Genomic DNA, 54,384 nt, shown 5'->3' on the forward strand with positions numbered 1-54,384 from the left:
ATTAAACCAGCGGCTTTAGCGCCACCCACAGCGCACCGCCGATCAGGCCAATGAAGATCAACCAGCCGACCTGGTTGTTGGATTTGAACAGCCGCAGGCATTGATCGGGATCGTCGATATCCAGAACCGCTATCTGCCGCGCCATATGGGCGCCGGCGGCGATCAGCCCGGCCAGCGCCACCACCGGCGCCTGCGCCGAGGCGAAGGCGATTGCGAAGCAGACCAGCGTGCCGCCATAAAGCCCGACCAGCCAGGTCTTGGTGTTGTCGCCGAACAGCCGCGCCGTCGAGCGCACGCCGACGATGGCGTCGTCTTCCTTGTCCTGATGCGCGTAGATAGTGTCGTAGCCGATCACCCACAGGATCGAGCCGATATAGAGCATGACGGCCGGGCCATCGAGATCGCCGAACTCGACCGCCCAGCCCATCAGCGCACCCCAGGAGAAGGCGAGCCCGAGCACCAATTGCGGCCAGTTGGTGAAGCGCTTCATGAAGGGATAGACGGCAACGATGACCAGCGAGACGATGCCGAGCGGAATGGCGAAGTCGTTGAACTGCAACAGCACGACGAGGCCCAGCAACGCCTGGATGACCAGGAATATCCAGGCCTGGCGGCGCGTCACCTTGCCGGCCGGCAATGGCCGCGAGCGCGTGCGCTCGACCTTGTTGTCGATGTCCTGGTCGACAATGTCGTTATAGGTGCAGCCGGCGCCACGCATGGCGACGGCGCCGACAAAGAACAGGAACAGGAACCACGGCGACGGCAGCAATGTGAGCAACGGATCTGCCGGGCGGGGATAGGCGCTGGCCGCAAGCGCTGCCGACCACCAGCAGGGCCACAGCAGCAATTGCCAGCCGATCGGCCGGTCCCAGCGGGCAAGCTGCGCGTAAGGCCACAGCCAGCGCGGCAATATCTTGTAGACCCAATGGCCGCTCGGCGCGTCGGCGACGCGGCCCCGTGCGGCTTTCGACTGGATGGTTTCCATCGTGCTGGAGTGGCAGCAGCGGCGTGCGCCGTCAAGCGGCCGCATTGTCGCTCAGGCGGTGAAAATATCGTGGCTGGCAAACCATTCCTTCGCCACCTCCGTGAAGGCCAGCGTCGCCTTCGACAGCCTTTGCCTTGTGTCATGGGTGAGGATGATGCGCTGCATCGGCAGCGGATCGGACAGCGGCTTGCAGACCAGCGGCAGCCCGTCATAACTCCTGTCGCCATAAGGCCTGGTGTAGCTCACCGCGACGCCGAAGCCGTTGGCGACCATGCTGCGCTGCAGTTCGAACGAACTCGCCGTCGATTGCGAGACCGGCGACAGGCCGCGGCTGAGGAACAGGTCCAGCATATGCTGCCAGCTGTGCGGCTGGTCGGTGGTGATCAAGGGATGGGTCGCCAGCTCCGCCAGGCTGACGCTGGCCTGGCTGGCCAGCGCGTGGCCTTGCGGCAGAAGCGCGTGTGGCCGCAGCTCATGCAGCAGGATGCGGGCGAAGTGCGAGGGCAGGCCGAGATCGTAGGTCAGGCCGAGATCGATTGCCGCATCGCCGAGCCGCCGGCCGAGCGTCTCGAAGGTCTCGTCGCGGACCACCACGGTGACCGCCGGGCAGCGTTGCGAAAAAGCGCGGATCAGCGCCGGCGCGAAATAAGGCGCCAAATCCTCGAAACAGCCGAGCACAAGTTCGCCCCCGACATCGGCGTCGCGCGTCCCGAGCCCAACCAGTTCGTCCGCTTCGGCCAGCACCTGCTTTGCCTTCGCCACCGCGCTGCGGCCGAACGAGGTCAGCGCGATGCCGCTGCCGCGCTGGCGCACGAACAGTTTCTGGCCGAGCGTCGCTTCGACATTGTCGATCGCCACCGAGATCGAGGGCTGCGAGACGTTCAGCATCCGCGCGGCCGCGGTGACGCTGCCGTGACGGGCAACAGTGACGAGGTAACGCAGCTGGGTGAGGGTCAGATTCATAGTCTAAAACTATAAGAGAGATGAGAAGTTATTATTTTACGCGATGTGCGGCGGCTGCGATAGTCGGTCATCGAAACAGGGAAGACATGAGATGGCCGCCAGACATATCGATGCCCCAGCGATTGCCGATTACCAACGCGACGGCGCGGTCTGCATACGCGGCGCCTTCAAAGACTGGGTCGGCACCATCGCCGCCGGCATCGAGCGCAACATGCAAAACCGCAGCGCCACGGCTTCCGACATCGCCAACGGCAAGGGCAGCTTCTTCGACGATTACTGCAATTGGGAGCGCATTCCCGAATTCGTCGACGTGGTGCGCAATTCCCCGGCCGCGGAACTCGCGGCAGCGGCGATGCAGTCGCGCAGCGCCCAGTTCTTCCACGATCATGTGCTGGTCAAGGAACCGGGCACGCAAAAGCCGACGCCTTGGCACCAGGACATCCCGTATTACTTCGTCGATGGCACCCAGACCGTCAGCTTCTGGATTCCGATCGATCCGGTCAAGGAAGCGACGCTGCGGCTGATCGCCGGCTCGCACAAATGGGACAAGATGATCCTGCCGGTGCGCTGGCTAGATGACAGCAATTTCTATGCCGGCGAGGGCGACTATCTGCCCGTGCCGGATCCAGACAAGGACCCGTCGCTGAAGGTGCTCGAATGGGAGATGGAACCGGGGGACGCCATCCTGTTCGACTTCCGCACCGCGCATGGTGCGCGCGGCAATCCGACCGCGGCGCGTCGCCGGGCGCTGTCGCTGCGCTGGGTCGGCGACGATGCGCGCTATGTCGAGCGCCCCGGCCGTACCTCGCCGCCCTATCCCGGCCATGACATGAAGCCCGGCCAGAAACTGCGCGAGGACTGGTTTCCAGTGGTCTTCCAGAGCTGAGCCGCGAGAGCCGCGCTTCTGCTTCGGCTTGCCGATGCGTGCGACGTTGCCGTGCGCAACCGGCAAGCAGCGGACCAAAAGTCTTGACCCGCGCTGCGCAGCGCAATAGCGCAGTCCCTGTCGTGAAATGACAAGGGACATCGGCATGCGCGTTTTGTTGATCGGCTCCGGCGGCCGCGAACATGCCTTGGCCTGGAAGATCGCGGCCTCGCCGCTTTTGACCAAGCTCTATGCCGCGCCCGGCAATCCGGGCGTCGCCCGCGAGGCCGAACTGGTCAAGCTCAACATTAGCGACCATGCCGCTGTCGCAACCTTCTGCAAGGACAATGCGATCGACCTCGTCGTCGTCGGGCCGGAAGGGCCGCTGGTCGCCGGCATTGCCGACGATCTGCGCGGCGAGGGCATCCGCGTCTTCGGCCCGTCGAAGCGGGCAGCGCGGCTCGAAGGCTCGAAAGGTTTTACCAAGGACCTTTGCGCCAAATACGGCATCCCGACCGCCGCCTATGGCCGCTTCACCGAACTGGCTGCGGCCAAGGCTTACGTCGAAAAGGTGGGAGCGCCGATCGTCATCAAGGCCGACGGGCTCGCTGCCGGCAAGGGCGTCACCATCGCCATGACGCTGGACGAGGCGCGCGCCGCCCTCGATGCTTGTTTCGACGGCGCATTCGGTGACGCCGGCGCTGAGGTCGTGGTCGAGGAATTCATGACCGGCGAGGAGGCGAGTTTCTTCTGCCTGTGCGACGGCACGACCGCACTTCCCTTCGGCACCGCGCAGGACCACAAGCGCGTCGGCGATGGCGATACCGGCCCCAACACCGGCGGCATGGGCGCCTATTCGCCGGCGCCGGTGATGAGCCCCGAAATGGTAGAGCGCACCATGCGCGAGATCGTCGAGCCGACCATGCGCGGCATGGCCGAGCTTGGCGCGCCGTTCGCCGGTATTCTGTTTGCCGGGCTGATGATCACCGACAAGGGGCCGAAGCTGATCGAATACAACACCCGCTTCGGCGATCCCGAGTGTCAGGTGCTGATGATGCGGCTGAAGGACGATCTGCTGGTGCTGCTCAACGCCGCCGTCGACGGCCAGTTGGCGCACAGTTCGATCCGCTGGCGCGACGATGCCGCGCTGACCGTGGTGATGGCGGCACAGGGCTATCCCGGGACGCCGGAAAAAGGCTCGGTCATTCGGGGTCTCGACGAAGCCGCTGGCGAAGGCGTTGAGATTTTCCATGCCGGCACTGCCATCAATGGCGGCGCGCTGGTCGCCAATGGCGGCCGCGTGCTCAACGTAACGGCATCAGGCAAGACGGTGGGCGAAGCGCAAAGCCGCGCTTACGCCGCGCTCGACCGTATCGACTGGCCGCAAGGCTTCTTCCGCCGCGACATAGGCTGGCAGGCGGTGGCGCGGGAAAAGGCCAGCGCCGCCACATAAGCCTCAGCGCTCGCGAACCAGTTCCGTCGAAGCGGTGCTGACCGGGTCGGCGGCCTGCGAGAAGGCGGCCTCGAGCAGAGCCTCCGAACGATACGTGGTCCGCTTCCAGGCGACATACTCGGCAATGCCGAAGCGCGCGCGGCGCGGCACCGTCTTGACCACCGGCATGCGGAAGGCGGCGCGGAATGTCTGCCAGCGCGCGCCGAGCACCGCCACCATTTCCTCGACCGTCGGTGGCGTCGCCACATCGGCGTATGTGATGGTGACTTTGCCGGCGAGCCCGGCCGCGCGCGACACCGGCACCGGTATCGAGGCGAGGTAGTCGGGCGGCACGTCGATCAGGCCGCCGAAGGGCCATTGCTGGCGCAGTGCCGCCGCGTCCATCGGCGCGACGTTGACGTCGATGTCGTTGGGCGTGCCGGCGACGCGGTAGGGGCAGCGCAGGCGCCCGCAATTGGCCTGCGCCGAGAACTGCCACAGCGCATAGCCCTGCCAGTTGCCCATCGGAAAATGCACGTCGATGTCGGGCTTGTAGCGCGCATACCAGAGCGGCAGCCGCGACAGCAGACGGTATTGGTAGCGGTTGTCGGCGATGTACTGGGCGGTCTTGCCGTTGGTGTAGAGGATCGGGAAACGGCCGAGCCGCCGGTGCACCTGGCGCACGAATTCCTCGGCATCCTCGAGCGACATCCATTGCGAGGGGTCGTTGCCTTCGAGATCGAGGGCGAGCAGATCGTCAGGGGCTGGCTCGGCGAAATCGATGAAACTGTTGGCCTGCTCGAGCGGATTGCCGGGGCGGGCAAGATGATACGCGCCCCATTTCAGGCCGAGCGCCTTGGCCACCACCTTGCGCGTCTGAAACAGCTCGCGCGTCACCGCAAAGCGTTTCCACAATGTCTTGCAGAGTTTGACCGTAGGCTCGTCGCCGTAGCAGAAATAGGGCGGCGGCAGCCCGTCGGAGGCCTTGTTGATGAAGCCGACAATGCGCTTGTCGGTGGCAAGCTGCGCCCAGTCGATGGAATTGTATTCATAGGCGTCGACCACCAGCGCGCGGTCGCCATCCCGCCAAGGCTCGGAAAAGTCCGAGGCTGTAGCCGCTGACGTCAGCGCCATCATCGCCGCGAGAGCGATCGCTGAGCGGCGAAGAAGATGCGCCGGCGTTTTCAAACAGGGGATCCCCGCTGACCAAACACCGATGGTGGACCGGTATGGTTAAGGAAGTGCTTTCGGGCAGGAGTCCTGTCGCTCTCGCGATTTCGTCATTCTATGGCGAAGCAAGGAGCGAAGCGACGCGGCGCGGACCATAGTATGCATTCCGCGACTTCGAAGCGTTGCCACGGCGCGGAATTCTGCACCGTTGCGCCCCTAGCGCGAGGTCGCGACATGGTACTCGGCGTCCGCTACGCTCCCGCTCCACCTGTGGACGACGAAGTTCGATGAAAATCCGCGTGACAAAGTTTGACGTTTACGTAAAAAGAAGGTCGGAGGCCGCCCAGAGGCGGATGGTTTTGCATCGGCCCGGGTCCTAGGATCGAGCGGTCGGAGCAGCGGAGGAGAAAGCGGCATGTACAAGGCCCCGGTCGACGACATTTCGTTCACGCTCAAGCATGTCGCCGGGCTCAAGCCGGCGCTCGACCGCGGCGCGTTCGGGGACCTCGGCGAAGACCTTGTCGACGCCATCCTGTCCGAGGCCGGCCGCTTCGCCAGCGAGGAAGTGGCGCCGCTCTACAAGATCGGCGACGAGCATGGCGCGGTGCTGAAGGATGCGACCGTGACCACGCCGCCCGGCTGGAAGGCGCTTTACCGCAGCTGGATCGACGGCGGCTGGAACGCGCTGTCGGGACCGGAAGAATTCGGTGGCCAGGGCCTGCCGACCATGCTCGGCGTTGCCGCGCTCGAAATGTGGAACTCCGCCGCCATGGCCTTCGGCATCGGCCCGACGCTGACCATGGGCGCGGTCGAGGCGCTCGACAAGCATGCTTCCGAAGCGCTGAAGGCAAAGTATCTGGCGAAGCTCGTCTCCGGCGAGTGGATGGGGACGATGAACCTGACCGAGTCGCAGGCCGGTTCCGATCTCGCCGCCTTGCGCAGCCGCGCCGAGCCTGCCGGCGACGGCACCTACCGCATCTTCGGCCAGAAAATCTTCATCACCTATGGCGAGCATGATTTCACCGACAACATCATCCATCTGGTGTTGGCGCGGCTGCCCGACGCACCGGCCGGCACGCGCGGCATCTCGCTGTTTTTGGTGCCGAAATTCCTGGTCAATGATGACGGCTCGCTCGGCGCCCGCAACGACGTCTTCTGTTCCGGCCTCGAGCACAAGCTCGGCATCCATGCCTCGCCGACCTGCACGATGATCTATGGCGACGGCTTCCAGGGTGCTGCGCCCGGCGCCATCGGTTGGCTGATCGGCGAGGAGAACAAGGGGCTCGCCTGCATGTTCACCATGATGAACAACGCGAGGCTTTGCGTCGGCATGCAGGGCGTGGCAGTGGCCGAAGCCGCGACGCAGAAGGCGATCGCCTATGCCAATGAGCGCCGCCAGGGCAAGGCATCGGACTTTTCAGGCGCCGGGATGGCGCCGATCGTCCATCACCCCGACGTGCAGCGCAATCTCTTGACCATGAAGGCTTTGACCCAGATCGCCCGCGCCATCTCGTATTCCTGCGCCTATGCCATCGACTTCGCGCGTGTGTCGACAGGCGAGGAGGCCGCGCATTGGCGCGATCGCGCCAATCTGCTGACGCCGCTGGCCAAGGCCTTTTCCACCGATATCGGCGTCGACGTTGCGTCGCTGGGTGTCCAGGTCCACGGCGGCATGGGCTTCATCGAGGAAACGGGCGCGGCCGCGCTCTATCGCGACGCCCGCATTGCGCCGATCTATGAAGGCACCAACGGCATCCAGGCGATCGACCTTGTAGCTCGCAAATTGCCGCTCGGCGGCGGCGAGCATGTGCACGGCTATATCGCCGAACTGAAGGCCATCGCCGACGAGGTGCGGACCTCGAACCTGCGGGGCTTCGGCCGCACCGCCGAAGCGCTTGACCAGGCGTTCGACGATCTCACCGAGGCGACGCGCTTCCTGCAGAAGCTGCTGGCCGACGGCCGTCTGGACGAAGCGCAAGCCGGTGCGACCCCCTATCTCAGGCTGATCTCGCTTGCTGCCGGCGGCGCTTATCTGGCGCGTGGCGGACTTGCCCAGCAGAGCCGCATCGCCCTTTGCCGCTTTTTCGCCGAAAACCTGCTCGGCGAAGTCAGCGCCTTGAAGGAACGCGTCATCGATGGCGCCGAGAGCCTCGCTACCGCCGGCAAGGCGCTGATAACGGCCTGAATACCAGAGCGCTCACCAGGGAAGAATGACCGTGACAGACCATATTCTCGTCGAGCGCCAGGGCGCCATCCAGATCATCCGCATGAACCGTCCCGACAAGAAGAACGCACTGACGCGCGCCATGTACGCGACAATGTCCAAGGCGCTAGCCGATGGCGATGCCGACCCGGCGGTTCGCGTCCATGTCTTCCTCGGTGTGCCTGGCGCCTTCTCTTCCGGCAACGATCTCGCCGATTTCCTGGTCATCGCCACCGGCGGTGAGGGCGGCAACGAGGTCTGGGACTTCCTGATGGCGCTGGCCAAAACGGAGAAGCCGATGGTCTCCGGCGTCGACGGCATTGCGGTCGGCATCGGCACCACGCTCAATTTGCATTGCGACCTGACTTTCGCCACGCCGCGCACGGTGTTCCGCACGCCCTTCGTCGACCTCGGCCTGGTGCCGGAGGCGGGCTCCAGCCTGCTGGCCCCGCTCATCCTCGGCAGGCAGGGCGCCTTTGCGCTGCTTGGACTCGGCGAAGGTTTGTCCGCCGAACGCGCCAAGGCCGCCGGCCTGATCTATGAGGTGGTCGAGGAGGGCGGGCTAGAAGCCGCGGTACTCGCCGCGGCCGGCGCGATCGCCGCCAAGCCGCCGCAGGCGCTGAAGATTGCGCGTGACCTGATGCGCGCCCCGCGCGACGAGCTTGTCGCCCGCATCAAGGTGGAGAGCGAGCATTTCTCCGACCGGCTGAAGTCCGACGAAGCGCGCGCCGCGTTGACCGCCTTCATGACGCGTAAGAAGGCATAGGCTCACGCCAAGCTGTATCCGATCTTGCCGGTGGCGGTAGGCGTCAGGGGAAAACCGCTCAAGGGTTGTCAAAGCGCTTCGGCCTGCACTATTTCTCGCTCGATCCTGGCGGCCAGGTGGAGAGGACATGACCCGAGAATTTGTCATCGATGCGCACAGCATCGAAGCCGGCGCCCGTTGACGGGTTGAACGCCGGGACATGCTTGCCGATTTTGCAAGGCCGCTCGGCCTGACGTTCAGGCTCTGGTGGCGCTTCTGGCCGCAGCTGATCGCCATGGTGCTGTTGGGCATTTTGGGCGGCGACCTGTTCATGCAGATCGCCGCGCGCGCCGCCTTCCTCAACCATATGGCGGGCTTGGCGCTGCTGACGCTCGTCGCCTTGACGCAGCTCATCGTCACCGTCGCCATGTTCCAGACCCTGCTTCCCGGCCTGCCGGCCATCCGCGCGGCGCAACAGGGCGCGCGGGACAAAGCCTCCGAGAAAACATCTGGCGAAGAACCGAGCAGCAGCGCCGCAAGGCTGACGCACATGGTCACTGTCGCGCTCCTGCCCTTCTTCGCCTACTACGCCGCCTGGGGTTTTCTCGGCGACACGGTGCGGCAATATTCGCGCGTCACCCTCGACATGGCGCCGTTCGGCGAAGGCTCGGGTAATGTGCTCGATGTGCTGGATTCGCGCTGGCTCATATTTTCCGTTGTCATCTCCTGGCTGGTCAGGCGTTTTGCCCAGGCGATGCAGAAGCGCGGCGGCGCAAATTCCTTCTGGCAAATCGTGGTCGTGATCTGCGAGACCAACTGGATCTTCGTCGGTCTGTACGTCATCTCGCGCTGGAAGGACGACATCGTCGGCTGGATCATGAGCCGCAACATTTTTTCCGTCCTGCAAGCTGCAGCCGACGGCGTGGCCAATCCTGTTTCCACCGCCTTTTCCGAGCCGATGGTTCCGGTGGAAGTCACTTCCGTCGACACGACGACGAAGCTCATCGCGCTGTTCTTCTTCATGCTCCTGCCGGTGATCTGGCTGGTCATGACGGCGTTGATCTATGGCTATGATGTACGCGACGACAAGGAACTGCTGCGCGTGCACGACCGGGTCGAGCGCCTCGGAGCCCGCTATCGAAGCATCCCGAAATTCATGCGCGACTTCGTCGAACACTTCATCTCGGGCTATCGCTCGCGCTATCTGCCGATCGCCAATGGCGTGTGCATCACCTTGAGTTCGGGCCTTGTCCTCGTGCTCACCCTGATCGTCGGCTATCGTCTCATCGACTGGCTGGCCGCCTGGGCGTGGCTCGGCGCGACGCGCATCGCCGGCCCGCACGATCTCGACATCTGGCAGGTGCTGTCCGAGGGCGTGTCGCTGCTGTTCGGCAGTGCCTTTCAGGACTCATCGACCGGTATTCTGGTCGAGCCGTTGCGCATCTGCTTCCTCGCGGCGATCCTCGAAACGGCATTTGCGCTGCCCAAGCGCCGGGCCAGCGAGGCTGCGCAGCCGGCTGGTCCGGCCGGTCCGGAAGGCGAGGCGCAGAATGCTTGAAACCGCCCGCTCGCGGCTGAGAGCATGGATCGCCGCAGGCATCGGCACGGCGGCCGCGATTGCCGTTGCCGGTGTGCTGGGCGCTTTCGGAGCAAGGCACGCGCAAGTGCCGGCGCTGGCCCCAGCCGGCCCGATCGAAACCGGGCAATGGCTGCTGCGGCCGGTGAAGGCCTATGTCAGCGCCGAGAAATATGTCTATGGCACGTTGCGCAAGCCCGGGACCAAAGCGCTGGTCTTCGAGGTCGACATGACCAACCGAACGGCCCAGTCGACGAAGGATTATTTCGAACTCCTCCGGGCAAGCCAGCCGGCTGTCGACCCGGCGACAAAACCGTACATCGTGCTGACGCGCGACGAGACGCTGTCGCCCGAACTGCACCCTGATATGCCGGAGCGCATGGTGTATATCTGGGAACTGCCGGAAAGTGCTGCCGCTCCGGCCAGCCTCGATCTGACAGTCATCCGGAAAATCTACAAACAGCGCGACAATCTCTTTGGCCTGCCCGGCTGGTTCAATCCGAGCCCGGTCGGCACGCTGACCATCCCTGTCGCACCCGATGCTGGAGGCCAGCCATGATGCGCAGACTGGCCAATCTCGTCCTGCTGCTCGCCGCCGTAGCGCTCTGCTACGGCTTGCAGGTTTCGAAGCCGCACTATGCCGACCTGATCGGCCCTATCCCGGTAAGGGGCAATGTGGGAGAGACAATCGTTGGCCGCAGCTTCGAGGTGCGCGCGAAAAAGCTGGAGTTTGCGCGCAAGCTCAAGGCCGACCGGTTCGGCGAGACCAAGGTGCTGACCACCGGCGGCGTGTGGGCGGTGGTGACGGTCGAGTTCGCGGCCAGGGCTGCGTCGACGATCGTCGCGGTCGCCTCATGGCGCGGACCAACGGGCTTGACCTACGACCACACCGAGCGGCTGTCCTTCATCAACGGGTTTCTCCCGGTTACTGTCGACCCAGGCCTGCCGCGGAAGGCCAGGCTGGTCTTCGAGGTGAGGCCGGAGGAGGCCGGCAACGCCACGGTGCTGATCTCGAGCAAGCTGATGGCGGCGCTCGATTCGCAGGCCGAGATTTCGATCGGACCGGTCGCAGCCGGTTCCGACGGCATGCCTGCCGGCACCGTCGGCACGCTCGATCTGACGCAGCCGATCGATGGGCAACCGCAATGACGGCGCTGATTGAGGATAGAGGGCTGACGGAGAAAAAATGGCGCCGCCGCAGCCTTTGGGCGCTGCTTGTGCTCGTTCCCCTGACCCTGGCGGTGCAGGCCTATGACAGCGTCAAGGCGCTGCTCGGCGACAACGATCTGTTCGAGCGCCGCGTGGCCTGGGGCCAGAGCGCGCATTTCGGCGGCAGCGAGTGGAAGCTGACTGATCTGCGCGGCGCCTTCGGAATGAAGAACCTGCCGCCCGATTCCGTACCGGTGCTCGCGGATTTCGCAGTGACCATCGGCGATCCCGACCTGCAGAACCTCTGGCTTGGCTGCAAGGTGATGCTGATCGATGCCGAGGGAAGGCGCTGGTCGCCGACATCGGCGGTAAGGCTGAACGCGCCGGACAATGTTCAGACCTGCATTTCCGCGATGTTTTCGGGCGCCAAGGCCGGGGACACGATCAAGCTGCGCGAGACATTCCTGGTGCCGAAGGACGTCACCAGGACTATACGACCAGCGGTCGGCGTTGCCAGCGAACGGCCGCATTTCCTGCTGTTCCAGATGGAGAAGGACTGATCTCCGGCGGCCCCGGCGATCCTCAGGGATAAAGCCGTGTCTTGTCCCAGCCGCCTTCGGCGTTGCGCGAAAAGACCAGCCGATCGTGCAGCCGGAATGGCCGGTCGTGCCAGAACTCGATCGCCTGCGGCACGATGCGGAAGCCCGACCAGTGCTTTGGCCGCGGGATTTCGCCGATAGGGTAGCGCGCCGTGTATTCGGCCACCGCCTTCTCCAGGGCAAAGCGGCTTTCCAGCGGCCGCGACTGTTTCGAAGCCCATGCGCCGATCCGGCTGCCGCGCGGCCGCGTCGCGTAATAGGCGTCGGCTTCAGCGTCGCTGACGATTTCCACCGGTCCGCGTATGCGCACCTGGCGGCGCAGCGATTTCCAGTGGAAGCACATCGCCGCCTTCATGCTGCCAAGAATCTCGCGGCCCTTGGCGCTCTCGAAATTCGTGTAGAAGACAAAGCCGCTTTCATCGAAACCCTTGAGCAGCACCATACGCACATCCGGCATGCCATCGGCATCCACGGTTGCAAGTGCTACGCCGTTGGCGTCGTTGATTTCGCTTTTCTTGGCGTCCTCCAGCCACTCGGCAAAGAGCCGGAACGGCTCGGCGGCTTCGGTAAAGTCACTACTTGTTAACTCAGTGTCACTCATAGTTTTTCTCAAAATGTCTCGAGCTTCAGGAGGTTGCCGATTGTCGCGTATCGCGCAAGCTTTTGACAGCGGGCAATGGAGCGTTATCGCTTCGGCCAGTTCGAAAGCCGTGATCGTGATTATCGCCCTGCCGCTTGCCGCCTGCGGCGCCGGCGGCTTCAGCCTGGAAAAGGCCGAGGTCGACCGTTCCATCGTCACCTCGAGCGCGCCGGCGAGGGTGACATCGACGGACGCCGACAGCGCTTCCGACCAGACCACGATCGGCAATGCGGTGTCTTCGGCCGACATCGAGGAGCTTCGCGGCCAGGCCGTGCCGTGGGCGAATGCCGACACCGGCTCGCGCGGCTCCATCACCGAACTCGCCGAAGTGCAGGACAACGGCCAAGACTGCCGCAGCTTTACCGCCTCGCGCGAAAGCTTCGACGGCGTCGCTTTGTTCAAGGGGCAATTGTGCATCGCCGCGGCCGGCGGCTGGCACATGCAGGACTTCAAACCGCTCTGATTTTTCGAGGTTTGCGGGCGCTGCAATTTCAACCCTCGATAAGCCTGTGCGCCACTGGAATTTCTTCCTATGGGAGCGCATATAAAGGCCAACGTGGATTTAACTCATTTTCCAGGGCAGGACGCATGCGCGACCCCTATGAGGTGCTGGGCGTTGCCAAGAACGCATCGGCCAAGGACATAAAATCGGCCTACCGCAAGCTCGCCAAGAAGTATCATCCGGACCAGAATCCGAATGATCCCAAGGCCAAGGACCGTTTTGCCGCCGCCAATCAGGCCTATGAGGTCGTCGGCGACGAGAAGAACCGTGCGGCCTTCGACCGCGGCGAGATCGACGCCGACGGCAAGCCGAAATTCCAGGGCTTCGAGGGTGCAGCCGGCGGCGGCGATCCGTTCGGTGGCTTCCGCCGCCAGCAGGGCGCCGGCGGCTCGCGCTTCGAATTCCGATCGGGGCGTCCGGGCGGCGATCCGTTCGACGGCAACAGCGACATTTTCAGCCAGATCTTCGGCGACGCCTTTTCCGGCGCGCGTGGCGCCGGAACAGGCGACCGCCGCCAGCAGGCGACCGCCGCCGATCTCAACGTGACGCTCGACGTCACCATCGAGGAGATAGCGACCGCCGAAAAGGTGACGGCGATGTTCCCCGACGGCCGCAAGATTGCGGTCAAGCTGCCGGTCTATGTCGAGGACGGACAGACCATCCGGCTGAAGGGCCAGGGCGAGCAGGGGCCGGGACAGCCGGGCGATGCGCTGGTCAAGATCCGTATCCGCAGGCACCCGCGCTACCGCATCGAGGGCCGTGACCTGCATGCCGATCTGGAGGTAGCGCTTGCCGATGCGGTGCTGGGCGCCAAGGTGCCGGTCGACACGCCGACCGGCAGGCTGGCGGTCAACATTCCGGCCTGGTCGAGCTCCGATAAGGTGCTGCGCCTGAAGGGCAGGGGCTTGCCGGAAAAGGCGGGTGGCCATGGCGATCTCTACGCCCATGTCCGCATCATGCTGCCGGAAGGCGGCGACAGCGAACTCGAAGCGCTGATGCGCAGCCGCAAAGGCTGACGCGGCTCGACTTCGCTGGCTAACTGCCGGGCGCCACTTCCTCCATCCGCCGGATGGTTTCGCCGAAGCGGCGCAGCGCCTGCCGTACCGGGACATGCGGGCTCTCGATCTCCAGCAGGATCATCGTCTCGCTGCCGAGGAAGGCGGCGCTGACCAGGCTGGTCACTTCGGCGGCGGAGAATGGCCCGAGGCCGCCGAACCGCCGCTCCGCCTCTTGCGCCAGTCCGTCCAGCAGTTCGAACCAGCCGCGCAGGTCGCGGCGCACCGCCTTGGCGATTTCGGGGCTCGACAGGCTTGCCGCGATCATCTCGTGCAGGATCCGGACATAGCCGGACGCCAGATCATCGTCGAGGAAATCGCAAGCGCGCTCCCAGCGCTGCCACAGCGGCATCGGTGCCGCAAAAGTCTCCGCCTGGCGCTTCAGCAGGCCCTCGTTCAGATGGTCGAGCAGGGCCAGGAACAGCCGTTCCTTGGAGCCGAAATGGTAATGGATCTGGCTGAGCGGAACGCCGGCGATCTCGGCAACGCGGCGCGTCGACAGATCGGCATAACCGCCTCGATGGAGGCATAACTCGGCAGCCGAAATCAGTTCGGCGCGCGTGTCGCGCTTTTGCTTGTTCTGCGGCGGGGTAACGGCTTGGGCAGCGTCCGTCATGCGGCGTGGCTGCCGCTGGTAGCGGTGCAATCTGGGCGGATCATAGCTTCTCCTGTCGGGGGCTGGACGTCCCTCCACTCTATCTCGGTCGAGCGACCGATCAAGTTGACTCGTCAGAGAATTTATGGTTTTTGACACTGAATTCGGTCGACCGACCGAATCCTGATGCTTGCATGGAGGGGCAGTCATGGCGGGCGTAATCACCCTTATCTACGGCGTTGCCGCATACCTGATTTTTCTCGGTTCGTTTCTCTATGCGGTCGGTTTCGTCGGCAACATGGTCGTGCCGAAATCCATCGATTCCGGAGTCGCTGGAAGTCCGGTCGAAGCCGTCATCGTCAATGCGCTGCTGCTCGGCCTTTTCGCCGCCCAGCACAGCATCATGGCGCGGCCGGTTTTCAAGCGCTGGTGGACACAGATTGTCCCGCACGCGGCCGAACGCAGCACCTATGTGCTTTTGGCCAGCCTCATCCTGCTGCTGCTCTACTGGCAATGGCGGCCGATCCCCGGTCTCGTCTGGACGGTCGAGAACCCGGTCTGGGTCGCCGTCATCCATGGCGTGTTCTGGCTCGGCTGGGCGGTATTGTTGACCAGCACCTTTCTGATCAACCATTTCGAACTGTTCGGCTTGCGCCAGGTTCTCGCCGCTTTGCGCAAGAGCGAACCGGCGCCGCCCGTGTTCAGGACGCCGCTGTTCTACAAATGGGTCCGGCACCCGCTCTATGTCGGCTTTCTCCTGGCCTTCTGGGCGACGCCGTCGATGACATGGGGCCATCTTCTGTTCGCGGCGGGCAGCACCGGCTACATCCTGCTCGGCATCTTCCTCGAGGAACGCGATCTCGTCGCGATGTTTGGCGATCAGTACCGCCTCTACCGCAAGCAGGTGGGAATGCTCATTCCCTGGCGCAAAATGGCTGGATAGGGCCGATGCGGTGCCGGCCAGCCGATTCGGCTGCCCGGCCTGGGCCGTCAAGGCGCGCTGGCCGCAGTGAGGCGTTCGAATCTCACAACAACCTTATTATCCCCCATTCGTTGTCACGCCGAGTGTCTGAATTGAACGCGCGCCCCGTCTGTGCTTGATGCGCCTTTCTGCGTGTGCGATAGGCACTCCAAAGCAGAAAACCTTTCGGAGAGCGCTGACATGGCGGGTGGACAGGGCCTAATGGCCGGCAAGCGCGGGCTTATACTGGGCGTCGCCAACAACAGATCGATTGCCTACGGCATCGCCAAGGCCTGCGTCGACCATGGCGCCGAGATCGCGCTGACCTATCAGGGCGAGGCGTTCAAGAAGCGCGTCGAGCCGCTGGCTGCGGAATTGGGCGCCTTTGTCGCCGGTCATTGCGATGTCACTGATCCGGCGAGCCTCGACGACGTGTTTGCCAATGTCGCCAGGCATTGGGACGGCAAGCTCGACTTCCTCGTCCATGCCATCGCCTTTTCCGACAAGGACGAGTTGACCGGACGCTATGTCGAGACGACGCGCGACAATTTCCTGCGCACCATGGACATTTCGGTCTATTCCTTCACCACCATCGCCAAGCGCGCCGAAGCGCTGATGACCGATGGCGGCTCGCTGCTGACGCTGACCTATTATGGCGCTGAAAAGGTCATGCCGCATTACAACGTCATGGGTGTCGCCAAGGCCGCGCTGGAAGCCAGCGTGCGCTATCTCGCCGTCGACCTCGGCGGCAAGAAGATCCGCGTCAACGCCATCTCGGCCGGGCCGATCAAGACCTTGGCTGCTTCGGGCATCGGCGACTTCCGCTACATCCTCAAGTGGAACGAATACAATTCGCCGCTGAAGCAGACCGTCACCCAGGAAGAAGTCGGCGATTCCGCCGTGTATTTCCTGTCGGACCTGTCGCGTGGCGTCACCGGCGAGGTGCACCATGTCGATTCCGGCTATCACGTCGTCGGCATGAAGGCGGTCGACGCGCCGGATATTTCGACCGTCAAGGAATAGTTCTGCCGCGGTTTCCGCCTGCCTGTCCTGATTTCCGGAAGACCCGATGGTTCCGCTCGTCTACATCGTGCGCCATGGCCAGACGCAGTGGAATGCCGAGTCGCGGCTGCAGGGCCAGGCCGACACCGATCTCAACGCGCTCGGCCGCGAGCAGGCGACCCGCAATGGACGGCGGCTGGCCGAACTGATCCAGAACCCTGAGGATTTCGACTTTGTCGCCAGCCCGATGAAGCGGACGCGCGAGACGATGCAGCGGCTGCGCTTGGCGATGCAGCTCGATCCCGATGGCTACCGCACCGACCCGCGTCTGGTCGAGGTGCACTTTGGCGACTGGCAGGGCTTTACCTATGCCGAACTCGATGCGCGAATGCCGGGCTCGGCGAAGGCGCGACGGCGCAACAAATGGAATTTCCAGCCGCCGGGCGAGGGCGCCGAAAGCTACCAGATGCTGCTCGAACGGGTGAAGCCGTGGTTCGACGCGCTCGACCGCCAGACGGTCTGCGTCACGCATGGTGGCGTCGTGCGGACCCTGTTTCGGATGGTCAAGGGTGTTTCCGAACACGAAGCGGCAAACCTGGAAGTGCGGCAGGACCGGGTGCTCAGGCTGCAGGACGGGCGTCTGGATTGGCTTTAGGTTCGAGCAGATAAACAGGACGACCGTCCTGTTTATCCGGGCAGGGCTCCGCCGAGCGGCAAGGGCCTGTGCGATGTCGGTGTTACTCGGTGTCGGGCAGTTCCATGTCGGTGACGACGTTCTCGCCATTCGTCACGTCATAGGCAATGACGATATCCATGCCCGGTTTCAGCGAATCGAGATCGGTCTCGGCGTTGAGCTTGAAGGACTTGCCGTCCTCCAGCGTCAGCGTCAGCGCGTCCTTGTCGACCTTCTTGATCAGGCCTTCGGTCTGGCCGGCATAGGCGGCGGTGGAAATCAGCAACATGGCGGCAGCAGCGCCAATCAGGGTACGCATCGTCGTCCTCTTTGTCATTGCGCCTGCACGGATGGCGGCGAGCTTTCAACGGGCGGATGGAAGAGAGCAGAAACCAACCGAATGTGTCAAAACTAAAACCGCCGGATCACAGTTTGACCGCTGTGGAAAACGCCAATAGAACGCACCTTTGATCCGGTCCGCTGCCGGGCAGGGCTAAAATTCATGTCTCACAACACGTTCGGCCATCTCTTCCGCGTCACCACCTGGGGCGAAAGCCATGGCCCGTCGCTCGGCTGTGTCGTCGATGGCTGCCCGCCCGGCATCCGCTTCACACGGGCCGAAATCCAGGCCGAACTCGACAAGCGCCGCCCCGGCCAGTCACGTTTTGTGACGCAGCGCCGCGAACCGGACGAGGTGAAGGTGCTGTCCGGCTTCATCCTCGACGAGGACGGCGAGTCGATGATCACCACCGGCACGCCCGTCTCGATGCTGATCGAGAATATCGACCAGCGCTCCAAGGACTATGGCGAGATCGCCCGCCAGTACCGCCCCGGCCATGCGGACTACACCTATGACGTCAAATACGGCCTGCGCGACCATCGCGGCGGCGGCCGTTCTTCGGCCCGTGAGACCGCCGCTCGCGTGGCGGCCGGCGCCTTGGCGCGCAAGGTGGTGCCCGGCATGGTGGTGCGCGGCGCGCTGGTCTCGATGGGCGAGAAATCCATCGACCGCGCCAACTGGAACTGGAATTTTATCGGTGACGCCGAAAACCCGTTCTTCACCCCCGATCCGGCGTCCGTTCCCGTCTTCATGCAATACCTCGACGGCATCCGCAAATCCGGCTCCTCGGTCGGCGCGGTGATCGAGATCGTCGCCGACGGCGTGCCCGCCGGACTTGGCGCGCCGATCTACGCCAAGCTCGACCAGGACATCGCGTCCGGCCTGATGTCGATCAACGCCGTCAAGGGCGTCGAGATCGGCAACGGTTTCGAAGCCGCCCGCATCACCGGCGAACAGAATGCCGACGAGATGCGCATCGGCAATGACGGCAAGCCGGTCTTCCTGTCCAACAATGCCGGCGGCATTCTGGGCGGCATCTCGACCGGCCAGGCGATCGTCGCCCGCTTCGCCGTCAAGCCGACCTCGTCGATCCTGACGCCGCGAAAATCCATCGACAACGACGGCAACGACGTCGACGTCATGACCAAGGGCCGCCACGACCCCTGCGTCGGCATCCGCGCCGTGCCGATCGGCGAAGCCATGGTTGCCTGCGTCATCGCCGACCATTATCTGCGGCACCGGGGACAGACAGGCCGGGGATTAGGCAGTAGGGATTAGGCAATAGGCCAGCCCATCCTTCCTTCCCTAACTCCTACTGCCCAACCCCTATTCCCTGCGAGCGAAGCGAGCCAATGCCATACGATCAGAAGAAAATCGTCGAAGCCATCCGCGCCTTCGAGCGCGGCGAGATCGTCGTCGTCATGGACGATGACGGGCGTGAGAACGAGGGCGACCTGATCGTTGCCGCCGTGCATTGCAGCCCGGAGAAAATGGCCTTCATCATCCGTCACACCTCCGGCATCGTCTGCACGCCGATGCCGCGCGAGGAGGCCAAGCGGCTCAATCTGCAGCCGATGGTCGCCGACAATGATTCCGCCCACACCACGGCCTTTACCGTCAGCGTCGATTTCAAGCATGGCACCACCACCGGCATTTCGGCCGAGGACCGCACGCTGACCGTGCGCAACCTGGCCAACGGCAATGTCGGCGGTTCGGATTTCGTCCGGCCCGGCCACATCTTCCCGCTGATCGCTAGGGAAGGCGGCGTGCTGATGCGCTCGGGCCATACCGAAGCCGCGGTTGACTTGTGCAAACTTGCCGGCCTGCCGCCGGTTGGCGTGATCTCGGAGTTGGTCAATGACGACGGCACCGTCAAGCGCGGCCCGCAGGTGGCGAACTTTGCCGAGGAACACGGCCTCAAGCAGGTCTCGGTCGCCGACCTCATCGCCTACCGGCAGCGCAAGGAAACGCTGGTCGAACGCGTCGCCTGCTCCGAAATCGACACACTCGGCGGCAAGGCGCAGGTCTTCACCTACACGCTGCCTTGGGATTCCATGCACCATGTCGCGGTCGTTTTCGGCGACATCCGTGACGGCGAGGACGTCCCGGTGCGGCTGCATTCCGAGGATGTGGTGACCGACGTGTTCGGCACCAGCCACCGGCTCGACGCCATTATGAAGGCGATGGGCGAACGCAAGCGCGGCGTCATCGTTTACCTCCGAGAGGGTTCGGTCGGCGTCGCCCATCAGGAGCGCAACCGGCCGATGAGTGCCGACCGTGAGGACCACGAAGAGGCCCGCCGCCGTGAGAACGAGTGGCGAGAAATCGGCCTCGGCGCGCAGATTCTCAAGGATCTCGGCATCTCCTCGATCAATTTGATCGCCTCGCGCGAACGCCACTATGTCGGGCTTGAGGGCTTTGGCATTCATATCGCCAAGACCGAGATTTTCTAGGGGACAGGGGGCGGTCGGATGAGCTTCGAGGCCTATCTCAATTGCTTTGAAGATGGCGAAGAGAGCTACTTCCCCACATCGATCGTCGAGGATGCCTTCGCGCCGTTCGTCACCAGGCGTGAACCTGAATTCACCTGCTGGGTCGTCGCCTATGACGATGCGTCGTCGGCCGACCTCTATCTCAATTTCGACCCCGGCGATGCCTCGCGATGTTCAGGCTTCACCGTCGCGCGGCCGCCCGACGATCCGCGCCTCTACGAAGCGCTGTGGAAAATCCTGCGTGTCACCAGCTCGGTCGTGTATTGCGCCGGAGAATGTCCGCCGATGGTCGGGCGCGCTGAAACCATACCCCATCTGAACCCGGATATGGTTGAGACACTGGGAAGTCCTGTTGTCGTTCTCGATGGAAACGAGATCCGCAAGAGGCTTGAACAGTCGTAGGGAGCCGCGCTCCTTTGGAGAAGCTGCGTCCGATCCGCGTTCCCGACCGGACGCTTGTGCGTTTATTCCGCGGGAACGGCGGCTGCACCGCAGCCGTCCAGCTCGCAGGCGCGGGTGGCCAGGCTGCGCTGGCCCACCAACACCGTGACCAGTGCGATAGTGCCTGAAACCACCGAGACCCAGAACCCGTTCCTGGCGCCGAACTCATCCACCACCGCGCCGGCGGCAAACGAACCCAGCGCCATGCCGATGCCGATGCCGGTCATCACCCAGGTGATGCCTTCGGTCAGCATCGCTTCCGGCACGTGGCGTTCGATCAGGCCGAAGGCGGTGATGAAGGTTGGCGAGATCGCCACGCCGCTGATGAAAACGGTCAGCGCCAGCAGCGGCACCGTGTCGGCGGTGAGCGGCAGCAATGTGCCGAGCGCAACGAGGGCGACCGCGAGGGCCAACTGGCGCTGCAGCGGCGCTTTCAGGTTGAGCGCACCGACGACGAGGCCGAGCACGAACGATCCCAGCGCATAGACGCCGATGACGAGGCTGGCGGCGCCCGGCTGGCCGAGTTCCTTGGTGATCGCCACCGTGCTCACTTCCGTCGTCGCGAAGGTGGCGCCGACGAAGATCAGGGCGAAGGTGATGATCTGCACCGGCCTGAGCCGGATTGCCGAGCCGCTCGAGACATGATTCACCGGCCGCACTTGTGGTTCGGTCGAACGCTGCAGGATGAAGGCTGCCGAGCCAAGGGCGAGGAATAGCGTGCTGACCAGGACACCGGCTTCCGGGAACAGAGCGGCACTCAAGCCCACCGACAGCGATGCGCCTGCAATGTAGACGAGTTCGTCCGCCGCCGATTCGAAGGCGAATGCGGTGTTCATCTGCGGCCGGCCGCGAAAAATCTCGGTCCAGCGCGCGCGCACCATCGCCGGCATGCTGGGCATGGCGGCGGCCGCCAGTGCCGACACAAACAGCGTCCACACCGGCCAGTCCTGATTGGCTGCGGCAATCAGCACCGCGAAGGCGAGCACGGTGAGGATGGTGGTCGGAACCACGATCCGCGTCTGGCCGAGGCGATCGACCAGCCGTGATATCTGCGGCGCCACGAAAGCGTTGCTCAGCGCGAACGTCGCCGAGACAGCTCCCGCCAGCCAGTATTCGCCACGTGTCTGCGACAGCATGGCCACGATGCCGATCGGCGCCATGGCGATCGGCAGCCGCGCGAGGAAGCCCGCGGCGGCAAACCCCTTGGCTCCAGGGGCACGAAAGATTTCCGAGTATGGGTTTTGCATGGCTGGTTCCTCGACAAAGGCCAATTCGACAATTACATACGGTGCGTATGAATATAGGTAGTCGATACGCCGCGTATGTCAATTGGCATACGAAGCGTATGTGAATAAGGCCAGAACCATGCACAGACCCCGCAAGGAGATGATTGCCGAAACGCGCGCCAAGCTGATCACGGCGGCCCGCCACGCTTTCGGCACGATCGGCTATGCCGACGCGTCGATGGACGACTTCACCGCCTCGGCCGGGCTGACGCGCGGTGCGCTCTATCATCATTTCGGCGACAAGAAGGGCCTGCTGCAGGCCGTCATCGCCGAAATCGATGGCGAGATGGCCGTCCGCATCCATGAGATTGCGTCGCGGGCGCCAAGCCGCTGGCAGCGTTTCGTCGACGAATGCACGACCTATATCGAGATGGCGCTGGAGCCGGAAATCCAGCGCATCATGTTTCGCGACGGTCCGGCTGTGCTCGGCGATCCGGCGCAATGGCCGAACGCCAATGCCTGCGTCGGCTCGATGACCGATCATCTGACGGCTCTGCAGCAGGAGGGGGTGGTCGTCCCCGGCGTCGACCCCGAAACCGCCGCCCGGCTGATCAACGGCGCCAGCAGCCAGGCGGCGCAGCGCATCGCCAATTCGAACGACCCCGAAGCGACGTCGAAGACCGTGGTGGCAGCCTTCCAGCAACTGCTTGAAGGGCTTCTCAAAAAACAGGGTTCGCAGCCGGCCTGAAATCTGGTCGGCCCAGACCCGGCATTTGCCGAGATTGACAATTCCCGGCCCGGGTTCATCCTCGCCGTCCATCTCTGAGGGGAGATTCGGGCGCATGTGGGATTTCGAAATCGGCAGGTCGGTGTCCATCATGATCAGGACATGGCCATTCATCGTCTTTCGCATGATCGTCTATTTCGGCATTACGCTCGCCTATATCGTGGCGACCGGCAGCGGCGCCTCCGTCGGCTATGGCGTCGGCCATATCTCCACCGATCCCGACGGGCCGCTTTCCTTTGCACTGTGGGGCGGCATCGTCGGCATCGGCATCGTTTCGATCGCGCTCTACTGGATCCGCGAATACATCCTCTACGTCGTCAAGGCCGGCCATATCGCCGTCATGGTCCATTTGATCGATGGCCGGGACGTTCCCAATGGGCAGGACCAGATCGCCTACGCCAAGGACGTGGTGAAGGAGCGTTTCGCCGAGGCCAACATCCTTTTCGTGGTCGACCAGCTGGTCAAGGGCGCCATCCGCGCCATCACCGGCCTGATCGGCGGCATCGCCGCCTTCCTGCCCATTCCGGGTCTCGGCGGCCTGATCGCTTTCATCAATACGGTCATCCGCCTGTCGCTGACCTATGTCGACGAGATCATCCTCGGCTACAACATCCGCATCAATTCATCATCGCCCTTCGAGACAGCCCGGCAAGGCGTCGTGCTCTACGCCCAGAACGGCAAGACCATGGTCAAGAACGCCATCTGGCTGGCGGTCATCATGTGGGGTGTGTCCTTCGTCATCTTCCTTTTGATGCTGGCGCCGGCCGCCGCCATCATGTGGTTCATTCCGGGGCAGCTCGGCGGCTGGGCCTTCGTGCTCGCCATCCTCCTTGCCTGGGCCTTCAAGGCGGCCTTCATCGAACCCTTCGCCATAGCCTGCCTGATGCAGGTCTATTTCAAGACCATCGAAGGCCAGGTGCCGAACGCCGAATGGGACCAGCGGCTGGCCGAGGGGTCGTCCAAGTTCAGGGAACTCAGGGATAAGGCGCTGGCCTCCTTCGGCGGCTCGCGCTGGACGCAGCCGGCGCCCGGGGTGTAATCCCTGTTGAACGTCGGGGCGGTGCGGCGTCAAACCATGGTCAAAGCGGCCGGGCGCGCCTATATCGGGTCATGGTCACCAGGCTCTACACCCATCCGATCTTCCTCGAACATCTGACGCCCCCCGGTCATCCGGAGCGGCCGGACCGCTTGCGCGCTATCGAGCGCGTGCTCGACGACGAGGCCTTCACCGCACTCGATCGGGTAACGGCGCCGCAAGGCGACGAGGCCACAATCCTCTACGCCCACCCCGAGGATTTCGTCGCCCGCGTCCGCGCCGCGATCCCTGAAAGCGGCATTGCCTCGATCGACGCCGACACGAGCGCCAGCCCGAAAAGCTGGCAGGCGGTGGTCACTGCCATCGGTGCGGCCAACGCTGCCGTCGACGATGTTTTCGAGGGCAGCGTTGCCAATGCCTTCGTCGCCGCGCGTCCGCCCGGCCATCATGCCGAAAAGACCACGGCCATGGGCTTTTGCCTGTTCAACACCGCGGCGATCGCGGCCCGCTACGCGCAGAAGAAACACGGCGCCGAGCGTGTCGCCATCGTCGACTGGGACGTGCATCACGGCAATGGCACGCAGGACATTTTCTGGGACGATCCCTCGGTGCTCTATTGTTCGACGCACCAGATGCCGCTCTATCCCGGCACCGGGGCTAAAAACGAAACCGGCGCCGGCAACATCGTCAACGCGCCGCTGGCGCCGCAGACCGGCTCGGACATGTTTCGCGATGCCTTGCTGTCGCGCGTCCTTCCGGCACTCGACAATTTCGCGCCCGATCTGATCATCATTTCCGCAGGCTTCGACGCTCACCATCGCGACCCGCTGGCCGAGATCAACCTCAGCGAGGACGATTTCGACTGGGCGACAGGCCAGTTGCTGGAACGCGCCGGGCGCCACAGCGGCAACCGGCTCGTCAGCCTGCTTGAGGGCGGCTACGATCTGCAGGGACTGGCATTTTCGGTCGCCGCCCATGTCGGGCGGCTGATGAAGGGGTAAAGTATGGCTGGCGAAGCAAATGAAGACGTGAAGGCGATGAGCTTCGAGCAGGCACTCGACGCGCTGGAAAAGATCGTCGATGATCTGGAACGCGGCGACGTGCCGCTCGACCAATCGATCAAGATCTATGAGCGCGGCGAGGCGCTGAAGGCCCATTGCGACCGGCTGCTGAAGGCGGCCGAAGACAAGGTCGAGAAGATCAGGCTGTCGCGTGATGGCAAACCGGTGGGAACGGAGCCGCTCGACGCGGAGTAGTGGAATGGGGCGGGCATAAAGCAGATAGGAGTTCAAGCATGTGCAGAAACATCAAGACCCTGTTCAATTTCGAGCCGCCGGCGACCCATGACGAGATCCGCGACGCCGCCCTTCAATTCGTGCGCAAACTGAGCGGAACGACGCGCCCCTCGCAGCGCAACCAGGCAGCCTTCGACCGTGCCGTCGAGGCGATCGCCGAATCGGCGCATGAATTGCTGCATTCGCTGGAAACCACGCATCATCCGCGCAATCGTGAAGAGGTGGCGGCCAAGGCAAAAGCCAAATCGGCGCTCCGCTTCGCCTGAGGACATCCAGATGAGTTTCTTCCCCGGCAAGGACCCTGAGCCTGGCGATGCCTTCGCCAGCGACCAGATCGAGCTCATGGTCATTCCAAACGCCAAGGACATTGGCGGCTTCCAGGTTCGTCGCGCTCTGCCGACGGCAAAGCGGCGGCTGGTCGGTCCCTTCATCTTCTTCGACCGCATGGGGCCGGCGATCTTGCGCGCCGGCCAGGCGATGGATGTGCGCCCGCACCCGCATATCGGGCTTTCCACCGTCACCTATCTGTTCGACGGCAATATCAGGCACCGCGATTCGCTCGGCACCGAGATGGTCATCCAGCCCGGCGACGTGAATTTGATGACCGCCGGCCGCGGCATTGTCCATTCCGAGCGCACGCCCGAAGAACTGCGCGGCGCGCCGATGTCGGTCTCCGGCCTGCAGACATGGCTGGCTTTGCCCGACGGCAAGGAGGAAGTGGCGCCGGTGTTCGAGAACACGGCCGCGCTCCTTCTGCCCGAGATCGACGCCGAAGGTGTTTCCGGCCGCGTGGTGATCGGCGATTTCCAGGGACTGCGCTCGCCGGTAAGAGCCGACACCGAGACGCTCTACGCCGATCTGAGGCTGGCGCCCGGCGCCAGCGTCAAAATTCCCGCCGACGCCGAGGAACGCGCCATCTACACGCTGGACGGCGATGTCTCGGTTTCGGGCGACCGTTTTCCGGCCGAACGGCTGCTGGTGTTCCGGCCTGGTGACGAGATCGTCGTGTCGTCCGAGCGCGGCGCCCATTTCATGCTCTTCGGGGGCGCTTCGCTCGGCTCTCCGCGCCACATCTGGTGGAACTTCGTCTCGTCGTCGAAGGAACGCATCGAACAGGCCAAGCAGGAATGGAAGACGGGCCGCTTCGATATCGTTCCTGGAGATGAGGAAGAGTTCATTCCGTTACCGGACAATTAACGTCAGCATCACCCGCGTCACTGACACGCATTTACATTCCGGCGACGCAGGCATATTTCGCCATGATCGACGCGCATTATAGCTGAGCAGGCCCTTTAACAGTGAACGCAACGCTGCATACGCCGCTTCTCGACAAGGTCCGCATTCCAGCCGACCTGAAGAAGCTTGACGAAAGCGAGCTGCCGCAGCTGGCCTCGGAGCTGCGCGCCGAGCTGATCGATGCCGTCTCGCATACGGGCGGGCATCTCGGCGCCGGCCTCGGTGTCGTCGAACTGACGGTGGCGCTGCACTATGTCTTCAACACGCCGGAAGACCGCGTGATCTGGGATGTCGGCCACCAGGCCTATCCACACAAGATCCTGACCGGCCGCCGCGACCGCATCCGAACGCTCAGGCAAGAAGGCGGCCTGTCCGGCTTCACCCGTCGCGCCGAGAGCGAATACGACCCGTTCGGCGCCGCGCACTCTTCGACCTCCATTTCCGCCGGCCTCGGCATGGCCATGGCGCGCGACCTCTCGGGCGGCCACAACAATGTCATTGCCGTCATCGGCGACGGCGCCATGTCCGCCGGCATGGCCTATGAAGCCATGAACAATGCCGGCGCGCTTGATGCCCGGCTGATCGTCATCCTCAACGACAACGACATGTCTATCGCGCCGCCGACCGGCGCCATGAGCGCCTATCTGGCGCGGCTCGCGTCGGGCAAGACCTATCTTGGCCTGCGCGATTTCGGCAAGAAGCTGACCTCCTATCTCGGCAAGCGCGCCGACCGCGCCATCAAGCGGGCGGTCGAGCATGCGCGCGGCTACGTCACCGGCGGCACGCTGTTCGAGGAGCTTGGCTTCTACCATATCGGCCCGATCGACGGCCACAATCTCGAGCATCTGATCCCGGTGCTGAAGAACGTCCGCGACCATGCCGACGGCCCGGTGCTGATCCATGTCGTGACGCAGAAGGGCAAGGGCTACGCGCCGGCTGAGGCCGCGGCCGACAAATATCACGGCGTCAACAAGTTCGACGTCATCACCGGCGCGCAGACCAAGGCCCCGGCCAATGCGCCGGCCTACACCAAGGTGTTCGCCGAGAGCCTGGTCCAGGAAGCCCGCCTGGACGACCGTATCGTCGCCGTCACCGCGGCCATGCCGAACGGCACCGGCCTCGATTTGTTCGGCGAGGCGTTTCCGACCCGGACCTTCGATGTCGGCATTGCCGAGCAACATGCCGTGACCTTCGCCGCCGGCCTCGCCAGCGAGGGCTACAAGCCCTTCGCCGCCATCTATTCGACCTTCCTGCAGCGCGCCTACGATCAGGTCGTCCACGACGTGGCGATCCAGAAACTGCCGGTGCGTTTCCCGATCGACCGCGCCGGTTTCGTCGGCGCCGACGGCGCCACTCATTGCGGCGCCTTCGACACCACCTTCCTGGCGACGCTGCCGGGCTTCGTGGTGATGGCGGCCGCCGACGAGGCGGAGCTTCGCCACATGGTGCGCACCGCCGCCTATTATGACGAAGGCCCGATCGCCTTCCGCTATCCGCGCGGCAATGGCGTCGGCGTCGACATGCCGGAGCGCGGCTCGGTGCTCGAAATCGGCAAGGGCCGCATCGTCAGGGAAGGCACCAAGGTGGCGCTTCTGTCCTTTGGCACGCGGCTGCAGGATTGCCTGCTGGCGGCCGAGGAACTCGGCGCGGCCGGATTGTCGACAACGGTTGCGGATGCCCGTTTCGCCAAGCCGCTCGACGAGGATTTGATCCGCCGTCTCGCCCGCTCGCACGAAGTGCTGGTGACGGTGGAAGAGGGCGCTGTCGGCGGTTTCGCCAGCCACGTGCTGCAGTTCCTCGCCCATGAAGGCTTGCTGGAAAGCGGTCTGAAAGTTCGGCCGCTGGTGCTGCCAGACGAGTTCACCGACCACGCCAAGCCGGAAAAAATGTATGCCGATGCCGGGCTCGACGCGGCCGGCATCGTGCGCACCGTGTTCGTCGCGCTCGGCCATTCCGCGCGCGCGCAACGCGCCTGAATCAAAACCTCACGCAGCTGAAGCCGTTGCCGGCTGCAACCCTATGTTAAGGCTTCCTTTTGGCGTTTTGCTTACCGTGTCTTTTGGCCGTTTTTCAACGCCCCCCTGCTAGAACGAGAGCCAGGCAGGGAGTTAAAAACAATGCGAACGCTTCTGTGCGGCGCGGCCCTTTTGGCCGTCATCGCCGCGCCGGCCATGGCCGAGACGCGCTATGACCGCAAGCTCGAACAGGCGGTGGCAGGCATCGTCGCCCGCAAGATGGGCGATATCAGGGGCGCTTTTTCCTACAAGCAGGTGCCGCAGCTTGTCGTCCTGCCGGACGCACCAGTCGTTGCTGTCGAGCGCCCGCGCAAGCAGGCTTCAGATGACGGAAGCGACGGCCTGATGCCGGCCGTTGAACGGCAGGTCTCACGGACGATCTTCTAAAACCACATATCGCGCACGCAGCGCCCATCGCGCGGCAGGTCGTCATAAGTGTCCAGCCCGTCGAAATGGTCGATCGGCAGGTCGGCGACCGCCTCCGGCGGTGCCAGCCTGACATTGACGGCGATACGCGTGCGGCCGCTGTCGCTGCGGCGCAAACCGCGCCAGGCAAGCACACAGGCACATGTTGGGCAGAACAGGATTTCCAGCGACGGCGTCTCCTTGCCGGCGCGGGTGTAGGACTGCACAGGCCCCGCAAGCCGGATACGCTCGTCGACAAAGTCATAGGCCCAGAGCGTGCCATAGCGGCGGCAAAGCGTGCAATTGCAGGCCGTGATCGGGCCGGGATCGCCTTCCAGGGTCCAGTGGGCGGCGCCGCAATGGCAGGTTCCCGTCAGCATTCGTCTTCCTCCGCATTGCCTGAGCCTCTACATCTTGCCGGACTGGCTGCGATATTCAACCGGGCGGACTGGCTTGCGGCCCGGGTCTCGACGTCCTCCCATGCCAATGTCCTTGCCTTCGCGGCCGGCTTTCGCCATGAAGGCCGATGAACTCCCCTCTGCCAGCCAGCACACGCCAGCGGCTCGACGAATTGCTCGTCCAGCGCGGCCTGTTTGCGAGCCGCTCGCGCGCACGCGACGCGGTCGAGCGCGGCACCGTGACCGTCGACGGCGTGGTCGCCCGCAAGCCCGGCCAGACGGTTCTGCCGCACTGTCTCATCGTCATCGACGACCCGGCGCAGGGTTATGTCTCACGCGCGGCGCTGAAGCTGATTGCCGGGCTCGACCATTTCGGTCTCGATCCCGCGGGCAGTGAAGCCCTCGATATCGGCGCCTCGACGGGCGGCTTCACCCAGGTGCTGCTCGAACGCGGCGCGGCCCATGTCACGGCCATCGATGTCGGCCACGGCCAGATGCATCCCGACATTGCGGGCGACCCGCGCGTGACGGTTATCGAGGGCCTCAACGCTCGCGAGCTCACGGCTGCCGATCTCGGCGGCCGCATCCCGGATTTCATCGTCTCCGACGTCAGCTTCATCTCGTTGAAACTGGCGATGCCACCGGCGTTGGCATTGGCACGGGACGGCGCTCGTGCGGTGTTTCTGGTCAAGCCGCAATTCGAGGCCGGCCGCGAGGCGATCGGCAAGGGCGGTCTGTTGAAAGACCCTTATGACGCCGCCCGTGTGGCCGGCTTGCTGCAGGAATGGCTCGAAGGCGTCCCTGGCTGGCGTACATTGGGTCTGCACATGTCGCCGATCGAAGGCGGCGACGGCAACCGCGAATTCCTGCTTGCCGGGATCAAGGATGCCGGGATCAAGGATGCCGGGACCAAGGACCGATGAGCACGGGCTTCACCATCAAGAGACTGGGTTCGCAGGGCGACGGCGTCGCCGAGACGGAAACCGGCGAGCTGTTCATTCCCTTCACCCTGCCCGGCGAGACCGTCACCGCCGCGCGCGAGAGGGATCGCGCCATGCTGATGGCGGTATTGGAGACGTCGCCGCTGCGTATCGATCCGGCCTGCCGGCATTTCACCGAATGTGGCGGCTGCGCCGTCCAGCATCTGCAAGCCGACGCTTACCAGCAATGGAAACGCGACAAGGTCGTGCACGCCTTGAAAGGCATTGCCGGCGACATCGGCGCCCTGGTGCCGTGTGCGCCACACACACGCCGCCGCGTCGTGCTTGCCGCCAGGCGCGCCAACACAGGCATGCTGCTTGGCTTCCATCGCCATCTGTCGCCGGAAATCATCCCCATCGAGGAATGTCCGATCTCGCTGCCGGAGATCGTTGCCGCGCTCGATCGTTTGAGGTCGGTCGCCGACCTGGTTTGCGCCACCACCAAATCGTTCCGGATGGCGGTCACTGTGACGGGCTCGGGGCTTGACGTCGCTGTCTATGAGTCGGGCAAGCTGGGCGAGAACCAGCGCCGGGTCGCCTCCAACTTCATCATGGCCAATGGCTTTGCCCGGCTTTCGATCGACGACGAGATTGTCATCGAGCCGAAAAAGCCGGTGGTCATGTTCGGCACAGTCGCTGTCGCTATACCGCCTGGCGCCTTCCTGCAGGCAACGCAAGCCGCCGAACAGACGATGGCCGATCTCGTTGGCGGACATCTGAAGCGTGCCAGGAAAGTCGCGGATCTTTTCGCCGGCTGCGGCAGCTTTGCGCTTCGGCTGGCGGCCAAATCCGAAGTCCACGCGGTCGAAGGCGACGCGGCAGCCCTTTCGGCGCTCGACCGCGGATCGCGCTTCGCCACCGGCCTGAAGCGGGTAACCGGCGAACGCCGCGACCTGTTCCGGCGGCCGCTGACGTTCAAGGAGCTGAATGCTTTCGATGGCGTCGTCTTCGACCCGCCGCGCGCCGGCGCCGAGGACCAGTCGAAGCAGATCGCCCGCTCGGATGTGCCGTTCGTCGCCGCCGTCTCCTGCAATCCGGTGACGCTGGCACGAGACCTGCGCATCCTGATTGACGGCGGCTACATCTTGAAGAGCGTCACGCCCATCGACCAGTTCCTGTGGTCGCCGCATGTCGAGGCCGTGGCGCTGCTGGAGAAGCCGAAACGGCGACGTTAATCCGCCGATTTTCACAAGGCCGTGCTTGAGTTTGCCGCCCCCCGCAAGACGTAGCCGGCTGGCAAACTAGCCTTCGCGAACGCTTTCGTACCCGGCCGCTGCGGCCTTGATGAACTTACGGTCGAAGGACACAAATGCTGAGCAGTGCGAGGACTTGCCCAGATGGAGCGCATCGGCGAAATCCATTCCCGTCTCGGCTAGATCGACCGCGGAAGAGACCATCGCAGCATCCTCTATCTCGACAGTGGGAAGCCCGCCGAACACCCGCAGTGCATTGACGATCGAGGCCTGATCATAACCATAGCCGCTGCGCAGCACCCACTCAGCCTCCAGGATCACCGTGACGGCGACGAAAACGGGCTGACCGTCGATCAGCCGCCGGGCTCGCGGGGACTGCTCGGGATCGTCGTTCGTCAGATACCTGACGACAACGTTGGTATCAATCGCGAGCATGGCGCCGCCGTGCTTCAGCAAGGACGGCCGCGTCCATCTCCTCCAAGGTCTTCGGTCTGCCACTGTGCGGCAGGACACCAAAGACATCTTCTGGTCGTGTCGGGGCAAAGGCAGGCGCCGGTCTCAAAAGTACACCGTCCGGTGTGTCTTCGACCTGCAGGCGCGTGCCCGCGCCCCAGTCCCTCCGTTTGCGGATAGCGCTGGGCAGGATTACCTGTCCCTTGGTCGAGACGGTCGTTATAAGTTTTTCGGTCGCAGCCATCGCGAAGGACCTTTGCGTAAGACGAACGTAAGATAGCCCTATCGCGGAAGGTATTCAAGCCGACCGGATTCGTATCCTCAAACCCTGGTGCCGCCGACCGTCATCTGGTTCATCCTGAGATGCGGCTGGCCGACGCCGACCGGCACGCCTTGTCCGGCCTTGCCGCACATGCCGATGCCGGTGTCGAGCTTCATGTCGTTGCCGATCATCGACACACGGTGCATGGCGTCCGGTCCGTTGCCGATCAGCATGGCGCCCTTGATCGGCTGCGTCACCTTGCCATTTTCGATCATGTAGGCCTCGGTGCAGCCGAACACGAACTTGCCCGAGGTGATGTCGACCTGGCCGCCGCCGAAGGATACGGCATAGATGCCGTTCTTGACCGAGGCGATGATCTCGTCCGGCTCCATGTCGCCTGCCGTCATATAGGTGTTGGTCATGCGCGGCATCGGCTGGTGCGCATAGCCTTCGCGCCGACCGTTTCCGGTGGCTTTCATGCCCATCAGCCGGGCGTTCTGGCGGTCCTGCATGTAGCCGACAAGCTTGCCGTCCTCGATCAGCACATTGCGGGCCGAAGGCGTGCCTTCATCGTCGACAGTCAGCGAACCTCGCCGCTCCGGCATGGTGCCGTCATCGACCACGGTAACGCCCTTGGCGGCGACCTGCTGGCCGAGCAGGCCGGCAAAGGCGGAGGTCTTCTTGCGGTTGAAGTCGCCCTCCAGCCCGTGGCCGACGGCTTCGTGCAGCATCACGCCCGGCCAGCCGCTGGACAAAACGATGTCGAACGTTCCGGCCGGCGCGGGAATGGCTTCGAGATTGACCAGCGCCTGCCTGAGCGCCTCCCTGGCAGCATGCTTCCAGGCGTCCTCGACCAGGAACTCGCCGAATGCCTTGCGCCCGCCCATGCCATAGGAGCCGCTTTCCTGGCGGTCGCCGTCGCCGACGACGACGGAAACGTTGATGCGGACCAACGGGCGGATGTCGCGCACCATCTGGCCGTCGGCGCGCACGATCTCGACATGCTGCCAGGACGCCGCGAGCGAGGCCGTCACCTGGCGCACGCGCGGGTCCTCGGCGCGCAGCCATGCGTCGATTTCCTGCAACAGCTTGGCCTTGACCTCGAAGGAAGGCGAGGGGATCGGGTTCTCCTCGCCATAGAGATGGCGGTTGGTGCGCGCGGGCGCCGCGGCAAGCGTGCCGGAATAGCCGCCCTTGACGGTCGAGACCGCGTCTGCGGCGCGCAGCAGCGACGCCTCGGAAAGATCGCTGGAATGGGCGTAGCCGCTGGCCTCGCCGGCCACGGCGCGCAGGCCAAAACCCTGGTCGGTGTTGAAATTGGCGGTCTTCAGCCTGCCATTGTCGAACATCAGCGCTTCGCTCTCGCTGTATTCGAGGAACAGTTCGCCATCATCGGCGCCGTTCAGTGTGTCGGCGACGATCCGCTTGATGCGATCGTCTGAAATGTCGAATTGGCCGGTCAGGCTGTTCATGGCAGGTCCGCTCACAAGAGGAATGGTGTTGCCACGATGTAGGCGCGAAGACGCGCCTGCACAATCCGCAATGACGATCCGCAGCCGGACAGTCGAGCGCTAATGCATGTCGCCCAGAAGTGTGCCGCGGTTCTGGGACAACGACATGCATCAAAAAGACCTAAAGCGCGTCGTACGAATCCGTTTCAGCGCGACGCGCTTTAGGGCCCTACTTCTCGTCCACGAACGCTTTGATGTCGCTGGTCATGGAATCCCAGTTCGAGAACTGCTCTTCGAGGTAGGAGCGGGTAACCCCGCCCCTGAACATGACATCCATCTTGAAGTTCGACCCGTCACCCGAAAAGGCCTTCACCCAGCGGTATTTCTTGTTCCATTCATTGGCCTGGTCGGCCGTGAAGGGTTCAAGCTCAGGGCAGGGCGGCAAAACCGTCGGCGAAGCCCTTGAGGTCGACAGGGATGCCGATGCCTTCTTCCGGCGTCTGGAAGACGATGAAGGTGGCCGACGTCCCGGTCTTCAGCGTATCGAGCAGCGGCTTTTCGAGAATGACCTCGGCATAGCAGCCATCCTGGAAGCAGCGCACGAAATAGGCGCGGCCGATATCCTTGCCGTCGACATTGAGGCCCAGGCCATTGGGCAGCAAAACGCCGAGCGGGGCCAGCACGCGCAGGATCTCGGCCTTGTTGTCGGCGGTGCGCAGGACGACGACGGACAGTCCCATTTCCGGGCGATCCTCGGCAACGACGTTCTGCATCATCACGCATTGTTCCGAGGTGGCGCCGGCCGGCGTGTCGCAGATGATCGACCACGCGCCATGCGTCGACTTGACCGTGCCGCTGGGCTGCGCTGCATTGGCGACGCCGGTTGCGGACGAGCCGATACCGATCAGGGCGGCGAGAAAAACGACCTTCGCCCCGCTTCTCGAAAGCCAAGCGCTTTTCGAATGCCAGGCGCTCTTCGAATGCCAGGCGTTTCTCGAAAGCCAAGAGGTCATGACGGCTCCATTGCGAATCACGGCACTTTAAGCCGCGCCAAGGCCAAGTAAAGGATAGGGCGACCGCCGGTCAGCCCCGGCAGGCGCAATAATGCGCTTTTCCCTAGCAAATTCGCCCGAATTGCGACCGTCAGGCGCATTCCGGACACAAGCCCGCATAGCCTGTCTGTCGACGACCCGCGCGGGCACGAGGCCGTCGAAACAGCGCGGCAGCACTTGCGCGCAAAAATGCCGCACGGTTTCGCCCGCTCCTTTCTTGCGGAGGGAAATAGAGTATGGTTTGAACCACCCTTGGGACTGTCCGGGATTCCCATCCCGGCATTGTTCGATATTCTTGCGTCGCGATCGCGAGGAACCGGGAGATGAAGAGGGCGATGAGAAAATTCCCAGCAAGCGCCAAATTGATGGCAACGGCAGCCGCCGCCGCCGCATTTTTCGCCGGTGCCTCCGCCCATGCGGCCCAGCCGCAGCCGTGGGAGATGACTTTTCAGCCGCCGGCGACAGACATGATGCGGCAGATCGAGTGGTTCGGGAATTACACGATGTGGTTCGTCGTCCCGATCACCGCTTTGGTTCTGGCGCTTCTCGCCTGGTGCATCTTCAGGTTCCGCGCCAGCAAAAACCCGGTTCCGTCCAAGACCAGCCACAACACGCTGATCGAGATCATCTGGACAGTCGGGCCGGTCGTCGTCCTGCTGTTCATCGCCATTCCCTCGTTCCAGCTGCTGACGGCGCAGTACACGCCGCCGGAAGAGGCCAAGCTGACCGTCAAGGTGACGGGCAATCAGTGGAACTGGGACTATGAGTACCAGACCGAGAACACGCTCTCCTTCAACTCGGCCATCCTGCAGGATGCCGACCGCGCCGCGATCGGCAAGGAAGACCGCAAGGTCTATCCGCGCCTGCTGGCGGTCGACAACGAGCTGGTCGTGCCGGTCAACACCATGACGCGCGTCCTGGTTACCGCAGCCGACGTGATCCATTCCTTTGCCGTTCCGGCCTTCGGCATCAAGATGGACGCGGTTCCCGGCCGCACCAACGAGACGTGGTTCAAGGCGGAAAAGGAAGGCATCTATTACGGCCAGTGCTCGCAGCTCTGCGGCAAGGACCATGCCTTCATGCCGATCGCCGTCCGCGTCGTGTCCGATGCGCAGTACAAGACCTGGCTGGCAGCAGCCAAGACCGACCTCCCCGGCGCCAACAAGGCGCTGATGGCCGAGGTCGACGGTACCAACAAGGTAGCGGCCGCCGGCAATTGATGCCGCGGGTTAGCAAGAATTAGGGAACGGAGCCGACCATGGCAGAAGCTGCAGCTCACGACGACCACGACCACAAGCCCTATCATGGCTGGGTCCGGTGGGTGTACTCCACCAACCACAAGGACATCGGCACGCTCTACCTGATCTTCGCGATTTTCGCGGGCATCGTCGGCGGCGCGCTTTCGGTCGTCATCCGCATGGAGCTGCAGGAGCCGGGCATCCAGATCTTCACCGGTCTGGCGCAGATGGTCTATGGCATGAACGGCGATGCCGCCATCGACGGCGGCAAGAGCATGTACAACGCCTTCGGCACCGCGCACGCGCTGATCATGATCTTCTTCATGGTCATGCCGGCGCTGATCGGCGGCTTCGCCAACTGGATGGTGCCGATCATGATCGGCGCGCCTGACATGGCCTTCCCGCGCATGAACAACATCTCGTTCTGGCTGCTGCCGCCGGCCTTCCTGCTGCTCATCGCTTCGGCTTTCATGCCGAGCGCGCCCGGCGCCTATGGCGTTGGCGGCGGCTGGACTCTCTATCCGCCGCTGTCGACCTCCGGCCAGCCCGGGCCGGCCATGGATCTGGCGATCCTGTCGATCCACATTGCCGGCGCGTCCTCGATCCTCGGCGCCATCAACTTCATCACCACCATTTTCAACATGCGCGCGCCGGGCATGACGCTGCACAAGATGCCGCTATTTGCCTGGTCGGTTCTGATCACCGCCTTCCTGCTGCTCTTGTCGCTTCCGGTTCTGGCCGGTGGCATCACCATGCTGCTTACCGACCGCAATTTCGGCACCACCTTCTTCGCCCCGGATGGCGGCGGCGATCCGATCCTGTTCCAGCATCTGTTCTGGTTCTTCGGTCACCCCGAAGTGTACATCCTGATCCTGCCGGGCTTCGGCATCATCAGCCACATCGTCTCGACCTTCTCGAAGAAGCCGGTGTTCGGCTATCTCGGCATGGCCTACGCCATGGTCGCGATCGGCGCCGTCGGCTTCATCGTCTGGGCGCACCACATGTACACGACCGGCCTGTCGCTCGACACGCAGCGCTACTTCGTCTTTGCCACCATGGTCATCGCCGTGCCGACAGGCGTGAAGATCTTCTCCTGGATCGCGACGATGTGGGGCGGCTCGATCTCGTTCAAGACGCCGATGCTGTGGGCGCTGGGCTTCATCTTCCTGTTCACGGTCGGCGGCGTCACCGGCGTCCAGCTCGCCAACGCCGGCCTCGACCGCTCGCTGCATGACACCTATTTCGTCATTGCCCACTTCCACTATGTGCTGTCGCTGGGTGCGGTCTTCGCCATCTTCGCCGGCTGGTACTACTGGTTCCCCAAGATGACCGGCTACATGTACTCGCCGGTGATCGCCAACACCCACTTCTGGGTCACCTTCGTCGGCGTCAATTTGATCTTCTTCCCGCAGCATTTCCTCGGCCTGGCCGGCATGCCGCGCCGCACCATCGACTATCCCGACGCGTTCGCCGGCTGGAACATGGTGTCGTCCTACGGCTCCTATATATCGGCCGTCGGCGTGGTGATCTTCCTCTATGGCGTGTTCGAGGCCTTCCAGAAGAAGCGCGTCGCCGGCGCCAATCCGTGGGGCGAGGGTGCAACGACGCTCGAATGGCAGCTGCCTTCGCCGCCGCCCTTCCACCAGTGGGAACAGCTGCCGAAGATCAAGTAAGGCAGCCCGAATACGAAACCGCCGGCCCGCCGGCGGTTTCGGCCAACGGAATGATTGGACTTATGTACGCATGGCCCTTGTCGACGACCCAATGATTGACGAAGCGGGCTTTCGCATGTCGGAAGCCACGTCGGGCGATTTCTTCGCCCTGCTGAAGCCGCGCGTCATGTCGCTGGTGGTGTTCACGGCCTTTGTCGGCATGGTCGCTGCGCCCGTGACCATCAACCCGCTGCTGGCGGTGATCGCCATCCTGGCCATCGCCATCGGCGCCGGCGCCTCTGGTGCGCTCAACATGTGGTACGACGCCGACATCGACGCAGTAATGAGCCGGACCGCCTGCCGCCCGGTACCCTCCGGCCGCATCCTGCCCGGCGAAGCCCTGAGCTTCGGCCTTGTGCTTTCGGTGCTATCGGTGATGACGCTGGGCGTACTGGTCAACTGGCTGTCGGCGGCGCTGCTTGCCTTCACCATCTTCTTCTACGCCGTCGTCTACACGATGTGGCTGAAGCGCTCGACGCCGCAGAACATCGTCATCGGCGGTGCCGCCGGCGCCATCCCGCCGGTCATCGGCTGGGCCGCGGTGACCGGAACGGTGAGCCTGGAAAGCCTCGTCCTGTTCCTGATCATCTTCCTGTGGACGCCGCCGCACTTCTGGGCGCTGGCGCTGTTCAAGTCCGACGACTACGCCAAGGCCGGCATCCCGATGATGCCGAACGTTGCCGGCCAGGCCTCGACCCGCCGCCAGATCTTTGCCTACGCCCTGATCCTGGCGCCGATCGGTGTGCTGCCCTGGGTGCTCGGTTTCACTACCGCCTTCTATGGCGTCGCATCAGTGGCTCTCGGCGCCGGCTTCGTCTGGTATGCCTGGAAAGTGCTGTGCATGACCGATAGCGACCGCGTCATGAAGCCGGCCAAGGCTCTGTTCGCCTATTCGCTGCTCTACCTCTTCGCCATCTTCGCCATCTATCTTGCCGACTGTGTCGTCGGTCGCGCTTTGGCCATCGGTGGAGCATGACCATGATCGACAAGAAGCTTGAACTGGTCACGCTGACCGAAAGCCAGAAGAAGGCGCGGCGCAACCGTTCGGCGGCGATCGGCGTCGCGCTGGCGATTCTGGTCGTCATCTTCTACGTCGCGACCATCGTGAAATTCGGCCATACCGGATGAGGCCGATGATGACCCGCCAGACCGTGACCGATCCCAGGAAGAAGAACACCAACCGCGTCGTCGCCGCCGTCTGCGTCGCCTTCTTCGGCGGCATGATCGGCATGGCCTACGCCGCGGTGCCGCTCTACAAGATGTTCTGCCAGGCCACCGGCTATGGCGGCACCACGCAGCGCGCCGAAAAGCAATATGCCGGCCGCATCCTCGACCGTGACATCACCGTGCGCTTCGACGCCAACACCAACGGCATTCCGTGGCAGTTTCAGCCGGTCGCCCGTTCGGTCACCATCAAGATCGGCGAGACCACGCAGGCGCATTACAGCGCCACCAATAAGTTCGACCGCGCCGTTACCGGCCGCGCCACCTTCAACGTGCAGCCGGAACTGGCGGGCCCCTACTTCAACAAGGTCGAGTGTTTCTGCTTCACCGACACGACGCTGAAGCCCGGCGAGACGCTGGACATGCCGGTCGTGTTCTATGTGGATCCCGGTATCGTCAACGTGCCGGAACTGAAGGACTTGAAGACGATCACCCTGTCCTACACCATGTTCCCGGTCCAAAAGAACAAGCCGGTGGCGTCATCGACGCCGAACAGCAGCAGCAAAGTTTCAGATACCGAAGCAAATCTCGGGGGTTGATATGGCAGACGCGCACGCAAAACCACAACACGACTACCATCTCGTCAACCCGAGCCCGTGGCCCTTCCTGGGGTCGATCGGCGCGCTGGTGACTGCAGTCGGCGGCGTCGCCCTGATGCAGTATCTCAAGAACGGCGATTTTCCGATTTTCGGCCACAACATCGCCAATCCATGGCTGTTCTTCATCGGCCTGGTCATCGTCCTCTACACGATGTTTGCCTGGTGGTCGGACACCATCAAGGAAGCGCATGAGGGCCACCACACGCGCGTCGTGTCGCTGCATCTGCGCTACGGCATGATCATGTTCATCGCTTCGGAAGTGATGTTCTTCGTTGCCTGGTTCTGGGCCTATTTCGATGCCAGCCTGTTTCCGAGCGAAGTGCAGAATTACGCCCGCACCGCTTTCACTGGCGGCGTCTGGCCGCCGAAGGGTCTCGAAGTCCTCGATCCCTTCCATCTGCCGCTCTACAACACCATCATCCTGCTTCTGTCGGGCACCACGGTGACATGGGCGCACCATTCGCTCATCCATGGCGACCGCAAGGGCCTGATCAACGGCCTGGTGCTGACCGTCGGCCTCGGCATGCTGTTCACCATGGTGCAGGCCTACGAGTACATGCACGCTCCGTTCGGCTTCAAGGATTCCATCTACGGCGCCACCTTCTTCATGGCGACCGGCTTCCATGGCTTCCACGTCATCATCGGCACCATCTTCCTCCTGGTCTGCCTGATCCGCGCCTGGAAAGGCGACTTCACGCCCAAGCAGCATTTCGGCTTCGAGGCGGCTGCCTGGTACTGGCACTTCGTCGACGTGGTCTGGCTGTTCCTGTTCGCATCGATCTACGTCTGGGGATCGGTCGGGGCGGTGATCGAAGGCCACTGACGGCTTTCACCGAACCGACAAATCAGAAGGGCGGTCGCGGCAACGCGGTCGCCTTTCGTCTTTTCGGCGCCGATCAATGGCCAACGGATTCGGCTGGTCGGGCTGGCTGCTTCAATTGGTCGACTGGACCGATGGCTGCATTGGGGTTACCGACTGCGACATGGACCAAATCTGGACTAGGTGCCGGATGGAACGCTGATCGAAATCGAGCCGTAAAGCATGACTATCCATGAGTGAAGATAGGGCGATCTGGCCACCCATCGAGCCGATCTCGGCCGGCCTGCACGGACGCTGCCCGCGCTGCGGCGAAGGACGGCTGTTTTCCGGCTTCCTCACCGTCGGCAAGCGCTGCAACAATTGCGGCCTCGACTATTCCTACGCCGATGCCGGCGACGGCCCGGCGGTGTTCGTCATCCTGATCATCGGCTTCATCGTCGTCGGGCTGGCGCTGTGGGTGGAGGTGACGCTGAGCCCGCCGCTGTGGCTGCATTTCATCATCTGGATACCGCTGGCCGTGGCGCTGTGCCTGACGGCGCTGAGGCTGATCAAGGGTGTGCTGCTGACGCTTCAATACGCCAACAAGGCGGCCGAAGGCCGCCTGGACCAGGGGCAATGAACGAGGCGCTGACCAAGCCCGCCGACCGCTCGCGGCCGAAGACGGCATTGCTGCTCGGCCTCGGCCTGGTGGTGTTCGTCATCCTGCTCGGGCTTGGCACATGGCAGGTGCAGCGCCTGTACTGGAAGGAAGCCCTTCTGCAGACCATCGACCAGCGCACCCATTCAGCGCCGCGGCCGCTGGCAGACGTCGAGAAGGAATTCGCCGCCACCGGTGATGTCGACTACACGCCGGTCACTGTCAGCGGGACGTTCCTGCACTCCGGCGAGCGGCATTTCTACGCCACCTGGGACGGCGACGCCGGCTTCAACGTCTATACCCCGCTGGCCCTCGACGATGGCCGCTATATCCTGATCAACCGCGGCTTCGTTCCCTATGATCTCAAGGATGCCGCCAAGCGCCCGCAAGGGCAGGTGACCGGCAAGGTCACGGTCTCCGGCCTGGCGCGCAACCCGCTGCCGGCCAAGCCGTCGATGATGCTGCCCGACAATGACGCGGCCAAGAACATCTTCTACTGGAAGGATCGTGACGTGATGGCGGCGAGTGCCGGCCTCCCGGCCGGCGCCGTGCTGGTGCCGATCTTCATCGACGCCGACAAGACGCCGAACCCGGGCGGGCTGCCGGTCGGCGGCGTCACCATCATCGACCTGCCGAATTCTCATCTGCAATATGCCTTCACCTGGTATGGCCTGGCGGCGGCTCTTGCCGCGGTTCTGATCATCAGGCTGCGCCGTCCGGCAAAGACTGAATGATCCAGAGCATGATCCCGAAAAGTGGGACCCGGTTTTCCGACAAGATCATGCTCCAACAAAGAGTTAGATCAGGTTGACCATTCAACCTGATCCAACTGCCCTTGACAGGGCAGGGGTGCACACCTCATTTCGCGTCACGATACGATCAACCGATCTGGAATCATGCTGCAGACCGCCACAAAACCACCGCTGACGATCCGGCTCTGCCAGCCGCGCGGCTTTTGCGCCGGTGTCGACCGCGCGATCCAGATCGTCGTGCTGGCGTTGAAGAAATACGGCGCGCCGGTCTATGTCCGCCACGAGATCGTGCACAACCGCTATGTCGTCGAGGGCCTGCAAAGCCTTGGCGCGGTTTTCATCGAGGAACTCTCGGAAATCCCGGCCGAGCACCGCAAGTCGCCGGTTGTCTTCTCGGCCCACGGCGTGCCGAAATCGGTGCCGGCCGACGCCAAGGCACGCGAGCTCTTCTATCTCGACGCCACCTGCCCGCTGGTCTCCAAGGTGCACAAGCAGGCGATGCGCCATCAGCGGCTCGGCCGCCATGTGCTTTTGATCGGCCATGCTGGCCATCCCGAAGTGATCGGCACCATGGGCCAGTTGACGGAAGGCGCCGTCACGCTGATCGAGACCGAAGCCGACGCTGCGACCTTTGTCCCCGCCGACCCGGAAGCCCTCGGCTTCGTCAGCCAGACAACGTTGTCGGTCGAAGACACTGCCGGCATATTGCGGGTGCTGCAGGAGCGCTTCCCGCAGCTGCATGCACCGGCCGCCGAATCGATCTGCTACGCCACCACCAACCGCCAGGAAGCGGTCAAGGAAACCGCCGCCGGCGCCGATCTCTACCTGATCGTCGGTGCGCCCAATTCCTCCAATTCGCGCCGTCTTGTGGAAGTGGCGGAGCGCGCCGGCGCCACCATGTCGCTTCTCGTACAGCGCGCTGCCGAAATTCCGTGGAATGACGTCACAAACATCTCGACGCTCGGCCTGTCTGCCGGCGCGTCGGCGCCGGAGATCATCGTCGACGAGATCATCGATGCCTTCCGCCAGCGCTTCGAGGTGACCATCGACCTGGCGATCACCGCCACCGAAACGGAGGATTTTCCAGTCATGCGGGTTCTGCGCGATGTCGAACTGACGCGGGCCGACATGGCCTTCGTCAACGGAGCCGCGTGAACAGCCCATGGCGGTCTACACCGACGTCAATGAGGGCGAACTCGGCGCGTTCCTGAGGGCATATCCGGTCGGCGAACTCTTGTCCTACAAGGGGATCGCCGAAGGCACGGAGAATTCGAATTTCCTGCTGCACACCTCAAGCGGCTCTTACATACTGACGCTCTACGAGAAGCGCGTCGACAAGGCCGACCTGCCGTTCTTCCTCGGCCTGATGGGCCATCTCGCCCGCAAAGGCATTTCCTGTCCGCTGCCGGTGACGGCGCATGACGGCACCGTCATCGGCACGCTGGCCGGCCGTCCCGCGGTCATCATCACCTTCCTCGAAGGCCTGTCGCTGCGGCGGCCGACAGCGGCGCATTGCGCGGAGGTCGGCAAGTCCCTCGCCGCACTGCATTTGGCCGGGCAGGATTTTGCGATGACGCGTAACAACGCACTGGCCATCGAGGGCTGGCGCAAACTCTGGAATGCCTCGCGCGACCGAGCCGACGAGGTCGAGCCGGGACTGGCGGCCGAGGTCGACGCCGATTTCGCGGATTTCGAACGCCATTGGCCGCAGGGCCTTCCTGCCGGCATCATCCATGCCGATCTGTTTCCCGACAATGTCTTCTTCCTCGGCGAGAAACTGTCCGGCCTCATCGACTTCTATTTCGCCTGCCACGACCTCTACGCCTATGACGTCGCCACCTGTCTCAACGCCTGGTGTTTCGAGAAGGATTTCTCCTTCAACCTGACCAAAGGCACGGCGCTGCTGGCCGGCTATCGGAGCGTGCGGCCTTTGAGCGAGGGCGAGAAAGCAGCGCTGCCGATGCTTTCGCGCGGCTCGGCGCTGCGCTTTATGCTGACCCGGCTCTATGACTGGCTGACCGTTCCCGACGGCGGGCTGGTCATGAAGCGCGATCCGACCGAATATATCCGCCGCATGCGCTTCCACCGCGCGATCAAGTCGCCTTCGGAATACGGACTGACATGACCAAGCAGGTTGAAATCTTCACCGACGGTGCCTGCTCGGGCAATCCCGGTCCCGGCGGCTGGGGCGCCATCCTGCGCTTCAACGGCAAGACCAGGGAATTGTCGGGCGGCGAGGCCGAGACGACCAATAACCGTATGGAGCTGCTGGCCGCCATCTCGGCGCTGAATGCGCTGAAGGAGCCGTGCGCCGTCGAGCTTCACACCGACAGCAAATATGTCATGGACGGTATCTCCAAATGGATCCACGGCTGGAAGAAAAACGGCTGGAAGACCGCTGACAGGAAGCCGGTCAAGAACGGTGAACTGTGGCAGGCGCTGGATGAGGCCAATCGGCGCCACAAGGTGACCTGGAACTGGGTCAAGGGCCATGCCGGCCACACCGAGAACGAACGCGCCGACGAACTCGCAAGGGAAGGTATGGCGCCGTTCAAGAGGGGCTCAGCCAAACCTGCGGCGCCGAAAGTGGCGCTGAAGCCGGCGGCATCCGAGAAGCAGCCGGCGCCACGGGCACGGCGCTCGACCCAAAGCTATTGAGCTCAAGCTATCGGCAGGGGATCTCACTCATGCCGATCGTATACTACATCACCCATCCCCAGGTTCAGATCGATGCCAACGTTCCCGTGCCGCACTGGGGGCTATCCGAGATCGGACGAGCGCGAGCATCAGCCATGCTCGATCAGCCATGGGTCGGATCGATCCGCCGTGTCGTCTCGTCGGCCGAGCGCAAGGCGATCGAAACCGCCGAGATTCTTGGCAAACACCTCGGCCTCGCGGTCGAGGTGAGGGAGCGCATGCATGAGAACGATCGGTCGGCAACCGGCTTCCTGCCGCCGCCGGAGTTCGAGGCGGTCGCCGACCAGTTCTTCGCCGACCCGCACAAAAGCATCCGCGGCTGGGAGCGGGCCATCGATGCCCAGCAACGCATTGTCAGCGAGGTCGAAACGGTGCTGGGTGCTGCCGATGGCGGCGACATTGCCTTCGTCGGCCATGGCGGCGTCGGAACATTGCTGCTGCTCTCGCTCAGCGGCCGCGCAATCAGCCGCGCGGCGGACCAGCCGGCCGGCGGTGGTAATTACTTCGCCTATGATGTCGGCACGCGCCGCGTCGTCCACGGATGGCGGCCGATAGACAGTCTGGCGCCGCGCTAAAGCGGATGTCAGGAGATCATCGATACCGTAGCCGCGATGAAGCCGCGCGCGACCAGCGGATAGAACCCGTCCTCAGCGGATCAGCAGGGCCGTGCCGTAGAGGCCGAGCGCGAACACCGTGTGCGAGATCACGTTGAAGGCGCGGATCTGTATCGCGTTGGGGCGCTTTGAGGCGGCCCAGCCGGCGCCCATGCCGGGCGCCAGCAGGAACCAGCCGGCGCCGATGGTGACCATGCCGAGGATGAAGGCCGGCAGGAAGGTCGGCGCGTCCAGCCATGCCCTGCCCACCAGCGCCACCAGGATGAAGCCGTAGACGATGCCGGTGACATAGTGGAAAGCCCAGCCCAGCGCCTGCTCATGCGCATAGGGTGCGGCTTGGGCGATATCGTCGTGGAAAACCTTGCCTTCCCTAAGGTGCCAGACCCAGCGGCCGGGCGGCCCCCAGTTCGGCCGCGGCTGGCTGAGCGCCAGATGCAGGAACAGCGCCCAAAGATCCATCAGCACCGTGGCGCCGATGCCAATCGCAATGCTGCGCAGATGATGTCAAACATCGTCGATGTCCCCCAAAGCAGGCAATCCGGCTGGAAGCGCATGGTCGTCAGGCCATGGCGCTCATGAGCCGAGGCGGCCGCCGCGGTTTAGAGCTGGCTCAGAATGTGAGCGGCACCCGATGTGTCGACTCCTGGCTTGGTCTCGACATTGAGCGCCGTGACCTTGCCGTTGTCGACGATCATCGAGAAGCGCTTCGAGCGCAATCCCATGCCGCCGCTGGAATAGTCGGAGTCGAGGCCGATCGACTTGGCGAAGTCGCCATTGCCGTCGGCGAGATAGAGGATCTTGCCTTGACCGCCGGTGAAATTGGCCCAGGCGCCCATGACATGGACATCGTTGACGGACACGACGGCGATGGTGTCGACGCCGCGGGCCATGATGGCATCGTGGTTCTCGAGATAGCCCGGCAGATGATTGTTGCTGCAGGTCGGCGTGAAGGCGCCTGGAACACCGAACAGCACGACCTTCTTGCCCGCGAAAATCTCGGCCGAGGTGATCACCTTGGCGCCGTCGGCGGTCATTTCCTTGAAGGTCGCATCGGGCAGTTTGTCGCCAACGGCAATCGTCATGATGGTCCTCGTGTGAAAAGCAGGGAAGGTTTCTTGCGATAGCGAAATCGGCCATCTCCCGCAACCGCCGACAAGGCCTGGATCAAGGGAAAGCCTGGATCGGGTCGGTATCAGGGAAACGGCAGAACGCCCTCGACCGCGCCTTCGGCACTTGTCAGGGTGTAATACAACCCGCCATCGGTCGGTGTCGTCGACGGCCGGTCGAGGATCGGAATGGTAAACACAAGCCGGCCGTCCTTCTCGTTGCGCGCAGGCGCCCCGAACATATAGTCGCGACCCCCGGCGACGAATAAATCCGCCGCCTCCGGATCGCCGGGAAAAGTCGCCTCGACGATCAGCGTCTCATGGTCGCCCGGCAGCACCTTGATCCCGAAATCGGGCTTGGCAGGCGCGGGCAAGGTGGCGAGTGCCGCCTTCACCAGCGCCGCATCCTCGGCATTGTCGGGATCGGCGGCGGGATCGACGCTCAGTCGCGTCTGCACCGGAACACAGATCGTCTCGCAGATGCCGAGAAAGATGTCGGCATCGATGACGGCCGCATCCCCAGGCGACGACAAAGTGAATGTCACCGGCAGCGAGACCGGATGGTTGTAGCCGGCCCATTTGCCGTAGCCGTCGTCATGGCGTTGCGGCGGCGGGAAGGAAAACGCCGCATCGGTGATGTTGGTGCTGGCCGAAACGTCGATCTGCGGCGGCACGCCGGCGTCGCCCGGATCACGCCAATAGGTCTTCCAGCCGGGCTTGAGCGCGATGTCGAGCACGCCATGGATGCGGCCTGCCTCGTCGGCCTTGCCTGATGTCACCAGCCGCACCTTGCCCCCTTCGCTGTTGTACCAGTCGGAAGACGAGGCGGCGGCGGGAATAGCTGCTCCGCATCCGATGGCGGCGCCGAGCAGCAGGATTTTCAAGCTTTGCATGGCGTTGATTTGATCGTCAGTTCATGGCCGCGCAATGTTTTCATGGCGCTCTGCGTATCATATTTGCGTGACCTTCGGGCAAGGAACAGTTGGATTCAAGCAATCGGCCGAGCAAAGTTCGCAGTCAAGATTCCGTTGTTCCAACCGTTGGGCTTTGGCCGAATCGCACGCGGCGCATCTTTTCGGCGTCCCGGAAACGCGTTACGCTCCCGTCCATGGATTTGTTGCGCCACAAAAAGACGGCCGGTGGACGCGGCTTTCTTGACGACCAGTTTCTGATTGCCATGCCCGGCATGAAGGACGATCGCTTCACGCGCTCGGTCATCTACATCTGTGCGCACAGCGATGAAGGCGCCATGGGCCTGATCATCAACCAGACGCAGCAGATGCTGTTTCCCGATCTTCTGGTGCAGCTCGGCATCATGAACGAGCAGGAGGCGATCAGGCTGCCGGCGCAGGCTCGCGACTTCGTCGTGCGCAATGGCGGCCCCGTCGACCGCAGCCGCGGCTTCGTCCTGCACTCGGGCGACTACCGGGTGGAATCCTCGCTCACCGTCTCCGACGATATCTGCCTGACCGCGACGGTCGACATATTGCGCGCCATCTCGTCCGGCCGCGGCCCGCGGCGCGCATTGATGGCGCTCGGCTATTCCGGCTGGGGCGCCGGCCAGCTGGAAACCGAGATCGCCGAGAATGGCTGGCTGACCTGTCCGGCCACGCCGGAGCTGCTGTTCGACGCCGACATCGAGCGGAAGTACGACCGCATCCTGGCATCGATCGGGATTGATCTGGCGCATTTGAGCCTGGCCGCGGGGCACGCCTGAGGCCTCGCCTTCGCCGACGTTCCGCCGAACCTTCGCGACTAGCCGAAGCCGCCCGCCACTTTCGCCATCCTAGGGTCTGCGCCGCGTCGCTGCGCTCCTTGCTTCGCCCTAGGATGACGAAGGCGCGGTCGCTTCAGGGGTTCATTCCAATGTAACCACGCGCCTGCACGACGCATGCCTCACCCGTCACGCCTGCGTCATCGGGTACTGCTCTTTCAACGCCTTCAGCACCTGGTCGCCTGGCATCGGCGCGCCGAACATGAAGCTTTGCACATATTCGCAGCCCATCTGGCGCAGTTCCAGCGCATCGCTTTCGTCGGAAATGCCCTCGGCCACCACCGACAGGCCGAGTTCATGCGCCATGTTGACCATGGATTTGAGCAGCACCGCCCGCTTCGGCGTCGCGTCGTCGACGAAGCTCTTGTCGATCTTGATGGTGTCGAAGGGGAAGCGGGTCAGATAGGCGAGCGAGGAATAGCCGGTGCCGAAATCGTCCAGCGACAGGCCGATGCCGAGCTGCTTGAGCTTGGTCAGCACATGCGAGGTTTGCTCTGGATTGTCCATCACCAGCGATTCGGTAAGTTCGAGCCGGAAGCAGCGCGGCTTCAGATTGGCGCGCGCGATGACCGAGCGGACATCGCTGACCAGGTCGCGGCGGATCAGCTGGCGACTGGACAGATTGACCGACACCGACAGCGGCGTGTCGCCGATCTGCTTTTGCCAACCGGCGAGGTCTTCGGCCGCCTGCTGCATGGCAAACAGCCCAAGCTGCACGATCAGGCCACAGCTTTCGGCGACCGGGATGAAATCGCCCGGCGGGATCATGCCGCGGCGCGGATGGTCCCACCTCAGCAGCGCCTCGAAGCCGGCAATGCTGCCGTCCTCCAGCCGTACGATCGGCTGGTAGGCAAGGGTGAACTCACGCCGCTCGATGGCGCGGCGCAGATCGGATTCGAATTGCAGCCGGTCGGTGCCGACGGTGCGGAAGGCCGGCCGGAACGGCTCGATCCTGTCACCGCCGAAGCGCTTGGCCTGGTGCATGGCAAGCTCGGCGTCCTTGACCATGTCTTCTGCCGAAGTCTGCGCCGAGGTCCAGGTGATCAGGCCGATCGAGGCAGTCAGCACGATCTCGCGCTTGGCGAAGGTGATCGGGTTGTTGATCGCGTGCTTGATGGCGTCTGCCACCGCCGCGATGCGGGAGGGTTCCTGTTCGGAGAGCAGCATCAGGGCGAACTGGTCACCGGCAAAGCGCGACAGCGAATCCTTCGGTTTCAACAGCCGGTGCAAGCGGCGCGCAATGGTGAGCAGGATGGTGTCGCCGGCCGAGATGCCAAGCCCGTCATTGACCTGCTTGAAACGGTCGATGTCGATGACGAAGACGGTGGGGCGCACCTTCTCTTCGGTGCGCGCGATCGAGATGATGGCTTCCAGCCGGTTCATCAGAAGTTCGCGGTTGGGCAGGCCGGTCAGATTGTCGTGAACGGCATCGTGCAGCAGCCTTTCCTCGGACTTTTTCTGCTCGGTAACGTCGACCATGGTGCCGACGCAGCGAATCACTTCGCCATCCGAGCCGATCACCGGCCGCGCCCGAAGCAAGAACCAGTGGTAGTGCCCGTCGGCGCCGCGCAGGCGGAAATTCTGCGAGACCCGGCCGCGCCGATGTTCGAGCACCACGTCGAGCGTGGTGCGGAACGTGTCGCGGTCGTCGGCATGCAGCACCGGCAGCCAGTTGCGGGCCGCACCCCCCAGGCTGTTGGGAGCGAGGCCAAGCTGGATGCTGACGTCGGGCTTGGTGACGACGCGGTCGCGCAGCACGTCCCAGTCCCACACCGTGTCGCCGGAGCCGGCTACGGCCAGCGCCTGCCGTTCGAGGTCGGAGAACAGGCCCTGATGCAGCGCGCCGCCGGCAAAGGCATGCTGCATGACGGTGAAGCCGATCAAAAGGATGATCAGGATCAGCCCGCCGCCCAATGCCGGCTGGGCGATGTCGTTGTCGAGCATGCCGGTGATCGCCATCCACGACCCGCATAGCCATAGCAGCACCATCACCCAACTGGGCACCAGCATGATCGCACGGTCATAACCACGAAGACCGAGCAGGATGATGAGGCCAAGCCCGGTCAGCGCGGTGGCGGCGAAGGACAGCCGGGCAATACCGGCGGCGACGGCCGGATCGATGATGGCCACACCCGCAATCAGCACCAGGCCGAGGATCCAGACCAGCGCGCCATAGCTGAAATGGCCGTGCCACCGGTTGAGGTTGAGATAGGCGAACAGGAACACCACGAAGGTCGCCGCAAGCGCCACCTCCGTTCCCGCCCGCCACATCTGCTCGTTCCCGGGCGATATCTCTATGATCTTGTTTAGAAAGCCGAAATCGACGCAGATATAGGCAAGTACCGCCCACGCAAGTGCGGCTGTCGCCGGAAACATCGAGGTTCCCTTGACGACGAAAAGGATGGTCAGGAAGAGCGCCAGCAGCCCGGCGATGCCGATGACGATGCCGCGGAACAGCGTATAGGAATTGACCGAGTCCTTGTAGGCTTCCGGCTCCCATAGATAGACCTGCGGCAGCTTCGGCGAGGCGAGTTCGGCGATGAAGGTGATCACCGTTCCCGGGTTCAGCGTCACCCGGAACACGTCGGCGTCGGAGCTTGACTGCCGGTCGAGCGCGAAGCCCTCGCTGGGGGTGATCGCGGCGATGCGGGTGGCGCCGAGATCGGGCCAGAAGATGCCGGAATTCACCAGCCGGAAATGCGGCGCCACGATCAGCCGGTCGAGCTGCTGGTCGGTGGTGTTGGCGAGCGCGAATACCGCCCAGTCGCCGCTCGAGCGCGCGTCATTGGCCTCGACCTCGATGCGCCGCACGATGCCGTCGGGACCGGGCGCGGTCGACACCTGGAAGTTTTCGCCCTGATTGACGTAGATCTGGACGGCGCGCGACAGGTCGAGCGCGACATCGTCGCGGGCAATCTTGATCGGTTCGACGGCGAAGGCCGGGAGCGCCGCGCAAAGCGTGACGACAACCGCCAGAACAAAGGCCAACAGCGACCCGTTTCGCAGGAAATTCGTCAAAAATCAGTCCTTCGTTCCAGCGCCCGGCGGATCGTCCGCGATCCGGGCGTAGAGGTAGTGGTCCTGCCAGATGCCGTTGATCCTGAGGTAGGATCGCAGAAGTCCTTCGCGCCGGAATCCGGCTTTTTCAAGCACGCGGATCGACCGGACATTGTCGGGAATACAGGCAGCTTCGATCCGGTGCAACCTCAGCGTATCGAAGGCGAAGCGGCAGACCACCTTGACCGCGTCGGTCATCAGGCCGCGGCCGCCAAACCGCTCCCCGATCCAGTACCCGACATGGCCGCTTTGCGAGACGCCGTGGCGGATATTGCCGAGCGTAATGCCGCCGGCAAGCTTGCCGCTCGCCTTCTCGAAGATGAAGAAGGCGATGGCTGTCCCCTGCGCATAGTCTTCGCGGTAGCGGCCGATGCGCAGCCGCCAGGCGGTGCGGTCGAGTTCATCGGGCGTCCAGCGCGGCTCCCACGGTTCGAGGAAGGCACGGCTTTCGCCGCGCACCGCTGACCATTCGCGATAGTCGTTGGTGTAGGGCACGCGCAGCATGACCCGGTCGCCTTTCAGTGCCGGCAGGTCACGGCGAAAGAAAGGGAGCGCGAACACCGGCGCTTGAAGGCTTAGACGGCGAGCTTGCGGGCCGTGGTGTGCGTGCCCGCAAGCGAATCGAGAATCGCCTCATAGGGCGCGAGCGTACCCACCGGTCCAACCGCGGTCAGCGTCGGCTTGGTCGAAAACAGCCGGGACGAAAGGTCGGTCAGCCGCTCGACGGTCAGCGCCGACAGCCGTTCCATCAATTCCTCCTTGGCGATCGGCCGACCGAACAGAAGCAGCTGCCTGGCGATCTGCGAGGCGCGGCTGGCCGGGCTTTCAGCCGACATGATCAGGCCGGCGCGATATTGCGCGCGGGCGCGGTCGAGCTCTTCCTGAAGGATATTCTCGCCGGCCTTCTGCAGCTCGTCGATAATGACCGGCACCAGTTCGGCAATGTCGCTCTGCCCGGTCGCGGCATGAACGCCGAAGATGCCGGTATCGGAAAAACCCCAGTGGAAGGCATAGACCGAATAGCACAGGCCACGCTTTTCGCGGACCTCCTGGAACAGCCGGGACGACATGCCGCCGCCGAGGATCATCGACAGCACCTGCGAAGCGTAGAAATCGCGCACATGATAGGCTCGGCCTTCGAAGCCGAGCACGATCTGCGCGTCCATCAGGTCGCGATCCTCGCGGAAATCGCCGCCGACATACTGCGCATATTGCGGCATCGTGCTGTCGGACTTGCTGCGGAAACCGCCGAGCTGCTTTTCGACCTCGCGCACGAAATTGTCATGCTTGATGTCGCCTGCCGCCACGATCACCATCTTCTCGGCGCCATACTGGCGCTCTATGAAATCATGCAGCTGTTTGGAGGTGAAGGATTTGACGGTTTCCGGCGTGCCGAGGATCGAGCGGCCGATCGTCTGGTGGCGGAAGGCGGTCTCGGTGAAACGGTCGAAGACGATGTCGTCGGGCGTGTCGTGCGCGGCGCCGATCTCCTGCAGGATCACATGCTGCTCGCGCTCCAGTTCCTCTGGGTCGAATTCGGACTCCTGCAGGATATCGGCAAGGATATCCACCGCCAGCGGCACATCGTCGGACAGCACCCTGGCGTAATAGGACGTCGTCTCGACTGATGTGGCGGCATTGATCTCGCCGCCGACATCCTCGATTTCCGAGGCGATCTCGAAGGCCGTCCGCCTTTTCGTACCCTTGAAGGCCATATGCTCGAGCAGATGGGCCATTCCGTGCTCGTCGTCACGCTCATTGCGGGCGCCGGACTTGACCCAGGCGCCAAGGGCAACGGATTCGAGGCTTGGAAGGGTTTCGGTGGCGACTGTCAGGCCGTTCGACAGACGGCTTACCTCAACACCCATATGGCAAGTACTCCCTAACGCGCTGCCCTTGAGTGGCGGCTCACGTAATCTTCCACCATTTTCAGGTCGGATGGAAGTACCGTGTACTTTTCGTCGGCTGACATCAAGGACCCCAGCCATGCGGGCAGGGCCGGCGACACGCCGCAGGCGGCTTCGACCGCGGCCGGGAACTTGGCCGGGTGCGCCGTGCCCAGCACCACCATCGGCACTGCACCGTCAGCCTTGCCGGCGGCGACATGCACGGCCGCGGCCGTGTGCGGATCGAGCAGATAATTGCTGGATTCGAGCGTTGAACGGATGGTGGCGGCAACCTCGTCCATATCAGCGCGTCCGGCGTCGAATTCGGACCGCATCCGGTCGATTTCTGCGGTCTCGATGGTGAAGGCGCCGGATTGCTTGAGGCCGGCCATGTAACGCCGCACCGTCTCTGCGTTACGGTCGCAGGCCTCGAACAGCAGTCGCTCGAAGTTCGACGATACCTGGATGTCCATCGATGGCGACGTCGTCGCAAACACACCCTTGGTGCGGTATTCACCGGTCGCGAAAGTGCGCGCCAATATGTCGTTGTCGTTGGTGGCGACGATCAGCCGCTCGATCGGCAGGCCCATCTTCTTGGCGGCGTAACCGGCGAAAATATCGCCGAAATTGCCGGTCGGCACGGTAAAGGAGACCGGCCTGTCCGGCGCGCCGAGCGAAAGCGCCGAGGAAAAATAATAGACGATCTGGGCCATGATGCGGGCCCAGTTGATCGAATTGACGCCCGACAGCGACACGCGATCACGAAAACGATGATCGTTGAACATATCCTTCAGCAGGCCGTGGCAATCGTCGAAATTGCCTTCGATCGCCAGCGCCTGGACGTTGGCGGCAGTCGATGTCGTCATCTGCCGCTGCTGCACCGGCGAGACGCGGCCATGCGGGAACATCACGAAAATGTCAGTTCGGTCGCGGCCGGCGAAGGCATCGATGGCGGCGCCGCCAGTGTCACCCGAGGTCGCGCCGACGATGGTGGCGCGCTGGCCACGCTCAGTCAGTACATGGTCCATCAGCCGGGCAAGCAGCTGCATGGCAACGTCCTTGAAGGCCAGCGTCGGACCGTGGAAGAGCTCGAGGATGAACGTGTTGGCGCCGGTCTGCACCAGCGGGCAGACGGCCCGGTGGCGGAAGGTGGCATAGGCTTCTCGCACCAGGCGCTCGAAGACGGGTGCGGCGATCTCGCCGCCGAGGAAGGGCGTCAGCACGCGGATGGCGAGGTCCGCATAGGGCAGGCCGCGCATGGTGCGGATCTCGGCTGCCGAAAACTGCGGCCATGTCTGCGGCACATAAAGCCCGCCGTCGCGGGCCAGCCCCGCCAGCACCGCATCGGCAAATCCAAGCACGGGCGCATCCCCGCGGGTACTCACATAGCGCATCGTCAAAGGTCCATTGCTGCCGCCGGTTTCATCCACGGCAATTGGTTAATTTTCCGAGCCGCCTCAGTCGCATTTTTGCCGTGGCGTTGCTATACGTCACCAACTTTGCGAGAGGGAAGTGCAGTTTCATGGCGTTTCATAAGTTCAACCGTCGCTTTGTCGCGGGTCTGGTGCTAACGGGCTTTATGCTTGCCGCCGCCGGTTGCCAATCGAGCGACAATGGCATCCTCAATCTCGGTTTCGGCAAGAAGACCGACCCGAATGCGCCAATACCGCCTCAGGATCCCAAGGTTCTCGCCAGCCAGTTGCAGGCCTACTGCCCGAAAGTGACGGTGCGTGACGGCACCGCCTACTTCAATACCTACGCCAAGGGCGCGCCGCAGCCGAAAAAGAAAAAGGCTGATGCAACACAGGATGCCGAGGCCGCTGCCGCCGCGCAGACGGCGCCTGACGGCTCCATCGTCGATCCGAACAAGGATCCGGCCAAGATCATCTACCAGGCCTCGATCAGCGATGTGAGCCGCGATTGCAGCCGTGCCAACGGCCAGTTGACGATGAAGGTTGGGGTTGCCGGCAAGATCGTGCCGGGACCGCTGTTCGCCCCCGGCACCATCACCATGCCGATCCGCATTGCCGTCATGCACGGCCCCGACGTACTTTATTCGCAGATCCACCCCTATCAGATCCAGGTCAGCGA

59 protein-coding genes and 1 pseudogene (1 of these 60 running past the window's edge) are annotated in these 54,384 nt (G+C 63.6%); 40 read left to right on the forward strand and 20 right to left on the reverse strand.

The window, feature by feature from the left end; translation table 11 throughout:
- Position 1: 1 nt before the first annotated feature.
- Both ubiA and AC3CCE_RS27145 read right to left on the reverse strand, forming a co-directional pair.
- On the reverse strand, positions 2–985 hold the full coding sequence (gene ubiA / locus AC3CCE_RS27140; RefSeq protein WP_352626085.1) for a 4-hydroxybenzoate octaprenyltransferase: 984 nt from the start codon (positions 983–985) through the stop codon (positions 2–4).
- A gap of 51 nt (positions 986–1,036) precedes the next feature.
- Entirely contained in the window at positions 1,037–1,948 is a 912-nt protein-coding gene (locus AC3CCE_RS27145; RefSeq protein ID WP_352626063.1) for a LysR family transcriptional regulator, read from the reverse strand.
- Between the two features lie 91 nt (positions 1,949–2,039).
- Here AC3CCE_RS27145 and AC3CCE_RS27150 point away from each other — a divergent pair, with 91 nt between their 5' ends.
- Together AC3CCE_RS27150 and purD are read left to right on the forward strand one after the other, a co-directional pair.
- Positions 2,040–2,834, forward strand: coding sequence for a phytanoyl-CoA dioxygenase family protein (locus AC3CCE_RS27150; protein WP_352626064.1), 795 nt, complete (start codon positions 2,040–2,042; stop codon positions 2,832–2,834).
- A 145-nt stretch (positions 2,835–2,979) separates the two neighbouring features.
- Positions 2,980–4,266: a phosphoribosylamine--glycine ligase gene (gene purD / locus AC3CCE_RS27155; protein WP_023738478.1), complete on the forward strand. Its 1,287-nt coding sequence runs from the start codon at positions 2,980–2,982 to the stop codon at positions 4,264–4,266.
- Between the two features lie 3 nt (positions 4,267–4,269).
- Here the strand turns inward: purD and AC3CCE_RS27160 are convergent, their stop codons facing one another.
- Positions 4,270–5,382 (reverse strand): glycoside hydrolase family 25 protein, encoded by a 1,113-nt coding sequence (locus AC3CCE_RS27160; RefSeq protein ID WP_023723281.1) that lies wholly within the window; start codon positions 5,380–5,382, stop codon positions 4,270–4,272.
- A 448-nt stretch (positions 5,383–5,830) separates the two neighbouring features.
- Between AC3CCE_RS27160 and AC3CCE_RS27165 the strand changes: the two genes are divergently transcribed.
- From AC3CCE_RS27165 to AC3CCE_RS27190, 6 genes are all read left to right on the forward strand, one after another.
- Entirely contained in the window at positions 5,831–7,600 is a 1,770-nt protein-coding gene (locus tag AC3CCE_RS27165) for an acyl-CoA dehydrogenase family protein (RefSeq protein ID WP_352626065.1), read from the forward strand.
- Positions 7,601–7,631: 31 nt separating this feature from the next.
- Positions 7,632–8,384, forward strand: coding sequence for a crotonase/enoyl-CoA hydratase family protein (locus tag AC3CCE_RS27170; protein ID WP_352626066.1), 753 nt, complete (start codon positions 7,632–7,634; stop codon positions 8,382–8,384).
- Positions 8,385–8,583: 199 nt separating this feature from the next.
- Positions 8,584–9,921: a hypothetical protein gene (locus AC3CCE_RS27175; protein ID WP_352626067.1), complete on the forward strand. Its 1,338-nt coding sequence runs from the start codon at positions 8,584–8,586 to the stop codon at positions 9,919–9,921.
- Complete coding sequence (locus AC3CCE_RS27180) at positions 9,914–10,498, forward strand: hypothetical protein (RefSeq protein WP_023740696.1); 585 nt, start codon at positions 9,914–9,916, stop codon at positions 10,496–10,498. The genes AC3CCE_RS27175 and AC3CCE_RS27180 overlap by 8 nt, the downstream gene beginning before the upstream one ends.
- On the forward strand, positions 10,495–11,088 hold the full coding sequence (locus tag AC3CCE_RS27185) for a hypothetical protein (protein ID WP_352512911.1): 594 nt from the start codon (positions 10,495–10,497) through the stop codon (positions 11,086–11,088). Before AC3CCE_RS27180 ends, AC3CCE_RS27185 begins: the two co-directional genes overlap by 4 nt.
- The gene (locus tag AC3CCE_RS27190) at positions 11,085–11,648 is read left to right on the forward strand and encodes a hypothetical protein (protein WP_352512909.1); all 564 of its coding nucleotides are present in this window, start codon (positions 11,085–11,087) and stop codon (positions 11,646–11,648) included. Before AC3CCE_RS27185 ends, AC3CCE_RS27190 begins: the two co-directional genes overlap by 4 nt.
- Before the next feature lie 22 nt (positions 11,649–11,670).
- On the opposite strand, the gene pdxH is transcribed toward AC3CCE_RS27190, so the two are convergent.
- Complete coding sequence (pdxH, locus tag AC3CCE_RS27195) at positions 11,671–12,288, reverse strand: pyridoxamine 5'-phosphate oxidase (protein ID WP_023668448.1); 618 nt, start codon at positions 12,286–12,288, stop codon at positions 11,671–11,673.
- A 40-nt stretch (positions 12,289–12,328) separates the two neighbouring features.
- Here pdxH and AC3CCE_RS27200 point away from each other — a divergent pair, with 40 nt between their 5' ends.
- Complete coding sequence (locus AC3CCE_RS27200; RefSeq protein ID WP_023698503.1) at positions 12,329–12,790, forward strand: RT0821/Lpp0805 family surface protein; 462 nt, start codon at positions 12,329–12,331, stop codon at positions 12,788–12,790.
- A gap of 125 nt (positions 12,791–12,915) precedes the next feature.
- Positions 12,916–13,845 carry a DnaJ C-terminal domain-containing protein gene (locus AC3CCE_RS27205; protein ID WP_023692090.1) on the forward strand — a complete coding sequence of 310 codons (930 nt, stop codon included), beginning with the start codon at positions 12,916–12,918 and terminating at the stop codon, positions 13,843–13,845.
- Positions 13,846–13,864: 19 nt separating this feature from the next.
- Here AC3CCE_RS27205 and AC3CCE_RS27210 read toward each other — a convergent pair whose 3' ends face one another.
- The gene (locus AC3CCE_RS27210) at positions 13,865–14,500 is read right to left on the reverse strand and encodes a TetR/AcrR family transcriptional regulator (RefSeq protein WP_023685402.1); all 636 of its coding nucleotides are present in this window, start codon (positions 14,498–14,500) and stop codon (positions 13,865–13,867) included.
- Between the two features lie 187 nt (positions 14,501–14,687).
- Between AC3CCE_RS27210 and mddA the strand changes: the two genes are divergently transcribed.
- The 3 genes from mddA (at position 14,688) to AC3CCE_RS27225 (ending at position 17,097) form a co-directional block, all read left to right on the forward strand.
- Positions 14,688–15,422: a methanethiol S-methyltransferase gene (gene mddA / locus AC3CCE_RS27215; protein WP_023687132.1), complete on the forward strand. Its 735-nt coding sequence runs from the start codon at positions 14,688–14,690 to the stop codon at positions 15,420–15,422.
- A gap of 219 nt (positions 15,423–15,641) precedes the next feature.
- A complete protein-coding gene (gene fabI, locus AC3CCE_RS27220; protein WP_023687133.1) occupies positions 15,642–16,463 on the forward strand; it encodes an enoyl-ACP reductase FabI in 822 nt (273 codons plus the stop codon).
- Between the two features lie 46 nt (positions 16,464–16,509).
- Entirely contained in the window at positions 16,510–17,097 is a 588-nt protein-coding gene (locus AC3CCE_RS27225) for a histidine phosphatase family protein (RefSeq protein WP_023727493.1), read from the forward strand.
- Positions 17,098–17,179: 82 nt separating this feature from the next.
- On the opposite strand, the gene AC3CCE_RS27230 is transcribed toward AC3CCE_RS27225, so the two are convergent.
- Positions 17,180–17,434: a DUF1344 domain-containing protein gene (locus AC3CCE_RS27230; RefSeq protein ID WP_023685405.1), complete on the reverse strand. Its 255-nt coding sequence runs from the start codon at positions 17,432–17,434 to the stop codon at positions 17,180–17,182.
- Positions 17,435–17,617: 183 nt separating this feature from the next.
- Between AC3CCE_RS27230 and aroC the strand changes: the two genes are divergently transcribed.
- From aroC to AC3CCE_RS27245, 3 genes are all read left to right on the forward strand, one after another.
- Positions 17,618–18,733: a chorismate synthase gene (gene aroC / locus AC3CCE_RS27235; RefSeq protein WP_352626068.1), complete on the forward strand. Its 1,116-nt coding sequence runs from the start codon at positions 17,618–17,620 to the stop codon at positions 18,731–18,733.
- A gap of 74 nt (positions 18,734–18,807) precedes the next feature.
- Entirely contained in the window at positions 18,808–19,908 is a 1,101-nt protein-coding gene (gene ribB / locus AC3CCE_RS27240; protein ID WP_352626069.1) for a 3,4-dihydroxy-2-butanone-4-phosphate synthase, read from the forward strand.
- Between the two features lie 18 nt (positions 19,909–19,926).
- Positions 19,927–20,349: a hypothetical protein gene (locus AC3CCE_RS27245; RefSeq protein ID WP_023685408.1), complete on the forward strand. Its 423-nt coding sequence runs from the start codon at positions 19,927–19,929 to the stop codon at positions 20,347–20,349.
- Positions 20,350–20,411: 62 nt separating this feature from the next.
- On the opposite strand, the gene AC3CCE_RS27250 is transcribed toward AC3CCE_RS27245, so the two are convergent.
- Positions 20,412–21,635 (reverse strand): MFS transporter, encoded by a 1,224-nt coding sequence (locus AC3CCE_RS27250; protein WP_023709369.1) that lies wholly within the window; start codon positions 21,633–21,635, stop codon positions 20,412–20,414.
- 118 nt (positions 21,636–21,753) lie between these two features.
- Here AC3CCE_RS27250 and AC3CCE_RS27255 point away from each other — a divergent pair, with 118 nt between their 5' ends.
- From AC3CCE_RS27255 to AC3CCE_RS27290, 8 genes are all read left to right on the forward strand, one after another.
- Positions 21,754–22,362: a TetR/AcrR family transcriptional regulator gene (locus AC3CCE_RS27255; protein WP_023708733.1), complete on the forward strand. Its 609-nt coding sequence runs from the start codon at positions 21,754–21,756 to the stop codon at positions 22,360–22,362.
- A 94-nt stretch (positions 22,363–22,456) separates the two neighbouring features.
- The gene (locus AC3CCE_RS27260; protein ID WP_023708732.1) at positions 22,457–23,440 is read left to right on the forward strand and encodes a hypothetical protein; all 984 of its coding nucleotides are present in this window, start codon (positions 22,457–22,459) and stop codon (positions 23,438–23,440) included.
- A gap of 71 nt (positions 23,441–23,511) precedes the next feature.
- On the forward strand, positions 23,512–24,438 hold the full coding sequence (locus AC3CCE_RS27265; RefSeq protein ID WP_023685412.1) for a histone deacetylase family protein: 927 nt from the start codon (positions 23,512–23,514) through the stop codon (positions 24,436–24,438).
- Between the two features lie 3 nt (positions 24,439–24,441).
- The gene (locus tag AC3CCE_RS27270; RefSeq protein WP_023668433.1) at positions 24,442–24,693 is read left to right on the forward strand and encodes an exodeoxyribonuclease VII small subunit; all 252 of its coding nucleotides are present in this window, start codon (positions 24,442–24,444) and stop codon (positions 24,691–24,693) included.
- Positions 24,694–24,731: 38 nt separating this feature from the next.
- Positions 24,732–24,998 carry a DUF2277 domain-containing protein gene (locus AC3CCE_RS27275; RefSeq protein ID WP_023668432.1) on the forward strand — a complete coding sequence of 89 codons (267 nt, stop codon included), beginning with the start codon at positions 24,732–24,734 and terminating at the stop codon, positions 24,996–24,998.
- 10 nt (positions 24,999–25,008) lie between these two features.
- A complete protein-coding gene (locus tag AC3CCE_RS27280; protein ID WP_023687141.1) occupies positions 25,009–25,929 on the forward strand; it encodes a pirin family protein in 921 nt (306 codons plus the stop codon).
- Between the two features lie 101 nt (positions 25,930–26,030).
- The gene (gene dxs / locus AC3CCE_RS27285; RefSeq protein ID WP_023732098.1) at positions 26,031–27,944 is read left to right on the forward strand and encodes a 1-deoxy-D-xylulose-5-phosphate synthase; all 1,914 of its coding nucleotides are present in this window, start codon (positions 26,031–26,033) and stop codon (positions 27,942–27,944) included.
- A 141-nt stretch (positions 27,945–28,085) separates the two neighbouring features.
- The gene (locus tag AC3CCE_RS27290; RefSeq protein WP_352626070.1) at positions 28,086–28,370 is read left to right on the forward strand and encodes a hypothetical protein; all 285 of its coding nucleotides are present in this window, start codon (positions 28,086–28,088) and stop codon (positions 28,368–28,370) included.
- Here AC3CCE_RS27290 and AC3CCE_RS27295 read toward each other — a convergent pair.
- Positions 28,367–28,768 (reverse strand): GFA family protein, encoded by a 402-nt coding sequence (locus AC3CCE_RS27295; RefSeq protein ID WP_023687142.1) that lies wholly within the window; start codon positions 28,766–28,768, stop codon positions 28,367–28,369. The genes AC3CCE_RS27290 and AC3CCE_RS27295 overlap by 4 nt on opposite strands.
- Before the next feature lie 146 nt (positions 28,769–28,914).
- On the opposite strand from AC3CCE_RS27295, the gene AC3CCE_RS27300 reads away from it, so the two are divergent.
- Complete coding sequence (locus tag AC3CCE_RS27300) at positions 28,915–29,709, forward strand: TlyA family RNA methyltransferase (RefSeq protein ID WP_352512905.1); 795 nt, start codon at positions 28,915–28,917, stop codon at positions 29,707–29,709.
- A complete protein-coding gene (locus AC3CCE_RS27305; RefSeq protein WP_352626071.1) occupies positions 29,706–30,941 on the forward strand; it encodes a class I SAM-dependent RNA methyltransferase in 1,236 nt (411 codons plus the stop codon). The genes AC3CCE_RS27300 and AC3CCE_RS27305 overlap by 4 nt, the downstream gene beginning before the upstream one ends.
- 66 nt (positions 30,942–31,007) lie before the next feature.
- On the opposite strand, the gene AC3CCE_RS27310 is transcribed toward AC3CCE_RS27305, so the two are convergent.
- The 5 genes from AC3CCE_RS27310 to AC3CCE_RS27330 all read right to left on the reverse strand — a co-directional run bounded on the left by AC3CCE_RS27310 (position 31,008) and on the right by AC3CCE_RS27330 (position 34,138).
- Complete coding sequence (locus AC3CCE_RS27310) at positions 31,008–31,394, reverse strand: type II toxin-antitoxin system VapC family toxin (RefSeq protein WP_352626086.1); 387 nt, start codon at positions 31,392–31,394, stop codon at positions 31,008–31,010.
- Positions 31,381–31,656: an AbrB/MazE/SpoVT family DNA-binding domain-containing protein gene (locus AC3CCE_RS27315; RefSeq protein ID WP_081732289.1), complete on the reverse strand. Its 276-nt coding sequence runs from the start codon at positions 31,654–31,656 to the stop codon at positions 31,381–31,383. Before AC3CCE_RS27315 ends, AC3CCE_RS27310 begins: the two co-directional genes overlap by 14 nt.
- A 77-nt stretch (positions 31,657–31,733) precedes the next feature.
- On the reverse strand, positions 31,734–33,146 hold the full coding sequence (tldD, locus tag AC3CCE_RS27320; RefSeq protein ID WP_352512900.1) for a metalloprotease TldD: 1,413 nt from the start codon (positions 33,144–33,146) through the stop codon (positions 31,734–31,736).
- A 208-nt stretch (positions 33,147–33,354) separates the two neighbouring features.
- Positions 33,355–33,570 (reverse strand): YbjN domain-containing protein, encoded by a 216-nt coding sequence (locus AC3CCE_RS27325; RefSeq protein ID WP_352512899.1) that lies wholly within the window; start codon positions 33,568–33,570, stop codon positions 33,355–33,357.
- Complete coding sequence (locus tag AC3CCE_RS27330; protein WP_023668422.1) at positions 33,554–34,138, reverse strand: invasion associated locus B family protein; 585 nt, start codon at positions 34,136–34,138, stop codon at positions 33,554–33,556. Before AC3CCE_RS27330 ends, AC3CCE_RS27325 begins: the two co-directional genes overlap by 17 nt.
- Positions 34,139–34,512: 374 nt before the next feature.
- Between AC3CCE_RS27330 and coxB the strand changes: the two genes are divergently transcribed.
- The 12 genes from coxB to AC3CCE_RS27390 all read left to right on the forward strand — a co-directional run bounded on the left by coxB (position 34,513) and on the right by AC3CCE_RS27390 (position 44,431).
- Positions 34,513–35,397, forward strand: a complete 885-nt coding sequence (gene coxB / locus AC3CCE_RS27335) for a cytochrome c oxidase subunit II (protein ID WP_352512898.1) — start codon at positions 34,513–34,515, stop codon at positions 35,395–35,397.
- 38 nt (positions 35,398–35,435) lie between these two features.
- Positions 35,436–37,088, forward strand: coding sequence for a cytochrome c oxidase subunit I (gene ctaD, locus AC3CCE_RS27340; RefSeq protein WP_023668420.1), 1,653 nt, complete (start codon positions 35,436–35,438; stop codon positions 37,086–37,088).
- A 70-nt stretch (positions 37,089–37,158) separates the two neighbouring features.
- Positions 37,159–38,103 (forward strand): heme o synthase, encoded by a 945-nt coding sequence (locus AC3CCE_RS27345; protein ID WP_352512897.1) that lies wholly within the window; start codon positions 37,159–37,161, stop codon positions 38,101–38,103.
- Positions 38,100–38,255, forward strand: coding sequence for a hypothetical protein (locus tag AC3CCE_RS27350; protein WP_023668418.1), 156 nt, complete (start codon positions 38,100–38,102; stop codon positions 38,253–38,255). The genes AC3CCE_RS27345 and AC3CCE_RS27350 overlap by 4 nt, the downstream gene beginning before the upstream one ends.
- An 8-nt stretch (positions 38,256–38,263) precedes the next feature.
- On the forward strand, positions 38,264–38,890 hold the full coding sequence (locus AC3CCE_RS27355; protein ID WP_352512896.1) for a cytochrome c oxidase assembly protein: 627 nt from the start codon (positions 38,264–38,266) through the stop codon (positions 38,888–38,890).
- A 1-nt stretch (position 38,891) separates the two neighbouring features.
- Positions 38,892–39,773, forward strand: coding sequence for a cytochrome c oxidase subunit 3 (locus AC3CCE_RS27360; RefSeq protein ID WP_023668416.1), 882 nt, complete (start codon positions 38,892–38,894; stop codon positions 39,771–39,773).
- A gap of 229 nt (positions 39,774–40,002) precedes the next feature.
- Positions 40,003–40,389 (forward strand): DUF983 domain-containing protein, encoded by a 387-nt coding sequence (locus AC3CCE_RS27365; RefSeq protein WP_023668414.1) that lies wholly within the window; start codon positions 40,003–40,005, stop codon positions 40,387–40,389.
- Positions 40,386–41,141, forward strand: a complete 756-nt coding sequence (locus AC3CCE_RS27370) for an SURF1 family protein (RefSeq protein WP_352512895.1) — start codon at positions 40,386–40,388, stop codon at positions 41,139–41,141. Before AC3CCE_RS27365 ends, AC3CCE_RS27370 begins: the two co-directional genes overlap by 4 nt.
- Positions 41,142–41,303: 162 nt before the next feature.
- Positions 41,304–42,314: a 4-hydroxy-3-methylbut-2-enyl diphosphate reductase gene (gene ispH / locus AC3CCE_RS27375; RefSeq protein ID WP_352512894.1), complete on the forward strand. Its 1,011-nt coding sequence runs from the start codon at positions 41,304–41,306 to the stop codon at positions 42,312–42,314.
- Positions 42,315–42,321: 7 nt separating this feature from the next.
- Complete coding sequence (locus tag AC3CCE_RS27380; RefSeq protein WP_352626072.1) at positions 42,322–43,284, forward strand: homoserine kinase; 963 nt, start codon at positions 42,322–42,324, stop codon at positions 43,282–43,284.
- Positions 43,281–43,817: a ribonuclease HI gene (rnhA, locus tag AC3CCE_RS27385; RefSeq protein WP_352512892.1), complete on the forward strand. Its 537-nt coding sequence runs from the start codon at positions 43,281–43,283 to the stop codon at positions 43,815–43,817. The genes AC3CCE_RS27380 and rnhA overlap by 4 nt, the downstream gene beginning before the upstream one ends.
- 29 nt (positions 43,818–43,846) lie before the next feature.
- Positions 43,847–44,431 (forward strand): histidine phosphatase family protein, encoded by a 585-nt coding sequence (locus tag AC3CCE_RS27390; protein ID WP_023692069.1) that lies wholly within the window; start codon positions 43,847–43,849, stop codon positions 44,429–44,431.
- Positions 44,432–44,503: 72 nt separating this feature from the next.
- Here the strand turns inward: AC3CCE_RS27390 and AC3CCE_RS27395 are convergent.
- The 3 genes and pseudogenes from AC3CCE_RS27395 to AC3CCE_RS27405 all read right to left on the reverse strand — a co-directional run bounded on the left by AC3CCE_RS27395 (position 44,504) and on the right by AC3CCE_RS27405 (position 46,469).
- Positions 44,504–44,982 (reverse strand): annotated as a pseudogene (locus tag AC3CCE_RS27395) (DUF2938 domain-containing protein).
- An 87-nt stretch (positions 44,983–45,069) separates the two neighbouring features.
- Complete coding sequence (locus tag AC3CCE_RS27400) at positions 45,070–45,552, reverse strand: peroxiredoxin (protein ID WP_352512891.1); 483 nt, start codon at positions 45,550–45,552, stop codon at positions 45,070–45,072.
- A 110-nt stretch (positions 45,553–45,662) separates the two neighbouring features.
- Positions 45,663–46,469 carry a protein-disulfide reductase DsbD domain-containing protein gene (locus AC3CCE_RS27405; RefSeq protein WP_352512890.1) on the reverse strand — a complete coding sequence of 269 codons (807 nt, stop codon included), beginning with the start codon at positions 46,467–46,469 and terminating at the stop codon, positions 45,663–45,665.
- 215 nt (positions 46,470–46,684) lie between these two features.
- Between AC3CCE_RS27405 and AC3CCE_RS27410 the strand changes: the two genes are divergently transcribed.
- Positions 46,685–47,293: a YqgE/AlgH family protein gene (locus tag AC3CCE_RS27410; protein ID WP_023668405.1), complete on the forward strand. Its 609-nt coding sequence runs from the start codon at positions 46,685–46,687 to the stop codon at positions 47,291–47,293.
- 186 nt (positions 47,294–47,479) lie between these two features.
- Here AC3CCE_RS27410 and AC3CCE_RS27415 read toward each other — a convergent pair whose 3' ends face one another.
- The 4 genes from AC3CCE_RS27415 to thrC are packed head-to-tail and all read right to left on the reverse strand — an operon-like array spanning position 47,480 to position 53,687.
- Positions 47,480–50,368, reverse strand: a complete 2,889-nt coding sequence (locus AC3CCE_RS27415; RefSeq protein ID WP_023706671.1) for an EAL domain-containing protein — start codon at positions 50,366–50,368, stop codon at positions 47,480–47,482.
- Positions 50,369–50,371: 3 nt separating this feature from the next.
- Positions 50,372–50,968, reverse strand: coding sequence for a GNAT family N-acetyltransferase (locus tag AC3CCE_RS27420; RefSeq protein WP_023668403.1), 597 nt, complete (start codon positions 50,966–50,968; stop codon positions 50,372–50,374).
- A gap of 14 nt (positions 50,969–50,982) precedes the next feature.
- Positions 50,983–52,275: a M16 family metallopeptidase gene (locus AC3CCE_RS27425; RefSeq protein WP_023668402.1), complete on the reverse strand. Its 1,293-nt coding sequence runs from the start codon at positions 52,273–52,275 to the stop codon at positions 50,983–50,985.
- A 14-nt stretch (positions 52,276–52,289) separates the two neighbouring features.
- A complete protein-coding gene (gene thrC, locus AC3CCE_RS27430; RefSeq protein ID WP_352626073.1) occupies positions 52,290–53,687 on the reverse strand; it encodes a threonine synthase in 1,398 nt (465 codons plus the stop codon).
- Positions 53,688–53,815: 128 nt separating this feature from the next.
- On the opposite strand from thrC, the gene AC3CCE_RS27435 reads away from it, so the two are divergent.
- Positions 53,816–54,384, forward strand: partial view of a hypothetical protein gene (locus AC3CCE_RS27435; RefSeq protein ID WP_352626074.1) — the 5' portion only. Its footprint extends 163 nt past the window's final position; the window shows 569 of its 732 coding nt (coding positions 1–569); its start codon is at positions 53,816–53,818; the stop codon falls past the right edge of the window.

Source organism: Mesorhizobium sp. P160187 (assembly GCF_057766425.1).

Excerpts from the sequence above, each read along its gene's own strand:
- ribB (WP_352626069.1), top strand. The coding sequence starts at position 18,808 with ATGCCATACGATCAGAAGAAAATCGTCGAAGCCATCCGCGCCTTCGAG.
- pdxH (WP_023668448.1), bottom strand. The coding sequence starts at position 12,288 with ATGAGTGACACTGAGTTAACAAGTAGTGACTTTACCGAAGCCGCCGAG.
- AC3CCE_RS27390 (WP_023692069.1), top strand. The coding sequence starts at position 43,847 with ATGCCGATCGTATACTACATCACCCATCCCCAGGTTCAGATCGATGCC.
- AC3CCE_RS27315 (WP_081732289.1), bottom strand. The coding sequence starts at position 31,656 with ATGGCTGCGACCGAAAAACTTATAACGACCGTCTCGACCAAGGGACAG.
- AC3CCE_RS27295 (WP_023687142.1), bottom strand. The coding sequence starts at position 28,768 with ATGCTGACGGGAACCTGCCATTGCGGCGCCGCCCACTGGACCCTGGAA.
- AC3CCE_RS27225 (WP_023727493.1), top strand. The coding sequence starts at position 16,510 with ATGGTTCCGCTCGTCTACATCGTGCGCCATGGCCAGACGCAGTGGAAT.
- AC3CCE_RS27345 (WP_352512897.1), top strand. The coding sequence starts at position 37,159 with ATGGCCCTTGTCGACGACCCAATGATTGACGAAGCGGGCTTTCGCATG.
- AC3CCE_RS27280 (WP_023687141.1), top strand. The coding sequence starts at position 25,009 with ATGAGTTTCTTCCCCGGCAAGGACCCTGAGCCTGGCGATGCCTTCGCC.
- AC3CCE_RS27190 (WP_352512909.1), top strand. The coding sequence starts at position 11,085 with ATGACGGCGCTGATTGAGGATAGAGGGCTGACGGAGAAAAAATGGCGC.
- ubiA (WP_352626085.1), bottom strand. The coding sequence starts at position 985 with ATGGAAACCATCCAGTCGAAAGCCGCACGGGGCCGCGTCGCCGACGCG.
- AC3CCE_RS27180 (WP_023740696.1), top strand. The coding sequence starts at position 9,914 with ATGCTTGAAACCGCCCGCTCGCGGCTGAGAGCATGGATCGCCGCAGGC.
- AC3CCE_RS27300 (WP_352512905.1), top strand. The coding sequence starts at position 28,915 with ATGAACTCCCCTCTGCCAGCCAGCACACGCCAGCGGCTCGACGAATTG.
- AC3CCE_RS27310 (WP_352626086.1), bottom strand. The coding sequence starts at position 31,394 with ATGCTCGCGATTGATACCAACGTTGTCGTCAGGTATCTGACGAACGAC.
- AC3CCE_RS27405 (WP_352512890.1), bottom strand. The coding sequence starts at position 46,469 with ATGCAAAGCTTGAAAATCCTGCTGCTCGGCGCCGCCATCGGATGCGGA.
- AC3CCE_RS27350 (WP_023668418.1), top strand. The coding sequence starts at position 38,100 with ATGACCATGATCGACAAGAAGCTTGAACTGGTCACGCTGACCGAAAGC.
- rnhA (WP_352512892.1), top strand. The coding sequence starts at position 43,281 with ATGACCAAGCAGGTTGAAATCTTCACCGACGGTGCCTGCTCGGGCAAT.
- AC3CCE_RS27360 (WP_023668416.1), top strand. The coding sequence starts at position 38,892 with ATGGCAGACGCGCACGCAAAACCACAACACGACTACCATCTCGTCAAC.
- AC3CCE_RS27145 (WP_352626063.1), bottom strand. The coding sequence starts at position 1,948 with ATGAATCTGACCCTCACCCAGCTGCGTTACCTCGTCACTGTTGCCCGT.
- AC3CCE_RS27185 (WP_352512911.1), top strand. The coding sequence starts at position 10,495 with ATGATGCGCAGACTGGCCAATCTCGTCCTGCTGCTCGCCGCCGTAGCG.
- AC3CCE_RS27370 (WP_352512895.1), top strand. The coding sequence starts at position 40,386 with ATGAACGAGGCGCTGACCAAGCCCGCCGACCGCTCGCGGCCGAAGACG.
- AC3CCE_RS27260 (WP_023708732.1), top strand. The coding sequence starts at position 22,457 with ATGTGGGATTTCGAAATCGGCAGGTCGGTGTCCATCATGATCAGGACA.
- AC3CCE_RS27245 (WP_023685408.1), top strand. The coding sequence starts at position 19,927 with ATGAGCTTCGAGGCCTATCTCAATTGCTTTGAAGATGGCGAAGAGAGC.
- ctaD (WP_023668420.1), top strand. The coding sequence starts at position 35,436 with ATGGCAGAAGCTGCAGCTCACGACGACCACGACCACAAGCCCTATCAT.
- AC3CCE_RS27410 (WP_023668405.1), top strand. The coding sequence starts at position 46,685 with ATGGATTTGTTGCGCCACAAAAAGACGGCCGGTGGACGCGGCTTTCTT.
- AC3CCE_RS27165 (WP_352626065.1), top strand. The coding sequence starts at position 5,831 with ATGTACAAGGCCCCGGTCGACGACATTTCGTTCACGCTCAAGCATGTC.
- AC3CCE_RS27290 (WP_352626070.1), top strand. The coding sequence starts at position 28,086 with ATGCGAACGCTTCTGTGCGGCGCGGCCCTTTTGGCCGTCATCGCCGCG.
- AC3CCE_RS27210 (WP_023685402.1), bottom strand. The coding sequence starts at position 14,500 with ATGACGGACGCTGCCCAAGCCGTTACCCCGCCGCAGAACAAGCAAAAG.
- AC3CCE_RS27270 (WP_023668433.1), top strand. The coding sequence starts at position 24,442 with ATGGCTGGCGAAGCAAATGAAGACGTGAAGGCGATGAGCTTCGAGCAG.
- aroC (WP_352626068.1), top strand. The coding sequence starts at position 17,618 with ATGTCTCACAACACGTTCGGCCATCTCTTCCGCGTCACCACCTGGGGC.
- AC3CCE_RS27380 (WP_352626072.1), top strand. The coding sequence starts at position 42,322 with ATGGCGGTCTACACCGACGTCAATGAGGGCGAACTCGGCGCGTTCCTG.
- AC3CCE_RS27205 (WP_023692090.1), top strand. The coding sequence starts at position 12,916 with ATGCGCGACCCCTATGAGGTGCTGGGCGTTGCCAAGAACGCATCGGCC.
- AC3CCE_RS27150 (WP_352626064.1), top strand. The coding sequence starts at position 2,040 with ATGGCCGCCAGACATATCGATGCCCCAGCGATTGCCGATTACCAACGC.
- AC3CCE_RS27255 (WP_023708733.1), top strand. The coding sequence starts at position 21,754 with ATGCACAGACCCCGCAAGGAGATGATTGCCGAAACGCGCGCCAAGCTG.
- fabI (WP_023687133.1), top strand. The coding sequence starts at position 15,642 with ATGGCGGGTGGACAGGGCCTAATGGCCGGCAAGCGCGGGCTTATACTG.
- AC3CCE_RS27425 (WP_023668402.1), bottom strand. The coding sequence starts at position 52,275 with ATGGGTGTTGAGGTAAGCCGTCTGTCGAACGGCCTGACAGTCGCCACC.
- mddA (WP_023687132.1), top strand. The coding sequence starts at position 14,688 with ATGGCGGGCGTAATCACCCTTATCTACGGCGTTGCCGCATACCTGATT.
- AC3CCE_RS27265 (WP_023685412.1), top strand. The coding sequence starts at position 23,512 with ATGGTCACCAGGCTCTACACCCATCCGATCTTCCTCGAACATCTGACG.
- AC3CCE_RS27400 (WP_352512891.1), bottom strand. The coding sequence starts at position 45,552 with ATGACGATTGCCGTTGGCGACAAACTGCCCGATGCGACCTTCAAGGAA.
- coxB (WP_352512898.1), top strand. The coding sequence starts at position 34,513 with ATGAGAAAATTCCCAGCAAGCGCCAAATTGATGGCAACGGCAGCCGCC.
- AC3CCE_RS27275 (WP_023668432.1), top strand. The coding sequence starts at position 24,732 with ATGTGCAGAAACATCAAGACCCTGTTCAATTTCGAGCCGCCGGCGACC.
- thrC (WP_352626073.1), bottom strand. The coding sequence starts at position 53,687 with ATGCGCTATGTGAGTACCCGCGGGGATGCGCCCGTGCTTGGATTTGCC.
- AC3CCE_RS27175 (WP_352626067.1), top strand. The coding sequence starts at position 8,584 with ATGCTTGCCGATTTTGCAAGGCCGCTCGGCCTGACGTTCAGGCTCTGG.
- AC3CCE_RS27330 (WP_023668422.1), bottom strand. The coding sequence starts at position 34,138 with ATGACCTCTTGGCTTTCGAGAAACGCCTGGCATTCGAAGAGCGCCTGG.
- AC3CCE_RS27365 (WP_023668414.1), top strand. The coding sequence starts at position 40,003 with ATGAGTGAAGATAGGGCGATCTGGCCACCCATCGAGCCGATCTCGGCC.
- AC3CCE_RS27250 (WP_023709369.1), bottom strand. The coding sequence starts at position 21,635 with ATGCAAAACCCATACTCGGAAATCTTTCGTGCCCCTGGAGCCAAGGGG.
- AC3CCE_RS27160 (WP_023723281.1), bottom strand. The coding sequence starts at position 5,382 with ATGATGGCGCTGACGTCAGCGGCTACAGCCTCGGACTTTTCCGAGCCT.
- purD (WP_023738478.1), top strand. The coding sequence starts at position 2,980 with ATGCGCGTTTTGTTGATCGGCTCCGGCGGCCGCGAACATGCCTTGGCC.
- AC3CCE_RS27355 (WP_352512896.1), top strand. The coding sequence starts at position 38,264 with ATGACCCGCCAGACCGTGACCGATCCCAGGAAGAAGAACACCAACCGC.
- ispH (WP_352512894.1), top strand. The coding sequence starts at position 41,304 with ATGCTGCAGACCGCCACAAAACCACCGCTGACGATCCGGCTCTGCCAG.
- AC3CCE_RS27230 (WP_023685405.1), bottom strand. The coding sequence starts at position 17,434 with ATGCGTACCCTGATTGGCGCTGCTGCCGCCATGTTGCTGATTTCCACC.
- tldD (WP_352512900.1), bottom strand. The coding sequence starts at position 33,146 with ATGAACAGCCTGACCGGCCAATTCGACATTTCAGACGATCGCATCAAG.
- AC3CCE_RS27305 (WP_352626071.1), top strand. The coding sequence starts at position 29,706 with ATGAGCACGGGCTTCACCATCAAGAGACTGGGTTCGCAGGGCGACGGC.